35 protein-coding genes, 2 tRNA genes and 1 pseudogene (1 of these 38 cut by a window edge) are annotated in these 48,237 nt (G+C 45.1%); 15 read left to right on the top strand and 23 right to left on the bottom strand.

The genetic code is table 11. The features are described from left to right. The 5 genes from DXD25_RS17090 to DXD25_RS03630 all read right to left on the bottom strand — a co-directional run. On the bottom strand, positions 1–301 hold a 301-nt coding region (locus DXD25_RS17090; RefSeq protein WP_233522177.1), incomplete at its 3' end, for an Rpn family recombination-promoting nuclease/putative transposase. Between the two features lie 289 nt (positions 302–590). Continuing rightward, positions 591–2,249 carry a C10 family peptidase gene (locus DXD25_RS03645; protein WP_117661834.1) on the bottom strand — a complete coding sequence of 553 codons (1,659 nt, stop codon included), beginning with the start codon at positions 2,247–2,249 and terminating at the stop codon, positions 591–593. Between the two features lie 62 nt (positions 2,250–2,311). Then, positions 2,312–3,115, bottom strand: coding sequence for a hypothetical protein (locus DXD25_RS03640; protein ID WP_117661833.1), 804 nt, complete (start codon positions 3,113–3,115; stop codon positions 2,312–2,314). Positions 3,116–3,150: 35 nt separating this feature from the next. Then, a complete protein-coding gene (locus DXD25_RS03635) occupies positions 3,151–4,773 on the bottom strand; it encodes a RagB/SusD family nutrient uptake outer membrane protein (protein WP_117661832.1) in 1,623 nt (540 codons plus the stop codon). Between the two features lie 25 nt (positions 4,774–4,798). After that, positions 4,799–8,014: a TonB-dependent receptor gene (locus tag DXD25_RS03630; protein ID WP_187360426.1), complete on the bottom strand. Its 3,216-nt coding sequence runs from the start codon at positions 8,012–8,014 to the stop codon at positions 4,799–4,801. Positions 8,015–8,558: 544 nt separating this feature from the next. Between DXD25_RS03630 and DXD25_RS03625 the strand changes: the two genes are divergently transcribed. Next, positions 8,559–9,815: an ATP-binding protein gene (locus DXD25_RS03625; RefSeq protein WP_117661830.1), complete on the top strand. Its 1,257-nt coding sequence runs from the start codon at positions 8,559–8,561 to the stop codon at positions 9,813–9,815. Between the two features lie 202 nt (positions 9,816–10,017). On the opposite strand, the gene DXD25_RS03620 is transcribed toward DXD25_RS03625, so the two are convergent. The 3 genes and pseudogenes from DXD25_RS03620 to DXD25_RS17510 all read right to left on the bottom strand — a co-directional run. Continuing rightward, positions 10,018–11,343 (bottom strand): ATP-binding protein, encoded by a 1,326-nt coding sequence (locus tag DXD25_RS03620; RefSeq protein ID WP_117661829.1) that lies wholly within the window; start codon positions 11,341–11,343, stop codon positions 10,018–10,020. Between the two features lie 772 nt (positions 11,344–12,115). Next, positions 12,116–12,745: a site-specific integrase gene (locus tag DXD25_RS17515; protein WP_370453398.1), complete on the bottom strand. Its 630-nt coding sequence runs from the start codon at positions 12,743–12,745 to the stop codon at positions 12,116–12,118. 93 nt (positions 12,746–12,838) lie between these two features. Then, positions 12,839–13,126, bottom strand: a pseudogene (locus tag DXD25_RS17510) (phage integrase SAM-like domain-containing protein); the annotation flags it as partial. Between the two features lie 245 nt (positions 13,127–13,371). Here DXD25_RS17510 and DXD25_RS03610 point away from each other — a divergent pair. The 7 genes from DXD25_RS03610 (at position 13,372) to DXD25_RS03585 (ending at position 22,946) form a co-directional block, all read left to right on the top strand. After that, the gene (locus tag DXD25_RS03610) at positions 13,372–16,596 is read left to right on the top strand and encodes a SusC/RagA family TonB-linked outer membrane protein (RefSeq protein WP_233522175.1); all 3,225 of its coding nucleotides are present in this window, start codon (positions 13,372–13,374) and stop codon (positions 16,594–16,596) included. Positions 16,597–16,630: 34 nt separating this feature from the next. Then, on the top strand, positions 16,631–18,214 hold the full coding sequence (locus DXD25_RS03605; RefSeq protein ID WP_117661826.1) for a RagB/SusD family nutrient uptake outer membrane protein: 1,584 nt from the start codon (positions 16,631–16,633) through the stop codon (positions 18,212–18,214). Positions 18,215–18,239: 25 nt separating this feature from the next. Beyond that, positions 18,240–19,082 (top strand): hypothetical protein, encoded by an 843-nt coding sequence (locus DXD25_RS03600; RefSeq protein WP_147327839.1) that lies wholly within the window; start codon positions 18,240–18,242, stop codon positions 19,080–19,082. A gap of 94 nt (positions 19,083–19,176) precedes the next feature. Further along, the gene (locus DXD25_RS03595) at positions 19,177–20,808 is read left to right on the top strand and encodes a C10 family peptidase (RefSeq protein WP_147327838.1); all 1,632 of its coding nucleotides are present in this window, start codon (positions 19,177–19,179) and stop codon (positions 20,806–20,808) included. A 260-nt stretch (positions 20,809–21,068) separates the two neighbouring features. Continuing rightward, entirely contained in the window at positions 21,069–21,944 is an 876-nt protein-coding gene (locus DXD25_RS03590) for an Rpn family recombination-promoting nuclease/putative transposase (RefSeq protein WP_117661823.1), read from the top strand. A gap of 233 nt (positions 21,945–22,177) precedes the next feature. After that, positions 22,178–22,321 carry a hypothetical protein gene (locus DXD25_RS16590; RefSeq protein WP_158556282.1) on the top strand — a complete coding sequence of 48 codons (144 nt, stop codon included), beginning with the start codon at positions 22,178–22,180 and terminating at the stop codon, positions 22,319–22,321. A 4-nt stretch (positions 22,322–22,325) separates the two neighbouring features. Then, a complete protein-coding gene (locus tag DXD25_RS03585; RefSeq protein ID WP_117661822.1) occupies positions 22,326–22,946 on the top strand; it encodes a hypothetical protein in 621 nt (206 codons plus the stop codon). Positions 22,947–23,030: 84 nt separating this feature from the next. Here the strand turns inward: DXD25_RS03585 and gluP are convergent, their stop codons facing one another. Beyond that, positions 23,031–24,239: a glucose/galactose MFS transporter gene (gene gluP, locus DXD25_RS03580; protein WP_233522174.1), complete on the bottom strand. Its 1,209-nt coding sequence runs from the start codon at positions 24,237–24,239 to the stop codon at positions 23,031–23,033. 126 nt (positions 24,240–24,365) lie between these two features. On the opposite strand from gluP, the gene DXD25_RS03575 reads away from it, so the two are divergent. Further along, positions 24,366–25,559, top strand: a complete 1,194-nt coding sequence (locus DXD25_RS03575; protein ID WP_117661849.1) for an SGNH/GDSL hydrolase family protein — start codon at positions 24,366–24,368, stop codon at positions 25,557–25,559. A gap of 69 nt (positions 25,560–25,628) precedes the next feature. Here DXD25_RS03575 and xpt read toward each other — a convergent pair whose 3' ends face one another. Next, a complete protein-coding gene (gene xpt, locus DXD25_RS03570; RefSeq protein WP_117661821.1) occupies positions 25,629–26,195 on the bottom strand; it encodes a xanthine phosphoribosyltransferase in 567 nt (188 codons plus the stop codon). Positions 26,196–26,362: 167 nt separating this feature from the next. Between xpt and DXD25_RS03565 the strand changes: the two genes are divergently transcribed. After that, entirely contained in the window at positions 26,363–27,352 is a 990-nt protein-coding gene (locus DXD25_RS03565; RefSeq protein ID WP_117661820.1) for a YqiA/YcfP family alpha/beta fold hydrolase, read from the top strand. A 2-nt stretch (positions 27,353–27,354) separates the two neighbouring features. On the opposite strand, the gene DXD25_RS03560 is transcribed toward DXD25_RS03565, so the two are convergent. Together DXD25_RS03560 and DXD25_RS03555 are read right to left on the bottom strand one after the other, a co-directional pair. Then, positions 27,355–28,662, bottom strand: coding sequence for a nucleobase:cation symporter-2 family protein (locus DXD25_RS03560; RefSeq protein WP_117661819.1), 1,308 nt, complete (start codon positions 28,660–28,662; stop codon positions 27,355–27,357). Between the two features lie 140 nt (positions 28,663–28,802). Further along, positions 28,803–29,270: a nucleoside deaminase gene (locus DXD25_RS03555; RefSeq protein ID WP_089544843.1), complete on the bottom strand. Its 468-nt coding sequence runs from the start codon at positions 29,268–29,270 to the stop codon at positions 28,803–28,805. Between the two features lie 199 nt (positions 29,271–29,469). Between DXD25_RS03555 and DXD25_RS03550 the strand changes: the two genes are divergently transcribed. The 3 genes from DXD25_RS03550 to DXD25_RS03540 all read left to right on the top strand — a co-directional run bounded on the left by DXD25_RS03550 (position 29,470) and on the right by DXD25_RS03540 (position 34,118). Continuing rightward, positions 29,470–32,979, top strand: coding sequence for an ATP-binding protein (locus DXD25_RS03550; protein ID WP_117661818.1), 3,510 nt, complete (start codon positions 29,470–29,472; stop codon positions 32,977–32,979). 159 nt (positions 32,980–33,138) lie between these two features. Continuing rightward, positions 33,139–33,606, top strand: coding sequence for a transcription elongation factor GreA (gene greA, locus DXD25_RS03545; protein ID WP_117661817.1), 468 nt, complete (start codon positions 33,139–33,141; stop codon positions 33,604–33,606). Positions 33,607–33,716: 110 nt separating this feature from the next. After that, positions 33,717–34,118: an HIT family protein gene (locus tag DXD25_RS03540; RefSeq protein ID WP_117661816.1), complete on the top strand. Its 402-nt coding sequence runs from the start codon at positions 33,717–33,719 to the stop codon at positions 34,116–34,118. A gap of 43 nt (positions 34,119–34,161) precedes the next feature. Here the strand turns inward: DXD25_RS03540 and DXD25_RS03535 are convergent, their stop codons facing one another. After that, positions 34,162–35,253 (bottom strand): mannose-1-phosphate guanylyltransferase, encoded by a 1,092-nt coding sequence (locus tag DXD25_RS03535; protein ID WP_117661848.1) that lies wholly within the window; start codon positions 35,251–35,253, stop codon positions 34,162–34,164. A 211-nt stretch (positions 35,254–35,464) separates the two neighbouring features. Between DXD25_RS03535 and DXD25_RS03530 the strand changes: the two genes are divergently transcribed. Together DXD25_RS03530 and DXD25_RS03525 are read left to right on the top strand one after the other, a co-directional pair. Continuing rightward, positions 35,465–35,546 (top strand) — tRNA-Leu (locus DXD25_RS03530). A 50-nt stretch (positions 35,547–35,596) separates the two neighbouring features. Continuing rightward, positions 35,597–35,678: transfer RNA gene (locus DXD25_RS03525), tRNA-Leu, on the top strand. Between the two features lie 155 nt (positions 35,679–35,833). Here DXD25_RS03525 and DXD25_RS03520 read toward each other — a convergent pair. From DXD25_RS03520 to DXD25_RS03475, 10 genes are all read right to left on the bottom strand, one after another. Then, complete coding sequence (locus DXD25_RS03520; protein ID WP_117661815.1) at positions 35,834–36,442, bottom strand: ribonuclease HII; 609 nt, start codon at positions 36,440–36,442, stop codon at positions 35,834–35,836. Between the two features lie 60 nt (positions 36,443–36,502). Next, on the bottom strand, positions 36,503–37,717 hold the full coding sequence (locus DXD25_RS03515) for an aminotransferase class V-fold PLP-dependent enzyme (protein WP_117661814.1): 1,215 nt from the start codon (positions 37,715–37,717) through the stop codon (positions 36,503–36,505). A 36-nt stretch (positions 37,718–37,753) separates the two neighbouring features. Beyond that, positions 37,754–39,097 carry a Fe-S cluster assembly protein SufD gene (gene sufD, locus DXD25_RS03510; RefSeq protein ID WP_117661847.1) on the bottom strand — a complete coding sequence of 448 codons (1,344 nt, stop codon included), beginning with the start codon at positions 39,095–39,097 and terminating at the stop codon, positions 37,754–37,756. A 14-nt stretch (positions 39,098–39,111) separates the two neighbouring features. Beyond that, positions 39,112–39,867, bottom strand: coding sequence for a Fe-S cluster assembly ATPase SufC (gene sufC, locus DXD25_RS03505; protein ID WP_022120772.1), 756 nt, complete (start codon positions 39,865–39,867; stop codon positions 39,112–39,114). A gap of 23 nt (positions 39,868–39,890) precedes the next feature. Beyond that, positions 39,891–40,658: a hypothetical protein gene (locus DXD25_RS03500; protein WP_117661813.1), complete on the bottom strand. Its 768-nt coding sequence runs from the start codon at positions 40,656–40,658 to the stop codon at positions 39,891–39,893. Between the two features lie 49 nt (positions 40,659–40,707). Continuing rightward, the gene (sufB, locus tag DXD25_RS03495) at positions 40,708–42,159 is read right to left on the bottom strand and encodes a Fe-S cluster assembly protein SufB (protein ID WP_117661812.1); all 1,452 of its coding nucleotides are present in this window, start codon (positions 42,157–42,159) and stop codon (positions 40,708–40,710) included. A 91-nt stretch (positions 42,160–42,250) separates the two neighbouring features. After that, the gene (infB, locus tag DXD25_RS03490; protein WP_117661811.1) at positions 42,251–45,145 is read right to left on the bottom strand and encodes a translation initiation factor IF-2; all 2,895 of its coding nucleotides are present in this window, start codon (positions 45,143–45,145) and stop codon (positions 42,251–42,253) included. Between the two features lie 63 nt (positions 45,146–45,208). Next, the gene (nusA, locus tag DXD25_RS03485) at positions 45,209–46,471 is read right to left on the bottom strand and encodes a transcription termination factor NusA (RefSeq protein ID WP_089544835.1); all 1,263 of its coding nucleotides are present in this window, start codon (positions 46,469–46,471) and stop codon (positions 45,209–45,211) included. A 3-nt stretch (positions 46,472–46,474) separates the two neighbouring features. Continuing rightward, positions 46,475–46,942 (bottom strand): ribosome assembly cofactor RimP, encoded by a 468-nt coding sequence (rimP, locus tag DXD25_RS03480; RefSeq protein WP_117661810.1) that lies wholly within the window; start codon positions 46,940–46,942, stop codon positions 46,475–46,477. 154 nt (positions 46,943–47,096) lie between these two features. Then, on the bottom strand, positions 47,097–48,237 hold the 3' portion of the coding sequence (locus DXD25_RS03475) for a S41 family peptidase (RefSeq protein ID WP_089544833.1). 524 nt of this gene lie beyond the right edge of the window; only the last 1,141 of its 1,665 coding nucleotides appear in the window; its start codon lies beyond the right edge, outside the window; it ends in the stop codon at positions 47,097–47,099.

Genomic DNA, 48,237 nt, shown 5'->3' with positions numbered 1-48,237 from the left:
GCTCTGTAATGGCTTTGGCTACTCCATAGAGCACACGCTCCAGGTAATACAGTTCACTTGTGTTCTGTATCTCGACGATAATGATTTCTCCCTTGCTGTTTTTCGCCTTGATATCTACCCTGTTGAACTTATCATTAGCCTGTTGCTGGTTACCTTCGCTTTCCAAAATATCAACAATCTTGATAGGTTCATTCAGAAACACAGTCAGGAAGCCCTCAAGCACCCCAAAGTTCGCCTTCTGGCGAAGCAAACGCTTGATAGCCCAGTCAAAACGTATGTATCTATCTCTTAGCTCTGTCATATTTGCCTCCTTTTTTAATGATTCAACTTTCTTGCTGCAAAGATTATGCCAGCGAGAGCAATGTAAGCTTGCTTACAAATTGCCGAGCGCAGCTAATCTTCTGCAAAGATACGTTTTTCTTCTGAAAGATGCAAGGAATTATTGGAAAATGTTTGAGGGTGAGGGAGATAAAAAGAAAAAGGTGTATCCTCGCTTGCCCGATATATGGGGCAAGAAGGATACACCTTATTATATATGTATTGTATGACGTATCTCTTGAAAAGACCTATGCATCATTTTTCTTAAAGACCTATTGCATCACTTTCTTTCCATCCTTGATAACGATACCGTGATAGCTGGAATCAACCTGCTGACCATTGATATTGAATGTCTTGGTAGAACGAAACTTGGCTGGAATAGCATGTATAGGAGTAATGCCGGTAGTTGTCCACGAATCATCCGCAATGCCCTCGCCTACAGAAGCCAGTTTGCCATCAGCTATGGTAAGCATATAACTGTTGGCAGTTCCCTCTGGAGTACGAATCAGACGCCAGTCAGTATCCTTGTCACACTTAGAGGCAACATACACTCTGTAATCACCATCCTTCAAGGTAGAAGGCAATTTCAGCACACCTCCAACTTTCACAGCATCACTACCGCTATTCACATAATAATAGGTAATCGCCTTATCTACATGAGCAGATTGAATTACATTCTTTACACCATCAGAAGATTCCAGAATCACAGCGATATCACCAGAGATGTTATCACCCGTCTGATTATAGATCTTACCCGGCTGCACATTCAGCAAGGAAGCCACCTTGCTGGCTTTCAATCCTTCATCAGCATAAAAACGGGATTCATATTGCAGACAGGTAGTAGGAGAAATGCCTATCAGCATATCCTGACCTTCGCTGAACTGAAATCCTGTAGGATTCAGGAGAGCTATGTCGAAGTAACCATTTCCGCCTTTTGGTCCCCATCCCCAGTTGATGTGAACCATGCCCTGCGTGTCATATCCATCAAGCACGAAGGCATGACCGCCATTTCTTTCATCATCACCCGTATAATAGATAGGACGGTTCTGATTCAATTCCGTATAGATATACTTCATCCATTCGGCAGCCGAATAGAAAGAACGATTCAGCCAGTTGATATTCTCATTATAGCAGAAGTAATTGATCAAACCATAACGTGCTTCCCTTGACATGGCACCAGAACCGGACTCAGTATATTGCATATCTACGGAAACACCTACTGCAGCCATCAGGGTTGCCACGGCTTTTCCCTGCTCCTCCGTATAATCTTTATGGCTTGCATAATCCTCCAGCATATTCTCCCAGTCGAAAGTGGTGTTTGCGAAATCACAACTCAGCAATCTACCATCTCCCACGGCTGGTGTAAAGCTATACTGATGACTGCCCTTTCCCCTTACAGGATACTTGTGATAATACATGATTTGGGATAAAGCCGTAGCCACGCATCCCGAAGGATAAGCCTTGTTTTTAGAATTGGTAGGACAAAGATTATTGAATGGTTTATCCTGCGCCCAGAGCGTCTTGCAGAGAGGTTCTACCGCCTCCTTGAAATCGCCCGAAGGAATCACCAAAGCTCTTGTTACGGCAGAGCCTTTCTGCAAATCAGCCTTCATGGATTCAGATGCAGCACGAAGATACCATGCCAGAGAACTATTGGCAGAAGCATCGAAAGGAGAGTCTGCATAACCGATCACGGCATCGAAAGCATCATCATTGCTTACAACTACAAAGCGGCTGTCGTCTCCCAATACTGTATAGGTATCAGAAGCCTGCAAGAGTCTGAGCGTCAGTTCTGCCTTACCACGAGTCTGTGACTGCATTGTCAACACAGAAGAAGCAATGGCTTGCTTCTCATCCATCGTTCTCTCTCTGGCCTCAACACCGCAGAGAAAGAGAGACGCTACTAAAGCTAAAGTAAAATATCTTTTCATAGGCAAAAAAATGAAAAAAGCCAGATGGGTACTGCCCCATCCGGCTTTCTTGTTATATTATTTTAAAGAGCTGGCTTCTCGTCAAATACAAAGACATCGTCAAATGTTCCGAAAGAACCGGTATTAGGTATGAAATTATACATAGCCATAGTTACCACGCCAGTTTCAGGATCATAAGTACCAGCAACACCAGAACCAGAGCCATCAGCAGCAGCATCACCTTCGGCGTTACCGATTACATAAACTGCGCCATAAGAAGGATGATTCCAAGCTGGCTGTGGAGCTACGATTACATTATTGTCCTTATCGATAGAGAATACTATATCATACTCATATCCGTTCGCAGGATCAGCAGGAACCATAAACTTACCAGCACCAATCATATAGCAAGGAGTCTGGATTTGGAAACCAAGACCATTAGCTACGTATGTACCAGTGTAAGACTGATAACGGGTGATGGTATAATCAAGTACGGTTGCAGCATAGTAATACTTCTCTGCATCAGTGATGGCGATACGAGTTTTCTCTGATGTACCTGTTGCGATATCAAAAGAAACCTTTACCTCTGCAGTCTTCTGACCAGCAGCAAATGAAACGGTTGCAGGAACGGTAAACTTCTCATTGCTACTAGACAGACCTACTGTCTGAGCCTCTGTAGAATCTACACGAGACACCTTGAATGTAAAGCTCTGCTCTGCAGTTGGCAAGAAAGATTTAGCTGTAGAGCCTTCACTTACCAGGAAAGCATTACCACCCAACTCTGTCTTAGAAGTTGGAGTATATTCATATTCATCTGTACAAGAGCTCAAACCGAGGGTAAGAACACCGAGCAGTGCTATAAATGTATATTTAAAAAACTTGTTCATAACTTTTTTAATCTTTTATATAACGATTCGTGTTATTACTCTGTCCAAAGTGGATACTTACCAGATGGGTCTGGGTTGTTCCATCCCTTAAGAGCTGTATTGTTCTCTGCCTCTGTACGATAGAAAAGGAAGTTGGTTGTAGCAGGGCGGCCATTTGTATTGATGCGAGTACCTACAGAATGGTTTGTGCCATGATAACCACGAGTCAAAGAGTAGTTCAAACGCTTCATATCGAAGAATGTGATACCCTCACCCCAAAGGTCGATACACTTCTGGAAGTAGATTTCCTTGATGATATCCTCCTTGCTTGTTGCCTTGCAAGTATATTTAGGGTCACGAGTCTTCATGAATAACTCCAAGAGTTCCTTACCTTTTGCTGCATCCTGCTGTGCTGCTGCCTCCATGCGGATATAGTACATCTCCTCAACACGCATTACAGGGAATGCTGTAGCAGCTGCAACAGATGGAGCATCCATCTCACCCTGGTTAGGACGGAACTTGACAGATGCCATAGGAGGCATTGAAGCACCATAAGTCTTATTGACAAATGAAACCTTGTTTGCGATTGGAGAACCCGCTGGTGCTACCCACTCCAACTTACGGAAGTCGGTATCATTCAGACGATTATAAGCCAATGTATCAATTCTGATATAGTCACCAGTACCTGCACCGCAATAACCGAAGGTCTGCTCGTTACACATAAATGATATCCAGTTGACGATACCTGTAGAAACTACAACATCCTCTGATGTCTGCTGAGAGCCCCACATGAAGTCTGCCAGGTTGTTGAAACCTGTAGTGGTGTTCAGGCACTGAGCCTGAGTCATAGGCTGTACAGAAGAAGCCTTGATAGCATTATCTGCTGCAGCCTGAGCCTTGGCATAATCGCCTTCCCACATATAGAGACGAGCCTCCAGACCATATACGCAGTCCAAGTGAGGCAAAGTCTTCTCTGTCTTTGTGAGCTTACCGATATTCTGCTCAGCATACTCCAAATCCTCCTTGATGAATTTGATCAAGTCCTCCTTCTTAACACGAGGATTGTTACGTGCATCAGCCTCAGCCATACCCTCCTTCACGATAGGCACAGTCAAGCCAGTAACATCATTACCATCGGCATTTACACCCTTTGTAACATCTGTTGGCAAGTACTCGTACATACGACCGAGGTCGAGATAAGCGAGCGCACGGAAAGCCTTGGCAGCTGCAATGTAACCCTTCTGCTCATCAGTAGCAGTCTCCTCATTGATAGTAGAGAGAACGTTATTGGCTGTCTGGATGAACTTGTAGTAGTATGTCCAGACGAAGTTTGAACGGACAGCATCCTGGCTAAGACCTTCATTCTCTGCCCATGGAGCGAACCAGTCGTAACCAGAGCCTGCTGTTACGAAAGGCTCAGTCAATGTGGCACGGATACGGATCATTGATCCGTAACCGAAGTTGAAGTGGTAGTTGTTTGGTGTATAGAATGTCTCGTTCAAGTTGTTGAAGAACGCTGGCATTGCCATCACCAATCCTTCTACGGCTGCAGCAGACTGGCTAACCTGCTCAGATGTTGCAATATCGGTAGGCTGGGTCTCGTCGATACATCCAGTGAATGTAGTAAGACTTGCAAAGGCCAAACCTACACCTAAGATTGAATTCTTTATCTTAATCATAATTGTATTCCTATATTATATAAGTTTAGAATGTAAGTGTGATACCACCAGTGATGGTACGTACGCCTGGATAGTAAGAAGCGTTGGCAGCTGTCAAGCTGGTACGTGGGTCGAGACCCTGACGCTTTGACCATACCCATACGTTGTTAGCCTGAGCGTAGATGCGCAAGTTGCTCAAGTTGAGCTTGCTGATCCATGCCTTAGGGAATGTATAACCCAAGTTGATGTTCTGGAGACTCAGGTAAGAAGCGTTTGTCAAGAAACGGTCTGACTGAGAAGCCATATATGTATCACCATACTGCAGACGTGGGATATTGCTGTTCTTGTTCTCAGGAGTCCAAGCCTTCAGGATATCCTCGTGGAGAGCCATACCACGCATAGACTTACCGTTTGCGTTCATCGCACTAGCATAGTCGTTATCGTAAATCTGACCGCCAATCTGATACATGAAATCTACAGAGAAGTCGAAGCCCTTGTAGGATACGCTTGTTCCGAAACCACCAAATACGTCTGCCAAAGCTGTACCACACAAGTAGTAATCAGACTCTGAAGAGTTCTTGGTTGTGGTCAGACCGGTAACATTACCGTTCTCATCCTTCACATTCTTGTAATAGAGAGCCTCACCTGTCTCGTGATCTACACCAGCATACTTGTGGAGGTAGTAATTGTACATAGGCTCACCCTCACCGATGAAGTAACCACCGTTAGTATAACCCTGAACACCATCAACTGTCAAAGTCTTCTTTGCATCTGGCAAATAGCTTACGTAGTTGTGGTTGTAAGTGATATTCATATTGGCACTCCAAACGAAGTCTCTTGTACGGATGATGTCACCGTTCAAGGTCAACTCAAGACCATTGTTGATCATATCACCCACGTTGTCATAGTAACCGGTGTAACCGAATGACTGTGGCAATGAGAAGTTGAAGAGCATATCAGTAGTCTTACGAGAATAGAACTCGAAAGTACCGCTCAAACGGTTCTTGAACAATCCGAAGTCAACACCTACGTTGAACTCACCAGTTGTCTCCCAGGTAATCTTTCTGTTACCATAACGGCCTACAGGAACCAGAGATACAGAACCATTAGAGTTCACGATATCGTAGTTGGTAGTATAGTGATAGTAACCCAAAGAAAGACTCTCGATATTGTCGTTACCTACCTGACCATAGCTTACCTTCAGCTTCAAGTCATCAACCCAATCTACATTGAAGAACTTCTCCTTGTTGATTACCCAAGAAGCACCCAAAGAATAGAAGGTACCCCAACGGTTCTCCTTTGCGAAGCGTGAAGAAGCATCGCGACGGAGAGATGCATCGAAGAAATAGCGGTCATTGTAGTCGTACTGTACACGACCGAAGTAACCCTCGTTGTTATACTCACGGGTATAGGAGTTAGTATTCTTCAACAACACAGCACCAGCCAACTCATCGTTAGAAGGGCTATACTGATTGCTCTTGCTACCATAGAGGTAAGCATAGCTCTGGTTGTAGTACTCATGACCGAGCATCAAAGCTACAGAGTGCTCACCGAACTCATGAGCCCAGTTCAAACGCTGCTGCAGGTTATAGTTGAAGTATCTTTCATGATACTTGTAAACCATACCATTAGATGATGCATACTGACCGAAGTAAGGGTTGGTTGTACTTGTTGTACGATACTCATCAACATAAGCATTGTTGATAGATGTGAAGGTAACATCCAAAGGCAAGCGAACCTCAACGGTACCCTGCATGTTGAAGTTGTTTCCTTCTATCTTATACTTGTCAAGCTGATTAGCAGCAAGAGGGTTAGACTGTGCAACATAAGCACGCTTCTGACCATTGATAGAAGCATCACCATAGTCATACAACTTTGTACCACTAGCCTCGTGCATCATGATGTTGCCCTGAGCGTCGCGGATATAAAGAGGATAGATAGGAGCCATTGCTACGAATGCGAACACGTTGCCAGATGAACCAGATGAACCCTCATCACCCACACCTGACTGATTGTTGGCATAGTGAGCGAAGTTGACATTAGCACCAACCTTCAACCAATCCTTGATCTTGTACTCTGACTTCAAACGAGCAGAATAACGCTCGAAACCAGAACCGAAGGTAATACCCTCATTGTTCAAGTAGTTGAAAGAGAGCATGAAGTTACCCTTCTCATTAGCACCCTGTGCAGAGATGTTATACTCCTGGCGGAGGCTGTTACGGAACATGGCATCTACCCAATCATCAGCTGTAACATAATACTGCTGACCATTGTTAGATACTACCCGACCCATAGTAGCATTAGGGTTCAACTTACCGTTGGTACCAATCAGCACCTCACCTGCAGGAGCCTGGAATACGCTCATACCCAAACCGAAAGCATTGTCTGCAGTCAGGTTCTTGTTAGCCCAAAGGTTTGCATTATTTGCATCATACTTCAAAGTATTCAAAGCATAATTGTTCAATGCAGTGTACCAAGTCTCGTAGTAACCAGCAGCATTGTTGATATACTTGTAATCTGGCACTGCGCGAGAGTTAGAACCCCACTTAGCATCGAATGTAATAGAAGAAGAACCTGTCTTACCAGTCTTGGTTGTAATCATCACAACACCATTGGCACCACGTGCACCATAAAGAGCAGAAGAAGCAGCATCCTTCAATACAGTAAGGCTCTCAACATCGTCTGGGTTGATAGTGTTCATATCACCGTCATAAGGCACACCATCAACAACAATCAATGGGTCTGTACTAGCATTGATAGTACCGATACCACGAATACGAATCTTTGAGCTCTCGCCTGGACGACCAGAAACCTGAGTCATCTGTACACCGGCAACCTTACCCTTCAAAGACTCAACTGGGTTAGAAACCTGAGCCTTACCAATTTCGCCAGCACCTACTACCGCAGCAGATCCCGTGAAAGCTGAACGCTTCTGAGTACCGAAGGCTACGACCATCACCTCATCAAGGCTATGCTCGTCTGGATCAAGAACAATCTTCATGTTATTGCCTGCCTTAACATGAGCAGGATTCATACCGATGTATGTGATTTCCAGCTTAGCTCCGGCAGGAGCGTTCAATGAGAAGTTACCATCAATGTCGGTAACTGTACCTGTGTTAGTGCCTGCAACCTTGATAGAAGCACCGATAACTGGGCTTCCGTCCTCAGAAGAGGTCACGTGACCAGAGATTTGACTTTGTGCAAAAGCCATGCTCGTACTGAGAGCAAGACCTGCAACTACTGTCATGAGTCTTTTTTCCATAAATCTCTCTCGTTTTAAATAAATGAATATATAATGTTTATAATTTCTTTCTCTCAGCTTTTCTTATATGATCACTCACAAGGAGTTATCATCATCTTTTTGCCCCCTCCTCTTGCCCCGAGGTAGAGGAGTTCGCTTTTTATACCTTATATTATATAAGGGTCTGTAAGTCTAAAACTTACTTAATTTTAAAGAATATTTTTAATCGGGTGCAAAATTAAGCATTATTTAGGAAACCACCAAACTTTTTTCAGAAAAAGTTGCACTTCGCCCTACATTTTGTTATAAAAATCCAGTTTTTATGCACTTTTTCTTATAAAATGTAAAGAAACGGGCGACAGTTCATTTAAAAACCGTCGCCCGTTCCATATTCTAGTTTTCGACAAATCCTCACATTTTCCGAAGGAGTTTAAAGAAAGTTTCCTTTATAGGGGAAAGTTTTTCGGGAAAAGTTTCCCCTATAAAGGAAATATCTTATGATTTTTCTTCCTTTATAAAGGAAAATGTTGTATCTTTGCACCCAGATTAACATAAAACGGAAGATATGGACAAGAGAATAGCAAAACTGCTGATAGCGGAGAACCAAAGAATGATTCAGAATGTGGAGATGGTGAAAAGAAACATCAGCTTCGAATCTCATTCTAACTATGTGCTGGTAGGACTAAGAAGAGCCGGTAAGTCTTACTTGCTATATCAGCGTGCCCAAGAGATGATAGCTCTGGGACATCTGCCAGAGGAAATCCTTTACTTCAATTTTGAGGACGACCGATTGGAAAATCTCCAGCTTTCCGACCTGGATGCCATCAAGCAGGCTTACGAGGAGATGTATGGGCATCAGCCGATCTTCATGCTTGACGAGATACAAATCATTGATGGGTGGGAGAAATTTGCACGTAGACTTGCTGACCAGAAATATAGAGTGTATATCACTGGTAGCAACGCCAAGATGCTGAGTAGCGAGATTTCTACTACGCTTGGTGGCAGATATATGGTGCAACCCGTCTTTCCTTTCTCCTTTCAGGAATACTTGACAGCCCAGCATTTCTCCTTGCCTGCGCAGTGGGAGTATCTGCAAAATTCTGACCTCAAGAGGGCTTTTCTTGAGTATTTTCATATTGGCGGTTTGCCAGAATTGGTGATTGTTGACAATCAGTTTAAGCGAGAGTGGTTGGGCAATCTATACAACAAGATTTACTTTGGAGATTTAATTACCAGATACGGAATTCGTAACCCTCTGGCGATGAAGACTTTGATACGTAAACTTTCTGAGAGCGTAAAGCAGCCACAGTCTTATAACAGACTGGCTAATCTGGTTTCTACTGTGGCTGGAAAGGTAAAGCAAGAGACGATAGTGGACTATCTGAGATATATCAAGGACACTTGCTTGGTCTTCTCCATAGAAAACATTTGCGCAAAATTGCAAGATAGAATGTCGAACCAGAAGTATTACTTTATAGATAATGGTTTCCTGAGTCTATTCCTCTTTGATCCAGAAACATCTCTCTTGGAGAATCTGGTAGCCATTCACCTGCATGAGAAGTATGGGGAAGATCTCTTCTATTATTATGATAATGTGGAGGTGGACTTTTGTCTCTTTGAGCATCAATGTGCTTTTCAAGTGTCGTATAGTATCAAGGATGCTGCTACTCGTGAGCGAGAATTGGGGGCTTTGAATGCTTATCAGAAGAGGTATCCAAGAAGTAAACTTTTTGTTATTACGATGGATGAAGAAGAGACGATAGAACTGGAGGACTTGAAGATTGAAGTGATACCAGTATGGAAGTGGTTGCTTACCTCGTAGTTGTTGTTTGTTCCTCACTGGGGCACCAAAGTCCGTCAGTGAGGACACTTTGGCGCCCCAGTGAGGAACAAAACGGGAGCTCCTTTTTACACATTTTTCTAGGGAATCATCCTAGATGCTCCCACATTTTTCGGGGGAATAACAGTGCAAAGTTACACATTTTTCGGGGGAATGTTGGAAAATGCTTGTTTTTTAAGCATTTTCAAATTCTAGCTTCAGTCTCCAGCTCCTTACCGAGAACAAAGAGCATATAAAGAGGAATATTGAGCGTTTTAGCCTCGACATTACGCTCGTATGGCAAGAGGCTGGTACGGATAGCCCATTTGGGAGAGTATTTCTCCACATAGAGCTTGAGGCTCTTGGCATTCATCGTAACGCCTGCTTTTACCTCTAATGGATAGACATCAAGGCCATCTGAGATGATAAAGTCCACTTCCGAGGTGGCAGAGGACGTCCAATAATAATTGGTTTGGAGGGTGTCAGAAAATTGCTGAAGCTCCTGACAGACAAATTGTTCTGTCAATGCGCCCTTAAATTCCTCAAAGATTCTGCTGCCGTCTAAGATAACCTTAGGCGACACTCCACTCATGGCTCTCAGCAAGCCAACATCCAGCAGGAATACCTTGAATGATTTCAAATCAACATATGCGGATATTGGAACGTCTGGTTTGCTAACATTGTGGGTGCGGATAGTTTCGCCTGCGTCACATAGCCACATGATGGCATCCTCATATTCTCTTGCCCTGGCTCCTTCTCTTACCAAGCCGTAGACAAACTTTTTGTTCTCCTTGGCAAGTTGGGAGGTGATACTATTCCACACATATCTTATTTTCTCGACCATTTGATGAGGTGCATGTTTGGAGAAGTCTTTTTGGTATGCAGCAATCAGTTGTTTCTGAATTTTCTCTACCTTCGTAAAATCCTTGGTGTCAAGCCATTCGTTAACAACAGCAGGCATTCCTCCTACTATCATGTATCTCTTGAGATAATCAATGAGTCGCGGTTCGAAAGCTTTTACGTTTCTGTTGCCTTGCTGTATATAGTCAACTAACATCTGCTCGCCATTGGCAAGAAGAAACTCCTTGAAAGTTAGAGGGTATAGATGCAGAAAGTCTGTTTTTCCAACAGGGAAAGATGTGCCTTCATGCAATGCTATGCCCAGCAGAGAACCCGCACAACAAATGGCGTATTCGGGTGCTTCCTCACAAAAATACTTTAGTGATGTAAGGGCACGAGGCATTTCTTGCACTTCATCAAATACGATGAGTGTGGTTTGTGGTTTGATTGGCTTTCCATGATAGATGGATAGCTGCTCGATGATGAATTGGGGCGAAAGGTCGCCCGCAAAGATGCTTTCCAACCTGTCTTTTTGCTCAAAGTTGATATAGCAAACATCTTTGAAATGCTTTTTGCCGAATTCTCTTAACAACCAGGTTTTGCCTACCTGTCTTGCTCCTTCTAAGACAAGCGGTTTTCGATGGGTGCTTTCTTTCCATTTTAACAATTGGTGAATTAGAAGTCTTTCCATACGCTTTTTATTTGTTTTTTGCAAAAGTACTAAAAATCATGGTATTAAGCAAGAAAAATCACATATTTCGAAGGAGTTTTAAATATATTTATCACATTTTGCAAAGGAGTTTTATGTTAAATACTCACATTTTTCGAAGGAGTTTTGCGGCAATCTCTCACATTTTCCTAAGGACTTTTTGCCCAATTTCTCACATTTTCCTAAGGAGTTTGATGAATAGAGAGCTACTTTCAAAAACACTCTTCACTCTTCACAAATACGACATAACCAACTGTATATAAGAGGTTTGCACGGGTGAAGAGTGGCTATGCACTCTTCACTACTCTTCACCTCTCTTCACCCTGTATTTTTTGAGGCTCCGAGATCATTCCTTACTCCCTGCTTCAGCCATCATTGAAGACCAGCACTGGTCATCAATGATGACCGAGCTTCGTGATAAGTAAGCGGCTCAGCGTTTATCCTCTTGCCTAAGGTGAAGAGCGGTGAAGAGTTGTGAAGAGTGCCCTATTACTCTTCACCGCTCGGAAGCCCTGTGTTTATCGGGGTTTCAGGCGATTTGGTGAAGAGTGAAGAGTGAAATCGAGAGTAGGATTTTTACCAGCAAAACGGCTCTGGCAGCAAACCATATTCCAAATCACAGATGGCAGCTCTGAAGAATTCTTCCTCCCGACGTATCGTTTCGTGCCTGGCAATGGCACAAAATTGCCCTGCCAAAGGGCAATATCTTGCCGTAACCAGGCAATAAACGAAAGGAGGCTACTTGCCGGCTGGACTATAACCCCAGATCTTCCATCAAAGTCTGGTTTGCTTCGAACAAGTCGGAATCAAAAAGGCTTTTTATATAGATAAAGGTGGTTGATGATTTGGTATGTCCCAAAGCCTTGCTTATCAAACTGATGTCCAGATGATGAAGATAAGCTATGCTTGCCCACGAATGACGAACCACGTAAGAGGATAAGGGTTGAGCCAGCCCCAGCATCTTAGACACCTGATGCAGATTGTAGTTGTACTGGCGCAATCGAGCTGTATATTGACGATGCTGTTGGGCAGAAACAGATGGTGAGGAAACTGAATCTTCTACCTTGTCAGAAAGTATCGGAAAGACAAATTCTGAATCTCTTTGTTCATATCGCATGATGATTTCAAGCATCGCAGGCAATAGTGCTACCTGTATCTGCTGTCCCGTCTTATGCCGGGCATAATAAATACATCCGTTTCTCAGTTGGCTTTTCTTGAGATAGGCAATATCCACAAAAGGCATTCCCATCGCATAAAAAGAAAACAGGAAGATGTCACGAGCGAAGGAAAGAGAACCTCCAGGCTGTAGCGGCAAGGCTTTGAGCTGCAGAATTTCTGATTGTGAGATGCAACGTTTTTCGGTCTTGGCCCTCCCCGTAAACACTTTACTGAATGGAGCAGCATTGAGAACCGGCAATGCTCGATGATGCATAGCCCGCAAAGCCCGCATATAAGCAGAACATGTGTTCAGGCAAATATTGCGCCCCTGCAGCCATCGCTGATAGCTTTCCAGCTTTTCTGCCGTCATATCAGAAAAAAGCCAGTCGCTCCTTCCTATGAACTTTGTAAAGGAACGGGCAGCAGTAAGATAATTACCAGCAACTTTAAAACGTCCTTGCTGTTTTGCCCTCTCCACTTCACCATTCACGAAGTCCCATCCAGGAATCTCCAACACAGCCTGCTCATCTGCGTGATTCGCAGAATCAGAAATCTTACCCTCACTCTTACTTCTTCCGAAACCGAATTCTAACTTGAAATATGCCATAACTTAAATGTTTAAATGATTAAAAATAAAGAATTTACGAAAATATACCCAAAGGTATGATACATCCTGCTAATTCCAATAGCTTTATAGTGATAAATCGCCGTTTTCCCCATAAATCTCTACCTCGGGGCAAGAGGAGGGGGCAAAAAGATGATGATAACTCCTTGTGAGTGATCATATAAGAAAAGCTGAGAGAAAGAAATTATAAACATTATATATTCATTTATTTAAAACGAGAGAGATTTATGGAAAAAAGACTCATGACAGTAGTTGCAGGTCTTGCTCTCAGTACGAGCATGGCTTTTGCACAAAGTCAAATCTCTGGTCACGTGACCTCTTCTGAGGACGGAAGCCCAGTTATCGGTGCTTCTATCAAGGTTGCAGGCACTAACACAGGTACAGTTACCGACATTGATGGTAACTTCTCTTTGAACGCTCCAGCTGGAGCTAAGTTGGAGATTACATACATCGGTATGCAGTCTAAGACTGTAAAGGCTGGCAAGAACGTTAAAATTTTGTTGGATCCAGATGATACTTTGCTGGATGATGTTGTTGTTGTGGCTTATGGCACAGCTAAGAAGTCAGCTTATACTGGTGCTGCTTCAGAGATTAAGTCTGCCAAGATTGAGGCTCGTCAGATTTCTAACGTGTCAGCAGCTTTGGTAGGTACAATGTCTGGTGTTCAGACTTTCCAAACTAGTGGTCAGCCAGGTTCTGATACTTCAATCCGTATTCGTGGTATCAGCTCTATTAATGGTACCAACTCTCCATTGTATGTTGTTGATGGTGTTCCATTCGATGGTGATCTCTCATCAATCAACTCTCAGGATATTGCGTCTATGACCGTGTTGAAGGATGCTGTATCTACATCTCTTTATGGTTCTCGTGGTTCTAACGGTGTCGTTATGATTACTACCAAAAAGGGACAGCAGGGTCGTACTCAGATTACTGCTGATGCTAAGTGGGGTGCCGTTTCACGTGAGAATAAGAATTATGACGTAGTAACTGATCCTGGTCAGTATTATGAGTTGTTGTACAAGGGCTTCTATAATGGCTATCGTTACAACAGTGGATTCTCTGCAAATAAGTCATTCCAGCTTGCCAATGCAGATTTGAGCAAGACAGGCTATCAAATTTATACAGTTCCTGCTGGTCAGTACCTGATTGGTAAGAATGGTAAGCTCAACCCACAGGCTACATTGGGTTATACTGATGGTGTTAACTACTTTACTCCAGATGATTGGGAAGATGAGACCTTCAAGACAACCATGCGTCAGGAATATAATGTAGGCGTTTCGGGTGGCTCAGATAACTTCTCTTTCTATACATCATTTGGTTATTTGCAGGATGATGGTACCATTAAGGGATCTGGCTTCGATCGTCTTACAGGTCGTACTAATGTAGAATACAAGGCTTATAAGTGGTTGACTCTTGGTTCTAATATGGGTTATACCCATACAAATAGCAGAAATCCTGGAGACCAGGATGAAAATAGTACTTCATCATCAGGTAACGCATTCTATCTTGCTAACGAGATAGCTCCTATCTATCCAATGTACGTTCGCGATGCTCAAGGCAATATCACATATGATAAGGCTTCTGGTAAGAAGATGTATGACTTTGGTGATGGTGCAAGTACTTCTGCAACTCGTAACTGGATGTCTATGGCTAACCCTATCGGTACCCTTATTTACGACAAGGAAGAGTACAATATGGATATCTTCGAGGGTAACTGGTTTGCCAAGGTTGACTTGACCCATGGCTTCACCGCTACAGCTCGTTTGGGCTTGAATGTTGATAATACAATCAACTTTAGCTATCGTAACCCTCTCTATGGTCAGAGTAGCAGTTATGGTGGTGAGGTATCAAATACCCAGGCTCGTACAACAGCTTTGACCCATCAGTATCTTTTGAACTATCAGAATGCTTTTGGCAAGCATAATGTAAGTGCTATGGCTGGTTTCGAGGGATATCGTCTGAAGTATGTATATTTCTATGGCAATGCTCAGCAGTTGTATAAGATGGGCGACTTTACCCTTGGTAATGGTACATCTCAGTATAGTGCTAGTGGTCAGCAGCATAAGTATAATACTGCAGGTTTCTTCTTCACGGCTAACTACAACTATGATGAGAAGTATTTCGTGAATGTGGGTTATCGTCGTGATGGTACCTCAGCATTTGCAAAGAACAATCGTTGGGGTGACTTCTACAACTGCGGTTTGGGTTGGAATATGAAGAGAGAGGCTTGGTTGGAAGATTTCTCTGCTCTTGATCAGTTGAAGCTCAGAGCTTCATTTGGACAGACTGGTAACGATAACCATAATTACAGCTTATATTATTATGGCTGGTATGCTTATCAGGATATTTTCCAGATGACAGGTACTGATGGCGTATTCTCTGATGGTAACTTGAAGTATAAGGGTAATCCTAACTTGAAGTGGGAGAAGACCAATGCATTCGACTTTGGTGTAGATTACTCATTCTTTAAGAGCCGTCTTTATGGTTCCTTGGATTTCTACTTCCGTGCCACAAGCAACCTTCTTGATTTTAAGCAGGTAGCAATCTCTAATGGTTACTCAAAGATACCTGTCAATATGGGTACCGTACAGAACTATGGTGTTGAATTCGAGGTAAACTATGACATCATCAAGAATCAGGATATGCAGTGGGGTGTATCTCTCAATGGTACATGGACAAAGAACCGCATCCACAAGCTCTCATCTGATTACGAGAATGGTAAGTATATCAATGGTAGCCGTATCTATAGAGAGGGTTCATCTATCTACAACCTGTATTTCCCACACTATCTTGGTGTGAACGAGAAGGGTGAGGCTCTCTATCTTGGTGTGAAGACAGTTAAAGATGCAGAAGATAATGAGACTCCTGTTAAGGATGAGAATGGCAACTACATAGAGGAGGCAACTACAGACTATCAGAATGCTTACACCTATAATCGTAAGGAGACTGGCAATATCTTGCCTAATGTTTATGGTGGCTTCGGTACAAACTTCGCTTGGAAGGGCATAGATTTCGCAATCCAGACTAGCTTCCAGCTTGGTGGTAAGGTATATGATGAAGGTTATGCTAACTTGATGACAACAGGTGGTACAGGTTTCACTGCTGGTCATAACTTCCACAAGGACGTGTTGAAGGCTTGGAGCGAGGATAATGTAAATTCCGATATTCCACGTTTGGATGTTGTGGATAAGTCTGCTACAGAACTGTCTGACCGTTTCATGACAAGCTCTGATTATTTCTCAATCGATAACATCACATTGGGTTATACACTTCCTAAGGCATGGACTTCTCGCATCGGTATCTCTGGCCTGCGTTTCTATGGCTCAATTGAGAACGTAGCTTTGTTTACTGCTCGTCAGGGTATGGACCCACGTATGAGTCTTACTTCTGTATCTAGCAGTTGGTACACAGCTCGTAGAACAATCTCTGGTGGTGTGAAGATTACATTCTAAAGTCAAACAAGAATAAAATTAAAATTAAACATTTATGAAATTAGCAAAATATATCATGATGGCCTCTGCGCCTCTGCTCTTTGCATCTTGCCTTGACACAGAGCCATTAGGAAATTACGTAACTTCTGACGAGAAGACTGAGACTGTAGAGCAGAATCCAGACCGTTTGGAAGCTAGTGTTACTGCTATCACGACTAACTTCAGTACATTTGGTGCTGTTCGTGGTTCAAATGTGCATAGCGATATTGGTTACCCTGGTATCATGCTCCTCTTGGACTCAAGAGGTATTGATATGGTAGCTCAGAATATAGGTTACAACTGGTATAACTTTGCCTTGACTTACGATGACATAGATTATACTTATGGTGATAATCGTATGATTTGGCAGGGTATGTACAACCAGATCTATTCTGCCAATAATGTAGCCAAGTCAGTTGCTGCGGATACAGAGAATCCACAGCTTCAAGGTTATTTGGCACAGGCTTTGGCCATCCGTGCATTCGATTACTTCACATTGGTACAGTGTTACCAGAAGACTTATGGTGATGTTGATCCTAATACCGCTCTTGGTGTGCCATTGATTACTGAGGCTAACCAGGATGATGCTGCAACCAATGGTTGTCCACGTGCAACTGTAGCTGCAACTTATGAGCAGATTCTTGGTGACTTGAACAAGGCCATCGAACTTTTGGAGAAGAGTGGTTATAAGCGTACCGATAAGCGCTATGTTGATATTTACACAGCACGTGCCATTCGTTCACGTGTCTATCTCGTGATGAAAAACTATAGTGCTGCGCTTGAGGATGCTAACTTTGTTATTAAGAATAGTGGTGCTAAGCCATTGTCTATTGCAGAAGCTAGTCGTCCTGGTTTCAATGATATCGCTGCCACCAACTGGTTGTGGGGTATTAAGGTTAACGAAACAGACCGTGTTGTAACAACTGGTATCTGTAACTTCCCATCTCATATGGGTTCATTGTGCTATGGTTATGCAACTGTTGGTGCATGGAAGAAAGTTAATAAGAAACTCTTCAATGAAATCAATGAAACAGATGCTCGTAAGGGCTGGTTCCTCGATGGTGATGGAAACTCAGCTAATTTGAATTCAACAGAGAAGGCTTATCTTGCAGCTCAGGGTGCACCTGCTTATACTCAGGTTAAGTTTGCCCCTTATCAGGGTAAGGTTGGTACATCTACCAATGCTTCTGACATTCCTTTGATTCGTATCGAGGAGATGTATATGATTAAGGCAGAGTGTGAGGCTCAGACTGCTCCTGCTACAGGTGCAGCAACTTTGCAGGCGTTTGTTCGTCAGTATCGTGACCCACAATATACATTGAATGCTTCTACCAAGGAAGGTGTTGTAAATGCAATTCTTGAACAGCGTCGTGTAGAGTTCTATGGTGAGGGTATTACATGGTTCGACTTCATTCGTTTGGATAAGGACTTTGATCGCCGTGGTGCAGGTTATGATGCAACAGAGGTTTATAATATCAAGGCTGGTGACAATTGCTTGATTTGGCGTGTTCCTTATAATGAGCAGCAGTATAACAAGCAGATTTCAGAGGAGCAGAACAATCCTGTAGGTACAAAGCCAACAGCTGTGGCTGATATTTAATGTTTCATAGATTAATAAGACAATTATGAATAAGATATTCAAATATTTAATGATGGTTGTCGTTGCCATCGCAGGCTTGTCATTGGCATCTTGCTCTGACGATGATGACAACTACACTGTTGGTGAGGCTTCAGATGGTGCATACCTCTATACTGATATTGTCTCCAAGACATATTTGCCAGATGAAAACCAGACCTTTACTATCAATTTGGGTCGTACAAATACTACTGGTGAGCAGAGTTTTGAACTGAAGTGTGATAACGAGAAGTTCACAGTTCCTTCTACTGTTAATTTCAAGGCAGGTGAATCTGTGGTTGCTGTTCCTATTACTTTCAACATTGGTTTGGGTGATACAGAAACTGCTAAGTTTATTATTCCGTCAGAGGAGGCTAGTGCTTATGGTAATGATACTATTTCAGTAACTATTTCTCGTGACTACACTTGGGAGAAAATTGGTACGGCAGACTTTACTGATGGTATTTTTACGGATGCAGCTGCAACGGTAGATGTAAAGAAAGCAAAGGAAGGTACAAATTTATATAAGTTTGTTGCTCCTATGCGTACTCTTTATAAGCAGAATGGTGAGACCAAACTTCCTGGTGGTGTTGATTTGATTTTCACCATGGATGAAGAAGGTAATATCACCATGGATCAGGGAATCTATGAAGTTGAGAGTGGTACATCTTTGATACAAGGAGGTAATGCTTCGCTTTATTATGCTTGTAAGCAATATCCTGATATGTGCTTCTTTGATAATAACAATGGTGTAATTACATTGAATACATTATTAGCGATTGGAGAAAAATTGTATGGTCCATATACATGGACATTTGATTGGAACAATGGTTATCCATATGCTACAGAGTAATGATGGATAATTTGAAATGATAATATGATATAGTGGAATGATATGCTTTTTTTAGAGAATATCATTCCACTTCTTGTTTATAAATAGCTTAGCTGTGAAAAAAATAGTTTTCTCTTTCGCTTTGTTGTGGATAACTCTTAGCATTTTTGCTTCTTCAAGAAGTTATTCGGAGAAATTGGCGATTGCCAAAATGGTTCTTCAAGATTTACCTTCTTCTGCGACACGGGCAAGTTTCTCGGAATTGAAGATCTTGAAGGAGAATCAGGCTCTTTCTGTTATCGGTTATTCCCAATGTGGTTATGTTGTCATTGCTAATGATAATCGTTTTAATGCTGTTATTGGTTATTCAGCCAAAGCTTTTCAGGAAAATAATCCTGGGTTAAAATGGTGGCTAAATACGATTAGTGAGGTGATGACCTCAAATCAGACAAGTGCTTCTGAAACCAATCTTGCTGATAGCAAGGAGGCAATTCCTCAGTTAATGAAGTCTGAGTGGGGACAATCTGCTCCTTTTAATAATTTGTGTCCGATGGGTGCAAGTGGCAGATGTCCTGCTGGATGTGTAGCAACAGCGATGGCACAGGTTTTTTATTATCATAAATATCCCGTAAAAGCTATTGGTAAAGGTAGTTGTACCTATGGAGGGAAAACTTATGCACAGGATCTTTCAGGAATAGAATATGCTTGGGATAAGATGCTTCCTAAATACGATACACCCTCTGGCGTAGGAAGTGAAGATGTGGCAACGTTACTTTATGATTGTGGATTATCTATAGGTATGAATTACGATGACAATGGTAGCGGTTCGTATAATTTTGAGGCATGTAACGCTATCAATGAACATTTCAATATGTATGCTACCTATTATGATCGCTCATATTATACAGCTTCCGATTGGATGAATATCTTGTACCAACAGTTGAGCCAGAAAAATCCTGTAGTTTATACAGGTGTTTCTAAGGTTGAGGGTGTGGCTAGTGGACATTGTTTTGTAATTGATGGCTATAGAGAAGATGGACTGGTTCATGTAAATTGGGGATGGGATGGCCAAGGAGACGGATATTATGATATAGCCTTGTTGAATCCTGTGGTTGGTGACTCTATGAGCTTTAGTTCAATGCAAGATATGGTTATTTGCCAAAAGAATTCAATAGAGTTTTTTTCAAACATAGGTATGAAGGGGATAACAATGAAGGTTGCTGATGATAATCATTTCACGGTAATCATTTCATCGGTAACTAATCTCCTTCCGCAAGATTTTAATGGTGAGTTAGCCATTATTGCCGAAGCAAATGGCAAGAAGTATATACTGAAGAGTGTTTCTAAAAAACTTGTGTTTGGAGTTAATTATTCTTCTCAGTTTGAGGACAATAAATGTTCTGTTGAAGACTTGGAAGATGGAGAATATCGAATTTATGCTGCTGCTAAATCTAAGGATGATTCCGATTGGCAAGTGTTCCGCTCTTCTTATGGTGGGAAAAACAGCTATATCTTGACAAAGGCTAATGGTAGTATAAAATTGGTTGCAGACCGCAAAGCATGGTCAACGGGAATCTCTCTTCCTATAGTTGGTGATAGCGTTTCGCCTATTACTTATGTTTATGATATGAATGGAAGATTGGTGTATCAGGCTACGACCTCTGATTTTTCTCCTTCGAATATTCCTGCTAAGGGTTTATTTGTAATAAAACAAGGAGATAAATATCAGAAGATAGTTAAGCAATAACTATTCTCTAGCATGATCCCTCTATAATGTGTATCTTCGCTTGCCCCATTCATCGGGCAAGCGAGGATACACCTTTTTCTTTTTATCTCCCTCACCCTCAAACATTTTTCAATAATTCCTTGCTTCTTTCAGAAGAAAAGCGTATCTTTGCAGCGCAGTCCCGGTAAGGCCCTCTCCCAGATTATTCGATGCTGGTGATGACCCCGGTTTTTTTATCTTTGCAAAACAAAAGTTGAATCATTAAAACTAAGGAGGTAAATATGGCAGAATTGAAAGATAGATACATAAGATTTGACTGGGCTATCAAGCGTTTGCTTCGCCAAAAGGCGAACTTTGGTGTGCTTGAGGGCTTCTTGACTGTGTTTCTGAATGAACCTATTAAGATTGTTGATATTCTGGAAAGCGAAGGTAACCAGCAACAGGCTAATGATAAGTTCAACAGGGTAGATATCAAGGCGAAAAACAGCAAGGGAGAAATCATTATCGTCGAGATACAGAACACAAGTGAACTGTATTACCTGGAGCGTGTACTATATGGAGTAGCCAAAGCTATTACAGAGCATATCAATCTGGGAAATACATATAAAGAGGTGAAGAAAGTATATTCCATCAGCATTCTGTACTTTGATCTGGGAAAGGGATCAGACTACATCTATGTGGGACAGAATAACTTCGTGGGCTTGCATACCCAAGACCATCTGATCATTAGCACCAAGGAGAAAGATACGATAGTGAGAAAATCGCCTTCCGAGATTTTCCCAACCTATATTCTGGTTCGTGTAAACGAATTCAACAAGGTGGCTAAATCACCATTGGAAGAATGGGTTGAGTATCTGAAGAATGGTGTCATCTCTCCTGAAACCCAAGCGCCAGGTCTGCAGGAAGCTCGTGAGAAGCTGAAATACTATTCCATGTCTGATGCAGAACGCTATGCATACGATGAGCACATCAATGCCATCATGATTCAAAATGACGTTCTGGGAAATGCAAGATTGGAAGGTATGGAAGAAGGCAGAGCTGAAGGTAGAACTGAAGAGAAAAATAACATTGCCCGCAAAATGCTGGCTAATGGATTGAGCATAGAGCAGATAGCTTTAATTACCGGTTTGACAGAGCAGGAAATTAAAAGACTATAATATAAAAGGTGGATCCTTCTTGTCCCATACACCGGGCAAGCGGGATACACCTTTTTCTTTTTATCTCCCTCACTCTCAAACATTTTTCCAGAATTTCTTGCTTCTTTCAGAAGAAAAGCGTATCTTTGCAGAAGAAAAGCTGCACTCGGCAATCTGTAAGCAAGCTTACATTGCACTCGTTTGCATAATCTTTGCAGCACGAAAGTTGAATCATTAAAATAAGGAGGTAGAATATGGATTTATTTGATAGCAAAAGACAAGAAAGATTAGAGGCTGCAAGAAAGGCTTCTACTGCCAGTAAAGAAGCAGCAAGAAAATTTCTCATTGAGGCAGGAATCTTGTTGCCAAACGGAGAAGTTGCACCACATTTGAGATAAAACTATGGACAAGTCTTTGTATTCAAGGCGCTCCAACCTGGTAATTGGATTTCATGGTTGCGACAAGTCTGTTGTCGATGCCGTAGTTGCTGGAAAGACCGATCTTCTTTCCAGTACTAATGACTATGACTGGTTAGGTAATGGTATTTACTTTTGGGAGAATAACGAAGAAAGAGCTTGGCTATGGGCTAAAGATTTAGCAAAAAGGAGAAATTCGCAAGTAAAAGAACCGGCTGTTGTTGGAGCAATAATAGACTTAGGTTATTGTTTTGACCTTACGGACAGTTCTTATCTTCAGGAATTAAAAGATGCGTATGAGTCTATGGTTGAACTTTATAAAGAGTCAGGATTAGAATTACCCCAAAATACATCTATCGGTAAATCTACAGATTTACTGATTAGAAAATTGGATTGTGCTGTTGTTCAAACAGCATTAACATACAACAAAAAGGCTAATGCCCATCCTTATGATTCTGTAAAAGGTGTATTTTGGGAAGGGCAGGAACTATATCCTAATGCAGGATTCAGAGAAAAGAATCATATTCAGATATGTGTCTGCAATCCAAATTGCATCAAGGGTTATTTTCTTCCTAGAGGTATCAATCAAGATTATCCTAACCCATAATATAAAATGGTGTATCCTTCTTGCCCCATATATCGGGCAAGCGGGATACACCTTTTTTATCATCTCAGCTGATAAGAAACGATACTATGAACGAATCTTGTAGCCGTGGATGCTGTAATACAAAATGTAGAGGAAGCAAGGGAGGCAGAGCCAATATGCCTGCTGAGCACCTACTGCATCCTTCAGACTGCCATAGAGCGTAGGAAGAACGGCCCCACCAAACATCGCCATGATGAGCAATGAAGAACCAGACTTGGTAAACTTACCCAAATCTGCCATTGCCAATGGCCAGAGAGCAGGCCACATCAGAGAACAACCCAATGCCATCAATGAGATGAAATAGATGGAAATCTCGGCTGGAGTAAGAACCACCAGCAAAGCTCCGGCGATTGCCAGGAACGAACAGAGCTTCAAGGCTACTGCCTGACTGATGTACTTAGGAATCAGAATGATACCGCAGATATAACCGATAACAATACCGATAGGAGCAATCCAGGCATAGTTAGCAGCACCCGGCAAACCCAGGGAATTGGCATAATCTACCAATGTACCGAGAGAAACCGTCTCAACACCTACATAAAGGAACAGCGCCAGACAGCCCAAAAGCAAGTGAGTGAACTGGAAGACAGAGGTCTTGGTTGCCGCATAAGCGCAGGCAGCAGACTCCTCCTCCTCTGATTCATCCTCGCCGGCAGCCTTTACCTCTGGTAATGGAGCCAGGAATGCCAGAACACCCAAAGCCAAGAACGCTACGATGATGATCCAGAATGGCTTGGACAAATCCTCGATTCCGATGAGATGAACATCCTTGCCCAGCAGCCATACGATGAACATGGATGGGATTGGCCACGCCAGCTTGTTGCAGATACCCATCATACTGATGCGCTTGGCTGCACTATCCAAAGGCCCCAGAATGGTGATGTAAGGATTGACAGATGCCTGGAGATAGGCATTGGCAGCACCACTCACAAACGAAGCAAGCAGGAACAATGGGAAACTCTTCTCATCGGCAGAAAGGATGAAGAGATAGAATGCTGCTGCGAAGATGACAAACGACAGCGACATCGTCTTCTTATATCCGATAGCCTTGATGGTGAGTCCGGCAGGATAACCGAAAATAAGGAACGGAATGAAGGTGGCTGCGATGATGAGATAAGAGGCAGCATTGGAAATACCCAGCGAGCCCTGCAATACAGGCACCAGCAAGGAATTAATACCCAGGGCAAAGCCCAAAGAGAAAAACATGATTCCGATGAATGACAATGGAATCGCAAAACTTTTTGTTGGTTGCATAGACTTATATTTTAGTTAGAATTTTGGGCAAAGGTACAACTTTTCTCAATATCCTCCAAAGTTTTATGAAAAAAGTTTTTAAATTTCTTGGTTTTATTGCCTTTTCTATCTAACTTTGCACGTATGATGAAAAGATTATTAGTTTTCTTAATGATGTTCTGTGCCCTATCAACTTATTCTCTGGCACAGAACTGGGTAGGCACCTGGGCCACAGCTCCGCAAACTGTAGTCAAATCATTTATGCCCTATAACAATTGCATGACTAACCGTTCGGTACGCCAGGTGGTAAAGGTTAGCATAGGAGGCGACGTGATCCGCCTCAAGTTGAGCAACATCTATTCGATGCAACCCGTAGAGATCCGCTCTATCTACATCGCTCATGCCAAGGATTCCTCCGACATTGATGCCAAAACGGCACAATACTTCAAGTTCGGCAACAGCTACAAGACCGTCATCCCTGCCGGCAAGCAGATAGTGAGCGATGCCCTGAAGTTCAATCTCAGAAATCTGGAGCGTGTAGCCATCACCATCAACTACACATCGGCTCCCGAAATTCCAACCGTGCACATGGGTTCGCGCACCACCTCCTATATCATGAAAGGTGTAACCAATGCCCACTCCAATTTTGCGAAGGCTTTCCGGGAGAACCACTGGTACAACATCAGCGGCATCGATGTCTATACGATGAGCAACAACATGAGCGCCATCGCCATCATAGGAAACTCCATCACCGACGGAAAATGCTCTACCGACAATGCCCAGAACCGATGGCCCGACGTGATGTCGGAGATGCTGCAGCTGAAGCATAAGATAACCAATCAGGGCGTACTGAACCTGGGCATCGGCAACAACCGCGTAACCGTACCGGGCGGATTCGGAGCCCTTGCCAAGGAACGTTTCGACAGAGACATCCTGATGCAGAGCGGCGTGAAGAAGGTGGTGATTTTCGAGGGAGTCAACGACATCGGTGCAGCCAGGAGCGGCAGCAGCGAAACCGTAGCCCGGCAGATCATCGAGAGCATCCAGGGAATGGTAAAGAAGGCGAAGGCAAGGAAAATGAAGGTTTATCTGGGAACCATCACCCCTTTCAAGGGCGCAGGATATTATACCCACTTCCACGAAGCTGCCCGACTCTATGTAAACGACTGGATCCGAAGTCAGGCGAAGAACGTGGATGGCATCCTGGATTTTGCCAAGCTGCTTCAAGATCCGAATGATGACAGAAGAATGAAACGGGAATACGCCAGCAACGACTGGCTCCATCCTAACCCAACAGGCTATAAGGCGATGGGAATCTATGCAGCAGACATTGTAAAATAGCCGATATAAAAAACAGCAAAAGCCGCCCGTATAAACAGGCGGCTTTTACAATATATAATAATAGGTGTATTACTTCAAGACAATCTTGCAATCATCCAGGCTCTCTACGGTTGCGAGCGCCTCATAACGGATACCCTCCTTGCGCAGGAAGTCACCACCATGCTGGAAAGCCTTCTCGATGATGAAGCCCATCGCCTCGATCTTGGCACCAGCCTTCTCGCAGAGATCCATCACACCCTTGGATGCGTTACCGTTGGCGAGGAAGTCATCGATGAAGATCACATGATCCTCTGGAGTCAGATAGCTGTTGCTCACGCAAACCGTATAGTCACGATCCTTGGTAAAAGAGTGAACCACCGAGGTAATCATACCCTCCATCGTCTTAGGCTGCTTTTTCTTGACGAAGACAACAGGAAGATTGGTCAGGTAACCCACCATGATGGCTGGAGCGATGCCCGAAGCCTCGATAGTAACAATCTTGTTGTACTTGATGTCCTTGAAAAGGCGCACGAATTCCTTAGCCAGGTCCATCATCAGGATTGGGTCCATCTGATGATTTACGAAGCTATCTACTTTTAAGATTCCACCAGGAAAGCAGCGGCCCTCCTGCATAATTCTTTCTTTCAGTAAATCCATTATGACTTGAACTTTTTGGTTATTGGGTGCAAAATTACTACTTTTTTCGCAAACAAGAAAGTTTATCACCCAATAATTTTGTTTTGTCTGCAATTTACCGTAATTTTGCAGCGAAAATAACTGGGAGTGAAAGAAGTTAAGGACTTACCCCCAATAAAAAATATAAGATTATGAATTCATATATCAAACAATTCCCCGACCTGATGTCGGGCAAGAAAATCATGTATGTGCACGGCTTCCTCTCTTCTGCACAGAGCGGTACCGTGAAGATGTTGCAGGAACTGATGCCGAATGCTACCCTCGTGGCTGAAGACATCCCGGTTCATCCGGAAGAAGCCATAGAGATGCTGCAGAAGATGGCAGAGACAGAGCAACCCGACCTCATCATCGGTACTTCGATGGGCGGAATGTACACCGAGCTGCTGAAAGGATTCGACCGCATCCTCGTAAACCCAGCCTTCGAGATGGGAAACACGATGAGCAGCATGACCGGCAAGCAGGAATTCCAGAACCCGAGAAAGGATGGAGTGAACGAGCTGATGGTTACCAAAGGTCTCATCAAGGAATACCGCGACTTCACCGAGCGATGCTTCCAGGATATCACTCCCGAGGAACAGGAGCGTGTATATGGTCTCTTCGGCGATGAAGATCCGTTAGTCCACACCTTCGACCTCTTCCATGAGCACTATCCACAAGCCATCCACTTCCATGGCGAGCACCGACTCATCGACAAGGTGGCATTCCACTATCTCTGTCCGGTAATCCGATGGATTGACGACAAGCAGAACGGCAAGGAGCGTCCTATCGTATATATAGACTTCGATGCCCTGCACGACAGTTACATGAAGGCAACCAGCTCGATGCACAAGGCTTACGAGATGCTGATAGAGCATTACAACGTATATATCGTAGCCCCAGCGCCAACCAACGACCATGAATATATGGCGAAGGTGCAGACCTGGGTAGAGGAATATCTCTCTACCCCAGCCTACAACCACATCATCTTCTGCAATCAGAAGAACCTGCTCTACGGCGATTACTTCATCGACCCTCGCCCATGCGATGGTTTCATGGGTACAACCATAGAATATGGCAGCGATGAATTCAAGACCTTTGAGGAAATCATCACCTTCTTCGAAAGACTGGGAGGACAGTAATCTTATGCCTTATCCAGATTCTTTGGCAATACGAGATTCAGAATCACGGCAAGCAGGAAGACTACTGCCACACAGTTATCTGCAAAAACGGTGCGCACAATCTCTGGGAAGATATTGAACATACCTGTTGCTGATGTAAAGCCGAGACCCACGCTGAGTGAAAGACTCACGATGACCATGTTGCGCTGAGAGAAACCCGTGCGAGCCATCATACCGAAACCGGCAAAGAGGATGCTACCAAACATCATAATGGTACAGCCTCCCAATACTGCCTGAGGAATGGTGGTGAGCACATATCCGATAGCCGGGAACACACCACCGATAATCATGATGATGGCACCCAAGGCAATGGTAAAGCGGTTAACAACTCCCGACATGGCTGCCAAACCTACATTCTGGCTGAACGAAGTGATAGGAGTACATCCGAAGAGACCCGATACTGAGCTTACGAAACCATCACAGCAGACAGCTGCACCCATCTCCTTGGTATTAGGATCGCGCTTCAAGGCACTGTTGCAGAGCGCAGAAGTATCACCGATGGTCTCTGTGGCAGAAACCAGATAAACAGCTACCACCGAGAGAATGGCACCAACATTAAACTCCGGAGTAAATGGAAGGAGCTTTGGCAAGGCAACGATAGAAAGGCCGGAAAGTCCGCTAAAATCTATCATTCCCATAAAGAGAGCCAAGACATAGCCTACCAGCAGACCAACCAATACCGACAGAGAGCGGAGGAATCCCTTGGCAAAAATCTGGCAGAGGAGACAAGCGAGCAAGGTTACTGAACCCACGACCCAATTGTTCATGCTACCGAAGTCGGCAGCACCCTGACCACCGGCAAAAGAGTTGGCGCCTACAGGAAGCAGCGAGAAACCGATGGCTGTTACCACGGTAGCGGCTACTACAGGCGGAATGAGCTTGATCCAGTACTTGGCAAAGAGACCGAGTGTACCTTCTACCAAACCGCCGATGATGACTGCACCAATCAGCGTACCCATGCCATGAGCACCGGCGATGGCGATGGCAAGCGAAAGGAAGGTGAAGGAGATACCCATCACGATAGGCAGACGGGAACCGATGCGCCATACCGGATAGAGCTGTACCAGAGTACCGATACCGGCGATAACCATACAGTTCTGGATGAGCACAGCGCTCACCGAACTATCCAATCCTACTGCACCAGCAAGAATCATAATTGGAGCAATGTTGCTGACAAACATCGCCAACACATGTTGAAGACCAAATGGGAGTGCTTTACCGACGGGCACTCTACCGTCAAGCTTGTAGAGATTTTCTATTGACTGTTCCATTGTCGTTATAATAATTAGAGAATTTCCATATAATCAGAGAATTCAGTTTTTTTCTGAATTTGGCGGCAAAATTACAAAGAAAATCCGAGAAATCGGTTCTTTTAGTAGAATAATTCGTTGAACAATAAAAAAACGGAGTGTTAATACTCCGTTTTTTCTGTATTTTCCTCCCACATGCGGAAAGCACCCAGCGCCTCATCGCGCATCAGGGCAATCATCGGCTTATGGCGGTCTTCTATCTTGCGGTCTATCTCCTCGTAGATAAACTCATCATCGAAACCTATCTTGGCTGCATCCTTTCTGTCGTTGGCATAATAGATACGGTCGAGATGTGCCCAGTAGATAGCACCCAGGCACATCGGACAAGGCTCGCAGGAAGTATAGATCTCGCAGCCCTCCAGATTGAAGGTCTTCAGCTTGAAACAAGCCTGGCGCACACAGTTCACCTCGGCATGTGCCGTAGGATCGAGGTCGATGGTCACGCTGTTGGAAGCCTCAGCGATGATGATTCCGTCCTTGGCGATAACGGCACCGAAAGGTCCGCCACCGGTCTTCACACTATTCTTAGAGAGCTCAATGGCTCTATGCATCAATTCTTCTTTTGTCATTCGTTTAATTTTTTAGATTAATAATATCCCATCTTTCATTTGGGGGCTACAAATATACAAAAAAGAAATGATACGGCAAGCATTTCTTACCTATATTTTAGAAAAAGCCTGCGGCTTTTTTCTTTTATCTCTATTTTCTTGCTTTTATCTATAAATTGATGTATCTTTGTACCTACATTTCAAGAATTAGCAATATCTCATGAATCAGAACAATATCAGCGCCGCAGAACTTTTCCAAAGGGTAAGGGAACTCCTGATGCTCCCAGAACTGGAACCGCAGACTCGCAACAAGATGATGCACGACACGCTCATCCTCTGCTGCCACGAAGGAGTAAAGGATACGAAACAGGCTTTCGGTAACCTTTTCTCGCAGGTGGACTATCTCTGCAAGGCACGCGGCATCAAGGTGGCAGACAAGATTGCCATCCAGACCATGCGCCGACACAGCAACTCGCAGGAACCGCTTTCGGGCGAAGACCTGAAATACGATGCACGTGCCCTCGTCCTCTTCATCTCAGCAGTCTTCGGAGTGGATGTTCCCCACGAACTCAACGTGCTCATTCCACATACTCCCCGACCTTATCAGAAGGGACTGGAAATCAACAACCGCCGTATCCGATGCATCGTGAAGAACTGGGACGGAGATTTCATCCGTGTGGACATCGACCAGGATGCCGATGAGGAGGAATATCTCGTGCAGTTGAAGGATGAGGAGAATCATATCGACCATACCTATCTCTGGGATATCCTGAAGGAAGGGATGCAGCTCAACCTGCTCGACTGTCAGGTGAAGCAGCCCATCATCACTCCCCGCCTCATCGTGGTGGAACCGGATTATCTGGTAGATATCAGTAGCATCGCCACCTGTTTTACGGCTTTCGGTCATCATCCCCTGCTCTATCTTCTCAACCTGATGAAGCCCAGAGCCAACACCCAGGCTACCCTGCTCGGTAACTTTGCCGGAGCTGCGCTGGATGACATCATCAACAGCCACGGCAAATACCAGATGAACGAGACGGTGAAGACAAACTTCCGGGAGAAAGCCCTGGAATTCTGCACCTGTCCCTGGTTTGACCCCAAGAAGTTCTATACCGATGCCAGCCTGCAGGCTTTCAATCTGCAGCAGGTTGTGGATATTCTCTTTCCCCGCACCGCATCTCAGGCACAGATGACGGCTTTACGTGGCGAAAGTCTTTACGACCGGAAGAAAGCCATTCTGGAACCTTCGTTCGTCTGCGAAGCCCTCGGCATTCAGGGACGTGTGGATCTGATGACCACCGACTGCAAACTACTGGTGGAACAGAAATCAGGACGCAACATGAATATCGAAAACCATCAGGTGGATCCAGGTTATCACAGTTATCAGCTGGAGCCTCACTATGTGCAGCTCCTGCTCTACTATGGTGTATTGCAGCACAACTTCAAGTTGAGCAACGACCGCGTGAACATCCGATTGCTCTACTCCAAATACCGTCCACAGGACGGACTGATGGTGGTAGCCTACTACCAGAAGCTCTTCAAGGAAGCCATCCAATACCGCAACCAGCTGGTAGCCGCCTCCTTCGAGATAGCCAAGGAGGGTTTCGAACATGCGCTGAACGAGTTTACCCCCGAGGTATTGAATGTGGCAGGCACCCAGGACTTCTTCTACAACAAGTATCTGAAACCACAGATAGAAGCCATCACCAAGCCGCTCCATACCCTATCGCCCCTGGAGGAAGCCTACTTCTGTCGCATGATGACCTTCGTATTACGGGAACAGATAATCAGCAAGGTGGGTGCACAGGAAGGAACGAACACATCGAGCAGCGACCTCTGGACCATGCCACTCACCGAGAAGAAGGATGCCGGAAATATCTATACCGACCTGCACATCATCCGAAAGGAACAGAGCTGCGCCGGAAGCGGATATGATACCATCACCCTGAGCGTACCCGACCAGGGCAAGGACTTCCTACCCAACTTCCGCATCGGCGATATGGTGTATCTCTATACCTACAAGCTCAAGGAAGAACCGGATGTGAGAAAGGCTATATTATATAAAGGTGTGCTGCAGGAGATTCACAGCGATGAAATCGTGGTTCACCTGACCGATGGACAGCAGAACGCCGACATCTTTGAGATGAACCTGCCGTATGCTATCGAACACGGAACGAGTGATGCCTCTACGGGGGGAAGCATCCGCAACCTGCACCAGTTTATCTGTGCGCCAAAGGACAAACGCGACCTTCTTCTGGGTCAGCGTGTTCCAGAGAGAGACACTTCGCAGGAATTGACCAGACACTATGACGATGTATTGGACGACATCATCCTCCGTGCCAAGCAGGCACAGGATTACTTCCTGCTCGTGGGACCTCCTGGAACAGGAAAGACCAGTCGTGCCCTGAAGTTCATGGTGGAAGAAGCACTGAACGACGGAACTGGGATGCCTACAGCAGAAAGCATCGCCGCCGGAGGCAAGTCGGCTTTTCAGCCTGCGTCCTCTATCCTGCTGATGAGCTATACCAACCGTGCCGTGGATGAAATCTGCGAGATGCTGGTAGATTCCGGCATTCCATTTCTGCGCCTCGGCAGCGAGTATTCCTGCGATGAGCGATTCCGCCCTTATCTGATAGAGAAGGCTATCAGCGACTGTCCGAAGCTGGAAGCCATCAAGCAATATATAATAGGTACGCGCGTGATTGTGGGCACCACTTCGATGATGACCTCCAAGCCCTTCATCTTTACGCTGAAGCACTTCAAACTTGCCATCATCGATGAGTCGAGCCAGATACTGGAGCCTAATCTCATCGGTCTGCTATCGGCTGTAGATAAGTTCATCCTCATCGGCGACTACAAGCAGTTGCCAGCCGTCGTGCAGCAGAGCGAGAAGGATTCGGGCATTCCTACCATCAACGACAGTCAGAAAGGGGGTGTCATCGATATGAGTATCCTGCAGGACATCTGCCTCACCAACTGCCGCAACTCCCTCTTCGAGCGCCTGATCAGATGGGAAGACCACGAGGAGCGCACCGAATTCATCGGCATCCTGCGCCGCCAGGGAAGAATGCACCCGGAAATTGCCGAGTTCCCTAACCGGATGTTCTATCGCCGGGAGAAACTGGAACCCGTACCTTGTCCGCATCAGTTGGAGTCGGAACTGTCGTACACCCTCCCATCAGAAGATTCACTCGACGACCTGCTGAAGGAGCACCGCATGATCTTCCTCCCTTCCAGGTTCTGCAAGGAGCCGAATGTATCGGACAAGATCAATGCCAACGAGGCAGAAATCGTAGTGGATATGCTTCGTCGCATCCACCGTTTCTACGGCGACAGGTTTGATGCCCAGAAGACGGTGGGCGTCATCGTACCCTATCGCAACCAGATAGCCATGGTGCGCAAAGGCATCGAAAAGCTGGGCATTCCGGAACTGGAAAAGATCAGCATCGACACCGTGGAGCGCTATCAGGGCAGTCAGCGTGATGTCATCATCTACAGTTTCACCATCCAGAACATCTGGCAGCTCGATTTTCTTGCCGGCAACAGCTTTGTGGAAGACGGAGCCATCATCGACCGCAAGCTGAATGTCGCCATTACCCGAGCCCGGAAACAGATGATTATGACGGGCAATGCAGAGATATTGCGCAATAATCAGATTTTTAGCCAATTAATGGACTATGTGAAAGAAAAAGGAGGATATTTTCAAAATTTCACCGAAAAAGTTTGGTGATTCAGAAATAAAGTCCTATCTTTGCAATCGGATTATAAACAAAAGGATAAACAAGAGACACAATAAGATATAGGATTCCGGTGCTCAACAGGCACTGGAATTCTTTATTTTTTATGCCTCCTGCCAACTTAATTAATAACAATAAACAAAAAGAAAATTATGGCTTACATGTCACAAGAAGGCTACGACAATCTCGTAGCTGAGCTGAAACAGCTCGTAACTGTAGAGCGCCCTAAGGCATCAGCCGCAATTGCTGAAGCCCGCGATAAGGGTGATTTAAGTGAGAACTCTGAGTATGATGCCGCTAAAGAGGCTCAGGCTCATCTAGAAGATAAGATCAATCGTCTGAAGCTCACCATTGCCGAGGCTAAAATCATCGACACCAAGCAGCTTAGCACCGACAGCGTGCAGATCATGTCGAAGGTAGAGATGACCAACATGGCTAACAAGGCAAAGATGACCTATACCATCGTGAGCGAGAGCGAGGCTAACCTGAAGGAAGGCAAGATTTCCATCAAGACCCCTATCGCACAGGGATTGCTCAACAAGAAGGTTGGTGAAATTGCAGAGATCAAGATTCCTCGCGGAACCATCAATCTTCGCATCGACAAGATTTCATTTGAATGAAAAGAATAAAGGAACTATCATACGGACAGTGATGCCCGTATGACGGTTCCTTTTATGTTATATGTAAGCCCATCAAGACATATTATTCATTTTAAACAGAAATAGAGATTATGGCAAGCATTTTTTCAAAGATTGCAGCGGGAGAGATTCCTAGCTACAAGTGTGCAGAAAGCGACAAGTTCTATGCTTTCCTCGACATTAGCCCTATCGGCAAAGGTCATACTTTGGTGATTCCTCGCAAGGAGGTGGACTACATCTTCGATATGGAGGATGCAGACCTGGCTGAGTTTGAAGTATTCGCCAAGAAAGTAGCCAAGGCTATCAAGACAGCCTTCCCATGCAAGAAGGTGGCTCAGGTGGTTTTGGGTCTGGAAGTTCCTCACGCTCACATCCATCTCATTCCTATGAACAGCGAGGCTGACGTGAACTTCCGCAAGGAGCACCTCAAGCTCTCTGAAGAGGAGTTCAAGGAAATCGCCAACAAGATTTATACAGAATTCCAGAAGTTATAAGCAATAAAAAAGAGCAGCGAAGATTCGCTGCTCTTTTTCTATCCTATACGTATTCATCGCCCTTCTTCATCTGTATCTCATTCACATACTTGCGAATAAGGGCAGAAGAATCTTCCTTCTTGCATACCAGGAGCACATTGTCTTTCTCGGCAACGATAAAGCCATCAAGACCATTGAGTACGGCAAGCTTGCCCTTCGGCATCTTCACCACCGTATTATGGCAATCCTCGATGAAGACGTCGCTGTCTATCACCACATTGTCATCCTCGCTCTTCTGCATCGCCTCATAGATACTGTGCCAGGTACCCAGGTCAGCCCATCCGAAGTCGCATTTCATCATGCAGGCATTGGATGGCTTGTCCAATACGCCAAAATCTACCGAGATATTAGGGTAAGAAGAGAAGGTCTCCTTCATATAGGCATTCTCCGTCTCTATGCTGAACTCCGGATATTTCTTGTCATACTCACGAAGCACAGGAGGCAGAATCTTGCAGAAGCACTCACGAAGATGCTTGACATTACTCAGGAAGATACCTGTATTCCAATAGAACTCGCCACTCTCAACAAAGATCTTGGCGAAATCACGCTCAGGTTTCTCCGTAAACGACTGTACGGCATAGATATCCTCTTCTACCACATCGCCCATCTGGATATAACCATAACCCGGTTCTGGACGGGTAGGCTTGACCGCCATCGTCAGGAAACGGTCGTTAGCTGCAACAAACGCCAAGCCCTCCAATACATTCTTGCGGAAAGCCTCTTCATTGAAGATGGCCTGATCGGAAGGAGTATTGATGATGCACGCATCAGGGTTCAGCATGGAGATGCGATGGTTAGCCCAAGCCATACTTGGAGCCGTATTGCGATGAATAGGCTCAGCCATAATGCGGTCGGCAGGTACCTCTGGCAACTGCTCTTTCACTAAATCTACATATTCCTCGTTGGTATTGATATAAATATGGTCGGCAGGTACTATCTTTGCCATGCGATCGAATGTCTGCTGCAATTGGGTACGTCCGACTCCAAAGAAGTCAATGAACTGTTTTGGATGACTGCTCCGACTGCATGGCCAAAGTCTTCGACCTTTTCCACCTGCGAGAATCACACAATAATTATTATTATCATTAAGTGTCATATTATAGTTCATTTTTTATAAGTTACTAAATTCAAGTGTAAAATTACTCATTATCTGCGAGAAAGCCAAATCTTTTCTAAGAATTTAATAAAGAATAGGAGAAATAAAACACATTTTTAGCTTTTTTCGCCCTTGGAATTGTTTTTTCAGAAAAAAAATCACCAAAAAGTTTGCTATTTCAATTTTTATTTGTACCTTTGCACCCGCAATCGCCCAGATGGCGGAATCGGTAGACGCGCTGGTCTCAAACACCAGTGGGGCAACCCATCCCGGTTCGATCCCGGGTCTGGGTACAAGGAGCTGCAAGTTTTTACTTGCGGCTCTTTCCTTTGCAAACACCATCGCCCAGATGGCGGAATCGGTAGACGCGCTGGTCTCAAACACCAGTGGGGCAACCCATCCCGGTTCGATCCCGGGTCTGGGTACAAGGAGCTGCAAGTTTTTACTTGCGGCTCTTTTTTTTGCCTGATTAGGAAAAGGGCATCACCCTCGACTTCTAATCAAAATTAAAAGCCGCTCAACAGGCAAATCTGTTGAGCGGCTTTTTTATATGGAAATCATAGCACTGCAGCTATGATGCCTAGTCTTTAAAATCGAGTGAGAGTTCACCTGTGCCTAGAAGATTGTAGCTCTTGCGATGATAAGGCGTAATGCCAAACTCCCTGATGGCAGCACGATGCTTCTTGGTAGGATAACCCTTGTTACCCTTCCAGTCGTACTGTGGATATTCCTCTGCAAGCGCATCCATATAGTCATCACGATAAGTCTTGGCAAGGATGCTTGCCGCAGCTATCGAGAGATACTTTCCATCGCCTTTTACAATCGTAGTATAAGGCAGGTCCTTATAAGGCTTGAAACGATTACCATCCACAATCACCGCCTCAGGACGTACCTTCAGCTGGTCCAAGGCACGATGCATCGCCAAGAAACTCGCATTCAGAATATTGATCTGATCGATTTCTTCGGGAGTAACAATGCCCACAGCCCAAGCCACAGCATCCCGCTCTATCTGTTCACGGAGTGCCTTGCGTTTCTTGTCTGTCAGCTTTTTGCTATCATTGAGGTCAGGGTTCTGATAATCGGGAGGAAGAATCACTGCTGCAGCATAGACGCTACCAGCTAGACAACCTCTGCCCGCCTCATCGCAGCCCGCCTCAATCATATCCTTATAATAATGACTTTCTAACATATTCCTATCTACTTAAGAAGATATATTGGAGTTAAGAAGATGAACGGAGCATTGTCCTGCCTAGAACATCTGTGAAACGCGTTTTACGCCTGCTATAAGCGCATCAACCTCTTCCTTGGTGTTGTACAAGGCGAAGCTTGCACGAACGGTTCCCAGAATGCCATAGCGGTCCATCAAAGGCTGTGCACAGTGATGGCCTGTACGAACGGCGATGCCCAGGCGGTCGAGCAAGGTTCCCATATCCATGTGATGAATATCACCAACCAAGAAGCTCACTACGGCGTCCTTGCCTTCCTGCTCACCAAAAAGTCTGATTCCATCGATGGTTCTCATCTGTTCCATGCAGTAACGGGTGAGTTCCTGCTCGTGCTTGGCGATGTTGTCCATACCGAGTGCAGAGACATAATCGATGGCTTTTGCCAGACCATGGGTAGCTACATAATCCGGAGTACCAGCCTCGAACTTGAAAGGCAACTTCTCGAAAGTGGTCTTCTCGAAGCTTACACTCTCGATCATTTCGCCACCTCCCTGGTATGGAGGCAACTTCTCGAGCCACTCTTCCTTGCCGTAAAGTACGCCGATACCGGTAGGACCATAAATCTTATGACCGCTGAAAGCGAAGAAATCGCAATCCATATCCTGCACATCCACTGCGAAATGAGGAGTACTCTGAGCTCCATCTACCATCACAGGCACACCGTGCTCATGGGCAATCTTAATCATCTCCTTCACCGGATTCACCGTACCGAGCACGTTGCTCACCTGGGCAATGCTCACGATTTTGGTACGTTCGGTAAATAAATTGGCGAATTCATCGAGGTTAATCTCACCTTTATCGTTGATTGGGATTACACGGATGGCAATTCCCTTCTTGGCAGCCTGCAACTGCCAAGGCACGATATTGGAGTGATGCTCCATGGTAGAGATAATCACCTCATCGCCCTCGCTCATAAAGGCATCGCTGAACGATGAAACCACGAGATTCAGACTCTCGGTAGTACCGCGGGTAAAGATGACTTCCTCAACCTTAGGCGCATTGATAAACTTGCGCACGGTTTCGCGGGCTGCCTCATGAAGGTCGGTAGCCTGCTGAGAGAGATAGTGAACGCCACGATGCACATTGGCATTTACGTTGAGATACTCGTCGCGCATGGCATCGAGCACACACAATGGCTTCTGCGTGGTTGCCGCATTATCCAGATACACCAATGGCTTATCGTATACCATTCTCGATAAAATCGGGAAATCTGCTCTTACTTGATTGATATCATACATATTTTTAAGAACTTAACTCCTTTAAAAGGATATTATCTACTTGCAAAGCTTGCAACCCTCGCACTTATTGAGTTCTCCACGGAATCGCTTCTCTACGAGATGATGCAGGCGGTCACGCAATGGCTCCAGCTCCATCTTGTCGATGACTTCGTTGATAAATGCAAACTGAAGGAGCAACTTAGCCTCCTCACGGCTCACACCACGCTGCTGCATATAGAACAATGCCGCATCGTTGAGCTGACCTACAGTACTACCGTGTGCACACTTCACATCGTCGGCATAAATCTCCAGCATCGGCTGGGTGAACATGCGGGCAGTCTTCGTAGCACAGAGGTTCTGGTTAGTTTCCTGCGAAGTGGTCTTCTGGGCACCATGACGAACCAGCACTCTGCCGGCAAAAGCGCCACGTGCCTCACCATCGAGTACATACTTATAAAGTTCGTTGCTGGTACAATGACCCACCTGATGATCGATAAGCGTATTGTTGTCAACCACCTGGTTCTTGTCGGCAATCACACAACCATTACAGAAGCACTCGGCTCCCTCGCCCTTGAATACGAGGTCGAGGCGGTTGCGGGTGATACCGTTATGAAGGGTGATGACGTTATGGTTTACACGGCTGTTAGCCTGCTGCTCGATATAAACGTTGCTGACACGACGGTTCTTGTAATGAGTCTCCTCCAGACAATAGAGGTCGAGACTGGCATTCTCGCCAACATAAGCCTCGATAACCTGGGTTGCGAGGAAGTTCTTATCATCGGCAGCATGATCGCAGAAGAGGAACTTAGCCTCAGCGCCCTGTTCCATCACGATGAGCACACGGCGGTTCACCATCAAATCTACAGCCGAACGGAGAATATTGATGACCTGAATGGTACGCTCCACCTTCACGTTCTTTGGAACATAAATCAGCAAGCCATCCTGTGCCAGGAATGTATTCAATGCCGTGATGCCATCTTCATCGGTTTTGGCAATCTTAGCGTAGTATTTCTCGATGAATTCAGGGTTTTCTGCAGCAATCTTGTTCAAAGAGTCCACGATAACACCCTCTGGCAACTCTACCTTTGGCAATGCCTTGCTATAGAAAGCATCGTTCACCACGAAGTAGAGCGAAGTACTCAGGTTAGGCACATCGCAACGGAAAGCCTCGTATGGATCTACAGGGATTTCCAGGCGATTCAAGTTCAAGCCATAGTCTGGCTCGAAGATGGCGCTCATATCTGTGTACTTGTATCTTTCTACCTTACGGGAAGGAAAGCCCAGGCGACGGAAGTCCTCGAATGCTGCATCGCGCACCGCATTGAGCACCTCAGCACTGTTCTTCTTGATCATTCTCGAAGAAGACTGATACAAGTCTAAATATTGTTTTTCTGAAAGCATAGCCATCCTCCTAATTATTTCTCATCTACTTCAGCCTTGATCCAGTCGTAGCCACGAGCCTCAATCTCCTTGGCAAGTTCAGGACCGGCAGTCTTCACGATTCTACCCTTATAGAGAACGTGAACCACACTTGGCTTAATCATATCGAGCAGACGCTCATAGTGAGTAATGACGATGGCAGAAGTCTTGTCGGTATGCATCTTGTTTACACCGTCAGCCACGATACGCATCGCATCCACGTCGAGACCAGAGTCGGTTTCATCGAGGATAGAGAGCTTTGGCTCCAACATTGCCATCTGGAAAATCTCGTTGCGCTTCTTCTCACCACCAGAGAAGCCTTCGTTTACAGAACGGCGAGCCAACTTGCTGTCCAGTTCCACCAACTCACGCTTCTCGCGCATCAGCTTCATGAATTCGCTGGTGTTCAATGGCTCCAAACCCTGATACTCACGCTTGGCATTGATTGCCGCACGCATGAAGTTGGTCATGGATACACCAGGAATCTCCACTGGATACTGGAAAGAGAGGAACAATCCCTCACGGGCACGATCCTCAGGCTTCATATCCAGGAGGTTCTTGCCGTTGAAGATAGCCTCACCCTCGGTTACTGTATAGAGAGGGTTACCTGTGAGCACAGCGCTCAAGGTTGACTTACCGGAACCGTTAGGTCCCATGATAGCATGTATCTCACCATCGTTGATAGTCAGGTTGATACCTTTCAATATTTCTTTGCCTGCAATAGTAGCATGCAGATTCTTAACCTCTAACATATTTTATATTTGTGTATCTATAATTATTCAAACAAGCCATCCCACAAACTTCTTCTGTCATTAGCAGTAAAAGTAAATGGAAAATTAATCTTTAAACCTACCGATACTGCATGGCGATGCAGTTGTCCATGATTATACGACGTATTCGAACTTCCTTTTTCCATGTAAGTAGCCCGATAGTGCGAGTCGAAACCAAGACGATAGCTGTATTCTACTTGTACTGCAATATTAGAAAACAAATAGAAATCCGCTCCAACCACAGGTCCTGCACTGAAACGTGGTAATCTTATATTACCATATCCTTCGTATTCATACGTCTTCGTTCCCATTGAACCAGTCGTGATAGAAGCAGACGTAGAGAAAGCTGAATGCTCTGCATCAAAAGCACAAAGCATATCGAGCCCCACATAAGGTTGAACCCACCAATCCGTAGGAGCAACATACCATCTTCCGCCTAACATCAGCTGATTTATGTCATAAGCAGCCTCCCCCTTCAAAAAGGTAACTTCTTCATGCTCATAACCTGCCTTTAAACTAAAATTCGTATTGGGCAAATAATATTCCGCATGAAACTTAGTCAACATTCCTATATTCTGGGTAGAACCGAAATGGTACTTTGGTACTTCCGCACCCGTATGATGTGCATTCTGATAAAAGCCTCCACCAATATGAGCATCTATCGCCCATACTCTTTCGACATCATCATCCTTATACTTAGATCGTTTATAGGTAGTCTGTCCTACAACAGACATACCTGCCATCAGTAAGCATAAAAGCATTATCTTTCTCATAAGACGTCACCTCAAAATTTGTTTCGTAATAGCCAATAGAAACTATCGCTTATCCTACGGTTCCTTCGAGTGAAACACTCAGGAGTTTCTGTGCCTCTACGGCAAACTCCATAGGCAACTTGTTGAGCACATCCTTGGCATAGCCGTTTACAATCAGGCCGACAGCCTCCTCGGTAGGAATGCCTCGCTGATTACAATAGAAGAGCTGGTCTTCTGAAATCTTCGAGGTAGTTGCTTCATGTTCGAACACGGCTGTGTCGTTATGGGCATCCATATATGGGAAGGTATGCGCTCCACAATCACTGCCCAGCAACAAGGAGTCGCAGGAACTGTAGTTGCGGGCATTGTCGGCATTGGATGTAGCACGAACCAGACCTCGATAGGAGTTCTGGCTATGACCTGCCGAGATACCCTTAGAGATGATGGTACTCTTGGTGTTCTTACCCATGTGAATCATCTTGGTACCGGTATCAGCCTCCTGATAGTTGTTGGTAACAGCCACACTGTAGAACTCTGCCACAGAATTGTCGCCACGCAAGATGCAGGAAGGATACTTCCAGGTAATCGCAGAACCTGTCTCTACCTGAGTCCAGCTCAACTTAGAGTTCACACCACGCAAGTCGCCTCGCTTGGTTACCAGATTCAGCACGCCACCCTTACCATGTTCATCACCAGGATACCAGTTCTGAACGGTAGAGTACTTCACCTCAGCATTGTCCTTGACAATAATCTCTACGATAGCCGCATGAAGCTGGTTCTCATCACGCATTGGCGCTGTACATCCCTCCAGGTAAGAAACGTAGGCATCATCATCGGCGATGATCAATGTACGCTCAAACTGACCGGTGTTACGGGCATTGATGCGGAAGTAACTGCTCAACTCCATCGGACAGCGTACGCCCTTAGGAATATAAACGAATGAGCCATCGCTGAATACGCAACTGTTCAAGGCTGCATAGAAGTTATCACGATAAGGAACTACAGTTCCCAGATACTCTCTTACCAAATCAGGATGCTCCTTCACCGCCTCGCCGATACTGCAGAAGATGACGCCCTTCTCACGGAGTTTCTCCTTGAAGGTAGTCTTCACCGACACAGAGTCCATGATGGCATCTACGGCGGTACCGCTCAATGCCAAGCGCTCCTCCAGAGGAATACCGAGCTTATCGAATGTCTTCTCCAACTCTGGGTCTATCTCCTTGTTCTTTGGCTTCTTTGCCAAAGGATCGGCATAGTATGAAATCTCCTGGTAGTCAACTGGTGGCACGTGAACGTGTCCCCACTTTGGCTCCTTGAGCGTCTTCCAGTAATTGTAGGCTTTCAGACGAAATTCGAGCATCCAGTCTGGCTCTCCCTTCTTCTGCGAGATCAGGCGCACAACATCCTCGTTGAGACCCTTTTCTATGATTTCAGTATGTACATCGGTGGTAAAACCATACTCATATTTCTGGTCTATCACGTCCTTGACAACCTGATTCTGTTCTTTCTCTATTTCTGCCATTTTATTTAGAATAACCTTTCGTTATTTTAACCCTAAATAGGGATAAGCCACCAAGGGCTCATCCCTACCTTATTATATAATATATGCTATATTACAATTTCTGCTCTACCTCGATCTCAGTGAAGGTCTCAATAACGTCGCCTTCCTGAATATCGTTGTAGTTGACGAGGCTCAAACCGCATTCCATACCGGTAACCACCTCCTTGACATCGTCCTTGTAACGCTTCAAGGCACCGATTTCAGCAGTACGGATCACGATACCGTCACGGATGACGCGAGCCTTATCCTTAGCGTGTACCTTACCCTCGGTAACGAGACCACCGGCAATAGTACCCACCTTGGAAATCTTGAAGGTCTGCTTCACCTCAACCTGACCGGTAACGATTTCCTTCTTCACCTTGTCGAGCATACCTACCATCGCACTCTTGATATCGTCGATAGCATCGTAGATGATAGAGTAAGTGTTGATTTCAACACCCTCACGGTCGGCAGCCTTGCGAGCATCGGCAGATGGACGAACCTGGAAACCAACGATGACTGCATCTGAAGCAGATGCCAGCATCACGTCGTTTTCTGAAATCTGACCTACAGCCTTGTTGACTACGTTCACCTGAACCTTCTCGGTAGAAAGCTTGATGAATGAGTCGCTCAATGCCTCAACAGAACCATCGGTATCACCCTTTACGATGACGTTCAACTCGTGGAACTCACCACGTGCGATACGGTGAGAGATATCACCCAAGGTCAAACGCTTCTGAGTACGCAAGCCCTGTTCACGCTGCAACTGCTCACGCTTGTTGGCAATTTCACGAGCCTCCTGCTCTGTCTCGATTACGTGGAACTGGTCACCTGCTGTAGGCGCACCATTCAAACCGAGGATGATAGCTGGCTCTGCAGGAGCAGCCGACTTGATATTGGCATTACGCTCATTGAACATCGCCTTGACACGACCCCAAGAAGTACCTGCGAGAACAATATCGCCTACCTTCAAGGTACCGTTGGCAACCAATACGGTAGAAACATATCCACGACCCTTGTCGAGAGAAGACTCGATGATGGTACCTGTTGCACGACGGTTAGGGTTAGCCTTCAAGTCGAGCATATCAGCCTCGAGGAGCACCTTGTCGAGCAGATCGTGAACACCGATACCCTTCTTGGCACTGATTTCCTGGCACTGATACTTACCACCCCACTCCTCAACGAGCAGGTTCATGTTAGCCAAGTCCTCACGGATACGGTCTGGGTTAGCACCTGGCTTATCAATCTTGTTGATCGCGAATACCATTGGCACACCGGCAGCCTGTGCATGGGCGATAGCCTCCTTGGTAGTAGGCATCACGGAGTCATCGGCTGCGATGATGATGATGGCGATATCGGTAGCCTGGGCACCACGGGCACGCATGGCGGTAAACGCCTCGTGACCTGGAGTATCCAGGAAGGTTACCTTGCGACCGCTGTTCAGAGTCACACTGTAAGCACCGATATGCTGGGTAATACCACCCGCCTCACCGGCAATCACATTGGTATTGCGGATATAGTCGAGCAAAGAGGTCTTACCGTGGTCAACGTGACCCATCACGGTTACGATTGGAGCACGTGGAACCAAGTCGTTCTCATCATCCTCTTCCTCGCTCACTGCCTCCTGAACCTCGGCACTCACGTATTCGGTCTTGAAACCGAACTCCTCAGCCACCATGTTGATGGTTTCAGCATCCAGACGCTGGTTGATAGATACCATGATACCTACACCCATCAGGGTAGAGATAACCTGAGTAACGCTGATATCCATCATCGTAGCCAACTCGCTAACGGTAACGAACTCAGTAAGCTTCAGAGTCTTGCTTTCCTTCTGCTCCTGACGAGCCTGATCCTGCAACTTCTCCTGAACAGCCTCACGCTTCTCCTTACGATACTTAGCACCCTTCTTGTTCTGGCTCTTGCTGGTCAAGCGAGCGAGAGTCTCCTTTACCTGGCGTGCTACAGCCTCGTCGTCCACCTCAATCTGGCGCTGGTTGCCGCGGTTGTTATTGTTATTGCCGCGGTTGTTATTATTGTTATTATTATTATTTCTATTCTTGTTTCTATTCTTCTTGTTGTTGCCACCATTGTTGCCCTTATTCTGGCCATTACCATCGGCACTGTTGTTCTTAGCCTCGGCATTGATGTCAACACGCTCCTTGTTGATACGAACACGCTTCTTGCGATCATTGTGCTGCTGCGCCAACTTCTCCTCACGCTCCTTGCGGCGCTCCTCCTTAGACTTCTTCTTAGGACGAGTGCTCTGATTGAGAGAAGAAAGATCAATCTTACCCAACACCTTAGGTTCATTTGAAGTATATTTCTTCTCACTCTTCAATGTGAACACGCTAGAAGGCTGGCTGTTGTCAGCAGTCTTCTGCTCAGCATTCTGCTGCTGAGCCTCTACATTCTTGTTACCTTGTGCAGCATTCTTCTGACCCTTAAAGTCGTTCATCTTTGGCTGCTGTGACTTTTGCTGATTCTCTTGTTTCATCTCTTGTTTTTGGTGAGATCCATGGTTAGATCTCTGGTCATGTTTTGGCTCATTACGATGAGCTTCTTTCACTGGCGCAGGACTGACGGCAGCAGTCTCATGCTTCGGTGCCTCCGACTTTTTAGCAGCAGACTCTGCAGACTTACCCTTTCCGATGCTATTCAGGTCAATCTTACCCAACGGCTTATACTGCTGCTGGTTGCTCGACTCCAATAAGCTTTCGGCACGATGGTCCTTCTGCTCAGGCGCACGCTTCTTATCCTTGGCCTTCTTGGTGATGAGTTTCTCGGCCTGATCACGAACCTCCTTATCTTGACTGAAAGCATCGTTCAATGCCTTGTATTGCTGGTCGCTGAGTTTGAAGCTCGGTTCGGCCTTGACCTCTCCCAGGTCCTTTCTTTTTTCTAGGAATTCAACTGCCGTCTGAAGTCCTATATTCAATTCACGTAGTGCTTTATTTAATCTGATGCTCATAAATTATTTTATTCTCCTATTTTTAAAGTTAGATTCCCTGCAAGCACTCGCCAGCTAGGGAAATTATTGTTCGAATTCAGCTCTCAATACCTTGAGTACGTTATCCACGGTTTCCTCCTCAAGGTCAGCCTTCTCTACGATCATATCACGTGGTGCATTGAGCACCTGCTTAGCTGTGTCATAACCGATGCCCTTGATGGCATCGATAACCCACTGGTCAATCTCGTCAGAGAATTCATCCAAGTAGATATCCTCGTCAGCCTCATTCTCATCTACCTCACGGAATACATCGATGGTATATTCTGTCAACATAGAAGCCAACTTGATGTTCATACCGCCACGGCCGATAGCCAGGCTAACCTCCTCAGGCTTCAGGAATACCTCTGCCTTCTTGTTCTCCTCGTCGATGTTCACAGACGTAATATTGGCTGGTGCCAAGGCACGCTGGATAAACAGCTTGGTATTAGAGCTATAGTTGATGACGTCGAGGTTCTCGTTGCAAAGCTCGCGAACGATACCGTGAACACGGCTACCCTTAACACCTACACAAGCTCCAACAGGGTCAATACGCTCATCGAAGCTCTCTACAGCAATCTTGGCACGCTCTCCTGGGAGACGGGCAATGCGACGGATAGCAACCAAGCCATCTGCAATCTCAGGAACCTCAGCCTCCAACAGGCGCTGCAGGAAGATTGGCGCTGTACGGCTCAAGATAATCTTAGGATTGTTGTTATCGTTGTCAACACGAAGGATGACGGCACGTACAGTCTCGCCCTTACGATACATATCGCCAGGAATCTGCTCCGTCTTAGGCAACATCAACTCGTTGTTCTCGTCATCAACGATAAGAACCTCGCGCTTCCATACCTGATAAACCTCACCAGAGATTACCTGTCCAACACGGTCTTTATATTTATTGTAGAGTGAGTCGTGCTCAAGTTCAAGAATCTTAGAAGCCAAAGTCTGTCGAAGAGTTAAGATGGCACGGCGACCGAACTTATTGAAATCTACCTTCTCGCTCACATCCTCACCAACCTCATAGTCAGGCTCAATCTTGCGTGCTTCGGTAAGCGTAATCTCCTTGTTCTCATCTTCTACCTCACCATCAGCAACAACGACACGGTTACGATAAATCTCGAAATCGCCCTTGTCCGGGTTTACGATTACATCGAAATTCTCATCACTACCGAAAATTCTGGCAAGTACATTGCGGAAGCTTTCCTCCAATACACTTACCAATGTTGTACGGTCGATATTCTTGGTTTCTTTAAACTCGCGGAATGTATCAATCATACTCGCTGTTAATTCTTGCTCTTTTTTAGCCATAGCTTATTTGAAACTGATTATATATTTTGTATATTTTACTTTATCCATCTGGTAAACATGGTCAACCTCCTGCTTTACAGGACGCTTCTTGCCCTCTACCTTCACTTTTTCTTCTACGCCTACTGTGAAATCATTACCATCCACAGCCTTCAAGATACCCTTTACCTTGATACCGTCAGCATCGAGCACCTCTACCTCCTTGCCAATGAAGTTGATATACTGCTGTGGAACCTTGAATGGTTGACCCAGACCAGCAGAACCTACTTCCAGCTCATAGTCCTCGTCATCACGACTCAATCGTTCCTCGATATATCTACTCAAAGCCACACAATCTTCAATCCATACACCATCTACATGGTCAATCTCGACTACGATACGATTGTCTGGACTGATTTCAATGTCCACCAAGAAATATTCCTGATCTTGGAGCCATTCATCAACTAATTTTTTTACGACGTTTTTATCTATCATATATACCTATTTAAAATAAAATGAGGAACTCTTGCGAGCCCCTCATTCCACTGAACGTGTGCAAAATTACTAATATTTTTGAAAATCTCCAAAGATTTTTCTATTTTTTATTCATAACCTGCGCAATTTTAGGCGATTGTGCAGGTTTTTGTTGTTATTTCTTCACAGGATGGAGTATTTTTCCGTATTCTTCCGGAGAATTTAACAACTTGACAGCAGCCTTGACCTGCTTGTCATAACGCAGGGAATTCTGGATGGCTCCAGCCTGGAAATAATAAGCTGCCACGATGTCGTTTTCCAAAAGCTGCTTGATGTAGTCTTTATTGAAATCCAAGTCTTTTGCCACATTGTGACTCAACTTCTTTTTCAACGCCTCGAACTCAGGTTTTGCATCCTCGTAATATCCTTCAAACTTAGCGAGTTTCTCCAAATCCTTGAGATATTTCTCGGTCTCACGGTCGTACTTGAAATCCGCTTTCAGAACGCGGGACTTGAACTCATCATAGTCGGCATCTGTCAAAGCAAAATCCTTGGCAGGTGCGATAGTAGGATGTTTGGCGATATAATCCACTTCGTAGTTGAGCATCACCTCATTACTGTCGCGGGCACCGGCGAGATAGAAAGCTATGTTTGGCAAGGAATCCGGTTTTACCTCTACATCCGGCTTCACACCGCCTCCATCACGCACCTCTCTGCCACCGGCAGTATAGAACACCTTGGTAAGTGAGTCTGGAACATGCTCTACATAACCACCTTTGGCATGCTTGTAATTAAGCGCCTGCACGCATCTGCCACTTGGAATGTAATACTTGGCTGTGGTAAGTTTCATCTGTCCATTGTATGGCAAATCCATAGTGGTCTGTACCAATCCCTTTCCATACGTGCGCGTACCTAATATAATAGCACGGTCATAGTCCTGCAGACTACCGCTCATTATCTCGCTGGAACTGGCTGTGTTTCCACTCACCAGAACTACCATCGGCATCACAGAGTCAACAGGTTCTACCGTAGTCTTGTATTCATTGTTGGAGCGTTGCAATCTACCCTTCATTTTCAATACAGTCTTTCCCTTTGGCAAGAACATATTGACGATACTCACGGCCTCGCTCACCGAACCACCGCCATTACTTCTGAGGTCGAAGACGAGTCCCTTGGCTCCCTGCTTCTTCAGGTCGATGAAAGCACGGCGCACATCCTTGGCACAATTATCGGTGAAAGAATTGAAGTTGATATAACCGATACCACCTTCCATCATTCCGTAATATGGCAGGAAAGGCATCTGGATAGTACGGCGA

It is taken from the genome of Prevotella sp. TF12-30, assembly GCF_003436715.1.
GTDB lineage: Bacteria > Bacteroidota > Bacteroidia > Bacteroidales > Bacteroidaceae > Prevotella > Prevotella copri_A.
This window is presented reverse-complemented; position numbering and strand designations above follow the sequence as displayed.

Excerpts from the sequence above, each read along its gene's own strand:
- DXD25_RS03635 (WP_117661832.1), bottom strand. The coding sequence starts at position 4,773 with ATGATTAAGATAAAGAATTCAATCTTAGGTGTAGGTTTGGCCTTTGCA.
- DXD25_RS03610 (WP_233522175.1), top strand. The coding sequence starts at position 13,372 with ATGGAAAAAAGACTCATGACAGTAGTTGCAGGTCTTGCTCTCAGTACG.
- sufD (WP_117661847.1), bottom strand. The coding sequence starts at position 39,097 with ATGCTTTCAGAAAAACAATATTTAGACTTGTATCAGTCTTCTTCGAGA.
- nusA (WP_089544835.1), bottom strand. The coding sequence starts at position 46,471 with ATGGCTAAAAAAGAGCAAGAATTAACAGCGAGTATGATTGATACATTC.
- DXD25_RS03605 (WP_117661826.1), top strand. The coding sequence starts at position 16,631 with ATGAAATTAGCAAAATATATCATGATGGCCTCTGCGCCTCTGCTCTTT.
- DXD25_RS03500 (WP_117661813.1), bottom strand. The coding sequence starts at position 40,658 with ATGAGAAAGATAATGCTTTTATGCTTACTGATGGCAGGTATGTCTGTT.
- DXD25_RS03645 (WP_117661834.1), bottom strand. The coding sequence starts at position 2,249 with ATGAAAAGATATTTTACTTTAGCTTTAGTAGCGTCTCTCTTTCTCTGC.
- DXD25_RS03555 (WP_089544843.1), bottom strand. The coding sequence starts at position 29,270 with ATGACAAAAGAAGAATTGATGCATAGAGCCATTGAGCTCTCTAAGAAT.
- DXD25_RS03640 (WP_117661833.1), bottom strand. The coding sequence starts at position 3,115 with ATGAACAAGTTTTTTAAATATACATTTATAGCACTGCTCGGTGTTCTT.
- DXD25_RS03575 (WP_117661849.1), top strand. The coding sequence starts at position 24,366 with ATGAAAAGATTATTAGTTTTCTTAATGATGTTCTGTGCCCTATCAACT.
- sufC (WP_022120772.1), bottom strand. The coding sequence starts at position 39,867 with ATGTTAGAGGTTAAGAATCTGCATGCTACTATTGCAGGCAAAGAAATA.
- DXD25_RS03585 (WP_117661822.1), top strand. The coding sequence starts at position 22,326 with ATGGACAAGTCTTTGTATTCAAGGCGCTCCAACCTGGTAATTGGATTT.
- DXD25_RS03620 (WP_117661829.1), bottom strand. The coding sequence starts at position 11,343 with ATGGAAAGACTTCTAATTCACCAATTGTTAAAATGGAAAGAAAGCACC.
- gluP (WP_233522174.1), bottom strand. The coding sequence starts at position 24,239 with ATGCAACCAACAAAAAGTTTTGCGATTCCATTGTCATTCATCGGAATC.
- DXD25_RS03540 (WP_117661816.1), top strand. The coding sequence starts at position 33,717 with ATGGCAAGCATTTTTTCAAAGATTGCAGCGGGAGAGATTCCTAGCTAC.
- DXD25_RS03535 (WP_117661848.1), bottom strand. The coding sequence starts at position 35,253 with ATGACACTTAATGATAATAATAATTATTGTGTGATTCTCGCAGGTGGA.
- infB (WP_117661811.1), bottom strand. The coding sequence starts at position 45,145 with ATGAGCATCAGATTAAATAAAGCACTACGTGAATTGAATATAGGACTT.
- DXD25_RS03560 (WP_117661819.1), bottom strand. The coding sequence starts at position 28,662 with ATGGAACAGTCAATAGAAAATCTCTACAAGCTTGACGGTAGAGTGCCC.
- DXD25_RS03515 (WP_117661814.1), bottom strand. The coding sequence starts at position 37,717 with ATGTATGATATCAATCAAGTAAGAGCAGATTTCCCGATTTTATCGAGA.
- greA (WP_117661817.1), top strand. The coding sequence starts at position 33,139 with ATGGCTTACATGTCACAAGAAGGCTACGACAATCTCGTAGCTGAGCTG.
- xpt (WP_117661821.1), bottom strand. The coding sequence starts at position 26,195 with ATGGATTTACTGAAAGAAAGAATTATGCAGGAGGGCCGCTGCTTTCCT.
- sufB (WP_117661812.1), bottom strand. The coding sequence starts at position 42,159 with ATGGCAGAAATAGAGAAAGAACAGAATCAGGTTGTCAAGGACGTGATA.
- rimP (WP_117661810.1), bottom strand. The coding sequence starts at position 46,942 with ATGATAGATAAAAACGTCGTAAAAAAATTAGTTGATGAATGGCTCCAA.
- DXD25_RS03630 (WP_187360426.1), bottom strand. The coding sequence starts at position 8,014 with ATGGAAAAAAGACTCATGACAGTAGTTGCAGGTCTTGCTCTCAGTACG.
- DXD25_RS03550 (WP_117661818.1), top strand. The coding sequence starts at position 29,470 with ATGAATCAGAACAATATCAGCGCCGCAGAACTTTTCCAAAGGGTAAGG.
- DXD25_RS03520 (WP_117661815.1), bottom strand. The coding sequence starts at position 36,442 with ATGTTAGAAAGTCATTATTATAAGGATATGATTGAGGCGGGCTGCGAT.
- DXD25_RS03590 (WP_117661823.1), top strand. The coding sequence starts at position 21,069 with ATGGCAGAATTGAAAGATAGATACATAAGATTTGACTGGGCTATCAAG.
- DXD25_RS03600 (WP_147327839.1), top strand. The coding sequence starts at position 18,240 with ATGAATAAGATATTCAAATATTTAATGATGGTTGTCGTTGCCATCGCA.
- DXD25_RS03625 (WP_117661830.1), top strand. The coding sequence starts at position 8,559 with ATGGACAAGAGAATAGCAAAACTGCTGATAGCGGAGAACCAAAGAATG.
- DXD25_RS16590 (WP_158556282.1), top strand. The coding sequence starts at position 22,178 with ATGGATTTATTTGATAGCAAAAGACAAGAAAGATTAGAGGCTGCAAGA.